Source organism: Paenibacillus sp. 1SOY10, assembly GCF_056836745.1.
Genome location: NZ_JBXENK010000011.1, coordinates 56,400 through 114,070 on the forward strand (window position 1 = coordinate 56,400; position 57,671 = coordinate 114,070).

At 49.6% G+C, this 57,671-nt stretch carries 51 protein-coding genes, 1 riboswitch and 1 other annotated feature (2 of these 53 cut by a window edge); of the genes, 15 read left to right on the forward strand and 36 right to left on the reverse strand.

Going from position 1 to position 57,671, the window contains the following annotated elements:
• The 5 genes from AC1VOR_RS19940 to AC1VOR_RS19960 all read right to left on the reverse strand — a co-directional run.
• Positions 1 to 730: the 5' portion of a methionine ABC transporter ATP-binding protein gene (locus AC1VOR_RS19940; protein ID WP_482620418.1), read on the reverse strand. 290 nt of this gene lie to the left of the window's left edge; only the first 730 of its 1,020 coding nucleotides appear in the window; it begins with the start codon at positions 728 to 730; the stop codon falls past the left edge of the window.
• A 95-nt stretch (positions 731 to 825) separates the two neighbouring features.
• A riboswitch (SAM riboswitch) is annotated at positions 826 to 983 on the reverse strand.
• Between the two features lie 102 nt (positions 984 to 1,085).
• A complete protein-coding gene (locus AC1VOR_RS19945; protein ID WP_482620419.1) occupies positions 1,086 to 1,802 on the reverse strand; it encodes a Cthe_2314 family HEPN domain-containing protein in 717 nt (238 codons plus the stop codon).
• 14 nt (positions 1,803 to 1,816) lie between these two features.
• Positions 1,817 to 3,583 carry a UbiD family decarboxylase gene (locus AC1VOR_RS19950; protein WP_482620420.1) on the reverse strand — a complete coding sequence of 589 codons (1,767 nt, stop codon included), beginning with the start codon at positions 3,581 to 3,583 and terminating at the stop codon, positions 1,817 to 1,819.
• A 212-nt stretch (positions 3,584 to 3,795) separates the two neighbouring features.
• Positions 3,796 to 4,770, reverse strand: a complete 975-nt coding sequence (locus tag AC1VOR_RS19955; protein ID WP_482620422.1) for a COX15/CtaA family protein — start codon at positions 4,768 to 4,770, stop codon at positions 3,796 to 3,798.
• Positions 4,771 to 4,968: 198 nt separating this feature from the next.
• A complete protein-coding gene (locus AC1VOR_RS19960; protein ID WP_482620423.1) occupies positions 4,969 to 5,328 on the reverse strand; it encodes a thioredoxin family protein in 360 nt (119 codons plus the stop codon).
• 136 nt (positions 5,329 to 5,464) lie between these two features.
• Here AC1VOR_RS19960 and AC1VOR_RS19965 point away from each other — a divergent pair, with 136 nt between their 5' ends.
• Positions 5,465 to 6,898: a DUF2515 family protein gene (locus AC1VOR_RS19965; RefSeq protein WP_482620424.1), complete on the forward strand. Its 1,434-nt coding sequence runs from the start codon at positions 5,465 to 5,467 to the stop codon at positions 6,896 to 6,898.
• Here AC1VOR_RS19965 and AC1VOR_RS19970 read toward each other — a convergent pair.
• The 7 genes from AC1VOR_RS19970 to AC1VOR_RS20000 all read right to left on the reverse strand — a co-directional run bounded on the left by AC1VOR_RS19970 (position 6,895) and on the right by AC1VOR_RS20000 (position 14,050).
• Entirely contained in the window at positions 6,895 to 8,529 is a 1,635-nt protein-coding gene (locus AC1VOR_RS19970; protein WP_482620425.1) for a putative polysaccharide biosynthesis protein, read from the reverse strand. The two genes, AC1VOR_RS19965 and AC1VOR_RS19970, sit on opposite strands and share 4 nt — an antisense overlap.
• A gap of 432 nt (positions 8,530 to 8,961) precedes the next feature.
• A complete protein-coding gene (locus AC1VOR_RS19975) occupies positions 8,962 to 9,447 on the reverse strand; it encodes a DUF456 domain-containing protein (protein WP_482620509.1) in 486 nt (161 codons plus the stop codon).
• A 9-nt stretch (positions 9,448 to 9,456) separates the two neighbouring features.
• Complete coding sequence (locus AC1VOR_RS19980; protein WP_482620427.1) at positions 9,457 to 10,200, reverse strand: Cof-type HAD-IIB family hydrolase; 744 nt, start codon at positions 10,198 to 10,200, stop codon at positions 9,457 to 9,459.
• A gap of 245 nt (positions 10,201 to 10,445) precedes the next feature.
• A complete protein-coding gene (locus AC1VOR_RS19985; RefSeq protein ID WP_482620429.1) occupies positions 10,446 to 11,327 on the reverse strand; it encodes a metal ABC transporter permease in 882 nt (293 codons plus the stop codon).
• 1 nt (position 11,328) lies between these two features.
• Entirely contained in the window at positions 11,329 to 12,279 is a 951-nt protein-coding gene (locus AC1VOR_RS19990) for a metal ABC transporter permease (protein WP_482620431.1), read from the reverse strand.
• 4 nt (positions 12,280 to 12,283) lie between these two features.
• Positions 12,284 to 13,042 carry a metal ABC transporter ATP-binding protein gene (locus tag AC1VOR_RS19995; protein ID WP_482620433.1) on the reverse strand — a complete coding sequence of 253 codons (759 nt, stop codon included), beginning with the start codon at positions 13,040 to 13,042 and terminating at the stop codon, positions 12,284 to 12,286.
• 33 nt (positions 13,043 to 13,075) lie between these two features.
• Entirely contained in the window at positions 13,076 to 14,050 is a 975-nt protein-coding gene (locus AC1VOR_RS20000; protein WP_482620435.1) for a metal ABC transporter solute-binding protein, Zn/Mn family, read from the reverse strand.
• 418 nt (positions 14,051 to 14,468) lie between these two features.
• On the opposite strand from AC1VOR_RS20000, the gene AC1VOR_RS20005 reads away from it, so the two are divergent.
• Positions 14,469 to 14,852 carry a hypothetical protein gene (locus tag AC1VOR_RS20005; RefSeq protein WP_482620437.1) on the forward strand — a complete coding sequence of 128 codons (384 nt, stop codon included), beginning with the start codon at positions 14,469 to 14,471 and terminating at the stop codon, positions 14,850 to 14,852.
• A gap of 209 nt (positions 14,853 to 15,061) precedes the next feature.
• Here AC1VOR_RS20005 and AC1VOR_RS20010 read toward each other — a convergent pair whose 3' ends face one another.
• The 3 genes from AC1VOR_RS20010 to AC1VOR_RS20020 all read right to left on the reverse strand — a co-directional run bounded on the left by AC1VOR_RS20010 (position 15,062) and on the right by AC1VOR_RS20020 (position 18,840).
• Complete coding sequence (locus AC1VOR_RS20010) at positions 15,062 to 17,083, reverse strand: peptidoglycan D,D-transpeptidase FtsI family protein (protein ID WP_482620439.1); 2,022 nt, start codon at positions 17,081 to 17,083, stop codon at positions 15,062 to 15,064.
• Between the two features lie 140 nt (positions 17,084 to 17,223).
• Positions 17,224 to 18,372: a transglutaminase domain-containing protein gene (locus AC1VOR_RS20015; RefSeq protein WP_482620441.1), complete on the reverse strand. Its 1,149-nt coding sequence runs from the start codon at positions 18,370 to 18,372 to the stop codon at positions 17,224 to 17,226.
• 27 nt (positions 18,373 to 18,399) lie between these two features.
• Positions 18,400 to 18,840, reverse strand: a complete 441-nt coding sequence (locus AC1VOR_RS20020; protein ID WP_482620511.1) for a hypothetical protein — start codon at positions 18,838 to 18,840, stop codon at positions 18,400 to 18,402.
• Between the two features lie 184 nt (positions 18,841 to 19,024).
• Between AC1VOR_RS20020 and AC1VOR_RS20025 the strand changes: the two genes are divergently transcribed.
• Together AC1VOR_RS20025 and AC1VOR_RS20030 are read left to right on the forward strand one after the other, a co-directional pair.
• The gene (locus AC1VOR_RS20025; RefSeq protein ID WP_482620443.1) at positions 19,025 to 20,203 is read left to right on the forward strand and encodes an MFS transporter; all 1,179 of its coding nucleotides are present in this window, start codon (positions 19,025 to 19,027) and stop codon (positions 20,201 to 20,203) included.
• 410 nt (positions 20,204 to 20,613) lie between these two features.
• Positions 20,614 to 22,698 carry a serine hydrolase domain-containing protein gene (locus tag AC1VOR_RS20030; protein ID WP_482620445.1) on the forward strand — a complete coding sequence of 695 codons (2,085 nt, stop codon included), beginning with the start codon at positions 20,614 to 20,616 and terminating at the stop codon, positions 22,696 to 22,698.
• A 71-nt stretch (positions 22,699 to 22,769) separates the two neighbouring features.
• On the opposite strand, the gene nrdF is transcribed toward AC1VOR_RS20030, so the two are convergent.
• The 4 genes from nrdF to AC1VOR_RS20050 form a co-directional block, all read right to left on the reverse strand.
• Positions 22,770 to 23,729: a class 1b ribonucleoside-diphosphate reductase subunit beta gene (gene nrdF, locus AC1VOR_RS20035; RefSeq protein WP_482620446.1), complete on the reverse strand. Its 960-nt coding sequence runs from the start codon at positions 23,727 to 23,729 to the stop codon at positions 22,770 to 22,772.
• 38 nt (positions 23,730 to 23,767) lie between these two features.
• The gene (gene nrdE, locus AC1VOR_RS20040; RefSeq protein ID WP_482620448.1) at positions 23,768 to 25,852 is read right to left on the reverse strand and encodes a class 1b ribonucleoside-diphosphate reductase subunit alpha; all 2,085 of its coding nucleotides are present in this window, start codon (positions 25,850 to 25,852) and stop codon (positions 23,768 to 23,770) included.
• Positions 25,839 to 26,198, reverse strand: a complete 360-nt coding sequence (gene nrdI / locus AC1VOR_RS20045) for a class Ib ribonucleoside-diphosphate reductase assembly flavoprotein NrdI (RefSeq protein ID WP_482620450.1) — start codon at positions 26,196 to 26,198, stop codon at positions 25,839 to 25,841. The genes nrdE and nrdI overlap by 14 nt, the downstream gene beginning before the upstream one ends.
• A 332-nt stretch (positions 26,199 to 26,530) precedes the next feature.
• Positions 26,531 to 27,346 carry an undecaprenyl-diphosphate phosphatase gene (locus AC1VOR_RS20050; RefSeq protein ID WP_482620451.1) on the reverse strand — a complete coding sequence of 272 codons (816 nt, stop codon included), beginning with the start codon at positions 27,344 to 27,346 and terminating at the stop codon, positions 26,531 to 26,533.
• 183 nt (positions 27,347 to 27,529) lie between these two features.
• Here AC1VOR_RS20050 and AC1VOR_RS20055 point away from each other — a divergent pair, with 183 nt between their 5' ends.
• Positions 27,530 to 27,874, forward strand: a complete 345-nt coding sequence (locus tag AC1VOR_RS20055; RefSeq protein ID WP_482620452.1) for a toprim domain-containing protein — start codon at positions 27,530 to 27,532, stop codon at positions 27,872 to 27,874.
• A 25-nt stretch (positions 27,875 to 27,899) separates the two neighbouring features.
• On the opposite strand, the gene AC1VOR_RS20060 is transcribed toward AC1VOR_RS20055, so the two are convergent.
• The 3 genes from AC1VOR_RS20060 to trpS form a co-directional block, all read right to left on the reverse strand.
• Positions 27,900 to 28,499 (reverse strand): SCO family protein, encoded by a 600-nt coding sequence (locus AC1VOR_RS20060; protein WP_482620454.1) that lies wholly within the window; start codon positions 28,497 to 28,499, stop codon positions 27,900 to 27,902.
• 13 nt (positions 28,500 to 28,512) lie between these two features.
• Positions 28,513 to 29,451: a heme o synthase gene (cyoE, locus tag AC1VOR_RS20065; protein WP_482620456.1), complete on the reverse strand. Its 939-nt coding sequence runs from the start codon at positions 29,449 to 29,451 to the stop codon at positions 28,513 to 28,515.
• A gap of 176 nt (positions 29,452 to 29,627) precedes the next feature.
• Positions 29,628 to 30,611, reverse strand: a complete 984-nt coding sequence (gene trpS, locus AC1VOR_RS20070; protein WP_482620458.1) for a tryptophan--tRNA ligase — start codon at positions 30,609 to 30,611, stop codon at positions 29,628 to 29,630.
• Between the two features lie 79 nt (positions 30,612 to 30,690).
• Positions 30,691 to 30,951: a binding site (T-box leader), on the reverse strand.
• A 354-nt stretch (positions 30,952 to 31,305) separates the two neighbouring features.
• On the opposite strand from trpS, the gene AC1VOR_RS20075 reads away from it, so the two are divergent.
• Positions 31,306 to 32,286, forward strand: coding sequence for an aldose epimerase family protein (locus AC1VOR_RS20075; protein WP_482620460.1), 981 nt, complete (start codon positions 31,306 to 31,308; stop codon positions 32,284 to 32,286).
• A gap of 106 nt (positions 32,287 to 32,392) precedes the next feature.
• Positions 32,393 to 32,611: an alpha/beta-type small acid-soluble spore protein gene (locus AC1VOR_RS20080; protein ID WP_482620462.1), complete on the forward strand. Its 219-nt coding sequence runs from the start codon at positions 32,393 to 32,395 to the stop codon at positions 32,609 to 32,611.
• Positions 32,612 to 32,716: 105 nt separating this feature from the next.
• On the opposite strand, the gene AC1VOR_RS20085 is transcribed toward AC1VOR_RS20080, so the two are convergent.
• Positions 32,717 to 33,127: an O-methyltransferase gene (locus AC1VOR_RS20085; protein WP_482620464.1), complete on the reverse strand. Its 411-nt coding sequence runs from the start codon at positions 33,125 to 33,127 to the stop codon at positions 32,717 to 32,719.
• Between the two features lie 210 nt (positions 33,128 to 33,337).
• A complete protein-coding gene (locus tag AC1VOR_RS20090) occupies positions 33,338 to 35,143 on the reverse strand; it encodes a M3 family oligoendopeptidase (RefSeq protein WP_482620465.1) in 1,806 nt (601 codons plus the stop codon).
• Between the two features lie 95 nt (positions 35,144 to 35,238).
• On the opposite strand from AC1VOR_RS20090, the gene AC1VOR_RS20095 reads away from it, so the two are divergent.
• Together AC1VOR_RS20095 and AC1VOR_RS20100 are read left to right on the forward strand one after the other, a co-directional pair.
• Positions 35,239 to 35,445: a YycC family protein gene (locus tag AC1VOR_RS20095; RefSeq protein ID WP_482620513.1), complete on the forward strand. Its 207-nt coding sequence runs from the start codon at positions 35,239 to 35,241 to the stop codon at positions 35,443 to 35,445.
• Positions 35,442 to 35,672 (forward strand): hypothetical protein, encoded by a 231-nt coding sequence (locus AC1VOR_RS20100; protein WP_482620467.1) that lies wholly within the window; start codon positions 35,442 to 35,444, stop codon positions 35,670 to 35,672. Before AC1VOR_RS20095 ends, AC1VOR_RS20100 begins: the two co-directional genes overlap by 4 nt.
• Positions 35,673 to 35,733: 61 nt before the next feature.
• Here AC1VOR_RS20100 and AC1VOR_RS20105 read toward each other — a convergent pair whose 3' ends face one another.
• Positions 35,734 to 36,432 (reverse strand): DUF2225 domain-containing protein, encoded by a 699-nt coding sequence (locus AC1VOR_RS20105; protein WP_482620515.1) that lies wholly within the window; start codon positions 36,430 to 36,432, stop codon positions 35,734 to 35,736.
• A 50-nt stretch (positions 36,433 to 36,482) separates the two neighbouring features.
• Complete coding sequence (locus tag AC1VOR_RS20110) at positions 36,483 to 36,860, reverse strand: globin domain-containing protein (RefSeq protein WP_482620468.1); 378 nt, start codon at positions 36,858 to 36,860, stop codon at positions 36,483 to 36,485.
• 449 nt (positions 36,861 to 37,309) lie between these two features.
• On the opposite strand from AC1VOR_RS20110, the gene ylbJ reads away from it, so the two are divergent.
• The 3 genes from ylbJ (at position 37,310) to AC1VOR_RS20125 (ending at position 40,949) form a co-directional block, all read left to right on the forward strand.
• Complete coding sequence (gene ylbJ / locus AC1VOR_RS20115; protein WP_482620470.1) at positions 37,310 to 38,548, forward strand: sporulation integral membrane protein YlbJ; 1,239 nt, start codon at positions 37,310 to 37,312, stop codon at positions 38,546 to 38,548.
• Positions 38,549 to 38,636: 88 nt separating this feature from the next.
• Positions 38,637 to 39,440, forward strand: a complete 804-nt coding sequence (locus tag AC1VOR_RS20120; protein ID WP_482620471.1) for an NAD kinase — start codon at positions 38,637 to 38,639, stop codon at positions 39,438 to 39,440.
• 60 nt (positions 39,441 to 39,500) lie between these two features.
• Positions 39,501 to 40,949, forward strand: a complete 1,449-nt coding sequence (locus tag AC1VOR_RS20125) for a S41 family peptidase (protein WP_482620473.1) — start codon at positions 39,501 to 39,503, stop codon at positions 40,947 to 40,949.
• Positions 40,950 to 40,987: 38 nt separating this feature from the next.
• On the opposite strand, the gene AC1VOR_RS20130 is transcribed toward AC1VOR_RS20125, so the two are convergent.
• Positions 40,988 to 41,341 (reverse strand): YutD family protein, encoded by a 354-nt coding sequence (locus AC1VOR_RS20130; protein WP_482620475.1) that lies wholly within the window; start codon positions 41,339 to 41,341, stop codon positions 40,988 to 40,990.
• A gap of 51 nt (positions 41,342 to 41,392) precedes the next feature.
• Positions 41,393 to 42,289, reverse strand: coding sequence for a lipoyl synthase (gene lipA, locus AC1VOR_RS20135; RefSeq protein WP_482620477.1), 897 nt, complete (start codon positions 42,287 to 42,289; stop codon positions 41,393 to 41,395).
• Positions 42,290 to 42,452: 163 nt separating this feature from the next.
• On the opposite strand from lipA, the gene AC1VOR_RS20140 reads away from it, so the two are divergent.
• Positions 42,453 to 43,505, forward strand: a complete 1,053-nt coding sequence (locus tag AC1VOR_RS20140; protein WP_482620479.1) for a M23 family metallopeptidase — start codon at positions 42,453 to 42,455, stop codon at positions 43,503 to 43,505.
• A 7-nt stretch (positions 43,506 to 43,512) separates the two neighbouring features.
• Here the strand turns inward: AC1VOR_RS20140 and yunB are convergent, their stop codons facing one another.
• The 8 genes from yunB to AC1VOR_RS20180 form a co-directional block, all read right to left on the reverse strand.
• Positions 43,513 to 44,385, reverse strand: coding sequence for a sporulation protein YunB (gene yunB, locus AC1VOR_RS20145; RefSeq protein ID WP_482620481.1), 873 nt, complete (start codon positions 44,383 to 44,385; stop codon positions 43,513 to 43,515).
• 98 nt (positions 44,386 to 44,483) lie between these two features.
• Complete coding sequence (locus tag AC1VOR_RS20150; protein WP_482620483.1) at positions 44,484 to 46,124, reverse strand: hypothetical protein; 1,641 nt, start codon at positions 46,122 to 46,124, stop codon at positions 44,484 to 44,486.
• Between the two features lie 69 nt (positions 46,125 to 46,193).
• Positions 46,194 to 48,062, reverse strand: coding sequence for a DUF2264 domain-containing protein (locus tag AC1VOR_RS20155; protein WP_482620485.1), 1,869 nt, complete (start codon positions 48,060 to 48,062; stop codon positions 46,194 to 46,196).
• A gap of 59 nt (positions 48,063 to 48,121) precedes the next feature.
• Complete coding sequence (locus tag AC1VOR_RS20160; RefSeq protein ID WP_482620486.1) at positions 48,122 to 49,258, reverse strand: glycoside hydrolase family 88 protein; 1,137 nt, start codon at positions 49,256 to 49,258, stop codon at positions 48,122 to 48,124.
• A gap of 78 nt (positions 49,259 to 49,336) precedes the next feature.
• A complete protein-coding gene (locus AC1VOR_RS20165) occupies positions 49,337 to 51,172 on the reverse strand; it encodes a hypothetical protein (protein WP_482620488.1) in 1,836 nt (611 codons plus the stop codon).
• Between the two features lie 2 nt (positions 51,173 to 51,174).
• Entirely contained in the window at positions 51,175 to 52,020 is an 846-nt protein-coding gene (locus tag AC1VOR_RS20170) for a carbohydrate ABC transporter permease (protein WP_482620489.1), read from the reverse strand.
• Positions 52,021 to 52,032: 12 nt separating this feature from the next.
• A complete protein-coding gene (locus AC1VOR_RS20175) occupies positions 52,033 to 52,971 on the reverse strand; it encodes a carbohydrate ABC transporter permease (protein WP_482620491.1) in 939 nt (312 codons plus the stop codon).
• Between the two features lie 76 nt (positions 52,972 to 53,047).
• Positions 53,048 to 54,388 (reverse strand): ABC transporter substrate-binding protein, encoded by a 1,341-nt coding sequence (locus tag AC1VOR_RS20180; protein ID WP_482620493.1) that lies wholly within the window; start codon positions 54,386 to 54,388, stop codon positions 53,048 to 53,050.
• 269 nt (positions 54,389 to 54,657) lie between these two features.
• On the opposite strand from AC1VOR_RS20180, the gene AC1VOR_RS20185 reads away from it, so the two are divergent.
• A complete protein-coding gene (locus AC1VOR_RS20185; RefSeq protein ID WP_482620495.1) occupies positions 54,658 to 56,436 on the forward strand; it encodes a sensor histidine kinase in 1,779 nt (592 codons plus the stop codon).
• Between the two features lie 10 nt (positions 56,437 to 56,446).
• A protein-coding gene (locus AC1VOR_RS20190; protein ID WP_482620496.1) for a response regulator crosses the window boundary here: on the forward strand, positions 56,447 to 57,671 show its 5' portion. It continues 383 nt past the right edge of the window; 1,225 of the gene's 1,608 nt are visible here — the first part of the coding sequence; its start codon is at positions 56,447 to 56,449; the stop codon falls past the right edge of the window.

Genomic DNA, 57,671 nt, shown 5'->3' on the forward strand with positions numbered 1-57,671 from the left:
CGCGGTGCAAAAATTCCTGTGTTACCTCATGTCGCGGCTTCAGAAATACTTCTGTCACCGGACCTTCCTCCACAATGCCGCCTTGATGAATGACCGCGACCCGGTCGCAGATGCTCTGGATCACATGCATCTCGTGCGTAATCAATAGAATCGTCAGTTGGAACCGCTTATTAATATCAAGCAGCAGCTTGAGAATAGAGTCCGTCGTTTGCGGGTCCAGTGCCGAGGTAGCTTCATCGCATAGCAGGACGTCGGGATCACTAGCGAGCGCCCGGGCGATGCCTACCCGCTGCTTCTGCCCACCAGATAGCTGAGCCGGATATTTGCTCTTGTGCTCCTCCAAGCCAACCAGGGCCAGCAAGCTGTCTACCTTCTTAGCTATAGACGCCTTCGGCGTTCCGATCAGCGTTAGCGGGAAAGCGATATTATCGTAAACGGTAGCTGAGGCCAACAGGTTGAAATGCTGAAATATCATGCCAATCTTACGCCGGCGTTCTTGCAAATCTCGCTTCCCCAGCTTCGTCAGATCCACATCGCCTACCCAAACCTCGCCTTCCGTAGGACGTTCCAGCAAGTTGATACATCGAATCAATGTGCTCTTGCCTGCTCCGGAATGGCCAATCACTCCAAAGATTTCACCCTTTTTCACACTTAAATTCAAGCCCGATAACGCCACGGTGAAGGTCTTCTTGCCTCCATACACCTTGGTAACATCCTTAAGTTGGATCACTTATATTCACCCCCTATGTATGTTATTTGTACAAGCCGATATAAAATAAAGAGCCCCACAGAATCAAAGGGCTCTCTTTACGTAAAGACAATGCCTTCTCATCTGCCAAAACCAACCGCGCAACCGCTTGGTTTTGAAGGATTTAGCACCATGACATCCGTTCCCCGGGCCTTACGGTATCTTACACCGTGCCATGAACGAATCGGTTGCTGGGCTTCATCGGGCCTTGTCCCTCCGCCTCTCTCGATAAGAAATATGAAATTATCATATTACAGTTCATAACATAGAATGAAACTATTGATGAGTATAATGAGTTTTGCCGGTTTTGTCAAAGAAAAAATACATTAGCCAGCAATCAACTCTTCGTAATTTTCTTCCAGCGCTGCTGAACATAGCCAAATACAGTCAGATAGGTCTCACAGACCATGTGGTAGCCCCGTTCCAAATCACGGATATGTTGATCGAGATCCTCCAGCTCCACCTTACCGAATAGGGCTTGATGCCGCTGCCACAAATCATCCTTCATTTCCGAGTTCATATAGTGGACTTCCGTATTCCGACGTCTGCGTAGAATGTTCAGCGTTTCCCGGTATTCCTCTTTGATGGCGTTCAGCTTGCCGCCTAAATCGGGATGAACCTTGAAGTAAGCAAACTGACGCAGCACCGTAAAGTAGGAGAAATGTGTCTTCACCTTGGAGGTCTTGAGATCGAACAATTCGTTCAACACCGTACCGAGCTTGTCCAGCGCCGAGAACACACGAATGAAGCCATCCTTGTAAAAGTAAACGTATCGCGCATAGTCAGCCCGCTCCTGCGAATCCATATCCTCCACCGAATCCTTGCGAACTTTCTGGCGGAAGAAGGTCGCGGCGAACAGGCACTCCTCCAATTCTTCCAGGGAAGAAATTAGTCCACGCGTCCATATTTCAAGCTTGCGGTAGTCATGCGACGGGTCTTGATGGTCTTTGATTTCACGCTGGAGCAGTTGAACCGTTTGCCCCATAGCATCCATCGAACTTGCAAATATGCCGTCATTTTGTCGAGGTGGTTCACCAAGCAAGCTGCGAAGCATAGTTTACCTCCGTTTCACAGAAAATAGGATTTCCAGCGCTGATCGACCAAGGATACGATATCCTCTCTTGGGAACAGTTCATCCGGATAACCTGGCTTCATACGGGCATCAATCACAAGTGGCAGACTGTAGGACAGGTGATGCTGGCGCACCTCGGCGGCAGCATAGATATCATTAGCCGGATTGAACCGGGTAAATACCGTCCACAAAAATGCCGTCTGATCGTAAGCCGCTGTCTTGGCGTCATCCACCAGGACTACGAACGGCCAGGCTGTTCCGCGTTCGCGCAGACGGCCAAGCACCCGCTCCGCGAGCTCAGGCTCATCCTCATAGGATGCACCGGAAACGACAAGGCATCCGTCATGAAAAACTTGGATGCTGTTGATCTCCGCAATGTCGCCTTCCTCATAAGTGCGCGGCAAATCCCGTATCGGGTCGCCCACTCCCATAAGAATAGCCTTACTGCCATGATTTAGCTTATGACCTGTGTAATCCAGCGTGTCATGGGATGTATTGTTAATAATAAACAAATCCGTAGCCGGGTCAAAACGTTCCAGAATGGTCTTAAGCAACAGACGGAAATCTGCCAGATCTACCAGCTTGTCCGTCAGCATCAGAAATTTGGTCAGCGATAGCTGCCCTTCACCCAGAATACGGAAGGCCGATACCAGCGCTTCCCGAGAATAACTCTCACGAACCACGGCAGAGCTTAACGCATGGAAGCCAGCCTCGGCGTAGGTCCATAAAGAGCGGACATTCGGCATAACCATTGGAAAGGCAGGTGACAGAAGCTTCTGCAGGAAATCCCCTAAATAATAATCCTCCTGCCGCGGCTTGCCGACAATGGTCGCCGGATAGATGGCATCCTTGCGGTGCCACATATGGTTGACATGCAGAACCGGAAATTCATGCTGCAACGAATAATAACCAAAGTGATCCCCGAACGGTCCTTCCAAACGACGTTCAAACGGGGGAACCAGCCCGGAGATGGCGAATTCCGATTCCGCAGGAATGCGGTGTCCGCCTAGCGGATTTTCGATCATCGGCAACTTCTCACCTAGAATAAACGAAGCGACCAGCAGTTCGGACAGATGCTCCGGTACCGGGGAAATAGCTGAAGCCACCATCGCTGGCGGCCCTCCCAGGAACACGGAAACGGTCAATGGTTCTCCGCGCTTCTCAGCCTCATGGTAATGGAAGCCGCCACCCTTCTGAATTTGCCAGTGGACCCCGGTGGTCTGATCATCATATAACTGAATCCGGTACATGCCCAGATTGTTCTCCTTGGGTTGGAGTGGATTCTCGGTATAAACTAACGGCAACGTAATAAACGGGCCGCCATCCTCCTGCCAGCTCGTTACCTTTGGCAAATCCTTCAGTGGCGATTCCGTACGGCATACGCCCAGGATGGGAGCTTCACTCTTGGTGACATTCTTCATTCCCACTTTGAGCACGTCACGGATAAGCCCACGCTCATTCCAAATTGCTTTGGGCGTAGGGGGCAACAATTTATGTACGGCATCAACAAGCTGGTTGGCGAGCATTTCGGGCCGTGGACCAAAGGCCATCTCCACGCGACGAATGGTACCGAACAGATTAGTGGCTACCGGGAATGGCGTTCCCTTCACATTAGTGAACAGAAGCGCCGGGCCACCATCATCAATGACACGCCGGTGAATTTCGGCCAATTCCAGATATGGATCGACAGGCACATCGATGATGGCAAGCTCGTTTTCCTTCTGCAGTGCATCAATCCATTGACGCAAATTTTTGTAGCTCATTCCTAATAATCCTCCTATAAAGACCGGGACAAGGGCCTACCGGCTCGGTCCCATGCCCCGGTCGTCACGTTTCGTTTGCTATAGACAAGAGTATACCTTATCCGGCAACCGCTTGGCGAACCTTACTTTCTAGAGGTTGTTCAAAAAGTCGTCTTTCCACAACGAAGTTACTCAAGGAGTGGGTTCGACATCGAATCTTGAATTCAGCGCTCTCAATATGCCTGATCGGCTTTCGTTTTGGAAGGAGGAGTCCTCTTCTCCCCCCGGCTTAGCTGCCAGGTGCGGACACTCAGGTAGCTGAGCACGCCGAACAAGGCGGCAAGCACGATGATATGAGCCAAAGAAGCAAACAAATAAATGTGATAATTAGTTAATGTATAAACGATAAAGGCACCGGTGAAGACTTGAACGATCATTAATAGCGTTGCCGCGAGCCCCAGCTTGCGAATCTCCGGCAAGTCGGGATGCTTGCGAAAGGCCACATGGCCCACAGCCGCGATCACTACCATAAGAATTGCCGCGGCCACCCGGTGGGCGAACGCGATGCCTACGCCCCCGCTAAGCTCCGGGATAAGCTGACCGTTGCATAGCGGCCAGCCGGTGCAGCCACCTGCTGAATCGGTATGGCTGACATAAGCCCCTATGTATACCACGATGTAGGTGTATCCAGTCGCTATCCAGGTCAGATTGCGGAACTTCCGGCTAACCCGTGCCGTCTTGGCAACCTCATCTCTTCCTGCAGCTTGTCCCCGTTCTTCCTCTCGAATGCCAAGTACGAGCATGACTGAGCTCGCAAAAGCGATCAGAGAGAATCCAAAATGAAGCGCCATGACGGCTGAAGAAGTTGGGTACATAACGGCCATAGCTCCCATAAAAGCCTGTACCATCACAAAGACTAAGGCCAGAAGGGAGAACGCTTGCAAATCTTTGCGGTTCTTACGGTAGCGCCAGAAGGCGATAAAGGTTGCCAGCGTCAGTAATCCTGCCGCTCCGCTTACCGCACGATGAGAATATTCAATGACCGAGGCTACCGTATGGGCAGGCACAAATTCACCATGGCAGAGAGGCCATTCGTTGCCGCAGCCAAGTCCGGATTCTGTCTTGGTGACAACGCTGCCCCCGAAGGTTGCCAGCAGCATGACCAGACAAGATGCATAGCTAAGCCACTTCAAACGTTTCGTATCCAAATGGTTCACACCTTTTATGATTCGATAGAAAATCCAATAAACCCCTTTCATTATAACCGATCAAGTAACCACTTTCATAGGCAGATATACATAAAATGTTCAAAATTAAACACCGCCGCAATGTTCTTCCTGGCGGCGGCGTGATTAATATTATGGCGCAATTATAAGTTGAACTTCATCATTTTTCTCGCTTGCTTGTTAGGCCTTTTCTGTATTTTGCTCTAAGGCCTGATATACCTCCAGAGCCCGGTTCAGGAAGCTTTCAATTTCCTCCCGGGATTTGCGCAATTTATTAACGAAGCGAACCAGTTCTTTCCCATTCGCATACGCCACGAAGCTCGGAATACCCAGGATATTCTGCTCCTGGCTGACCTCACCCACCTGTTCAACGTCAACCTCAATTAGCGTTAACCGACCTTCATACGCCTGCTCTACCTCCGGCATAAAGGGATCGATGAACTTGCAGTCCCCACACCAGTCCGCTTTGAATACAGCAACGGTCAGACTCGAAGCTTCTATGCTAGCTTGAAATTCTTCAGAAAATGCCATTTTTCTCATCTCAATTCACCCTTTCTTCTCTCGTATCTACAGTCAACCAAATGCAGGGGTGGAAGTCAAATATTTAGGACATACTATATAGAAGTGTTGTGATAACAGGAATTTATGAAGCAGGTCAGGAAGGGAGTATATTGCCATGGATCGGTCATCCCGTACAGACGGAACGTCGTCAGCCCATCGAATCACCAGGTTTATGCATCGCTGGCCCGACGCCATCCGACTTATGATTACGAGCCAGACTGCCGCCTTCTCAGACTCCTCCCAGTTGCGGGAAGCGCCTACGTCTTTGGGTTGGAGCGAATCAGCCGCTCGCACCGTCATTACGGAAATCGAGGATGTACTACGCCGTGGCCTTACTCCCCGTCCTTCGGCTGAAGCCTTGAGTGCAGAGGACCTTCAGCTTGCGGAGAGCATCGCTGACGAGACCCGTCAAGCAGGGATTAGCAACATCACGCGAACGGCAGCTTACCTGGCTTGTTACGAGGCTTGCCCAGAGCTGCATTGGGCGTTCCTCGCCCACATGGTGTCCCGGAATGCCGGATACAATATGACCGATTTGCAGGGCAGCAGGCTGGAGGAAGCCTTGGACCCGGAAGCCAAGCGGTTGAATTACCGCTTCCTGGAGCGGAGCAATGCCCTGATCTTTCAGGATGCCTATCCCCAGCTTCTTCTATACCGGAAGAGTCGGGAACGTGGAGCCAGCCTCTTTCATCTGCTGCCCTATTTCCATGTCTCCCGATTTATGACCCCCTTCTGGGAACGCTTCTGGATTGATCGCGGCAGCGCTCTGCTCACCGTAGGTCTGATTATCAACGAACAGAATTATGTTGAGAAGCGGGTCATTCAGCATCCCTATTTCCAGAAGTATGTGACCAGCACGGCGGGCTTTCATCTCTTCAGCCTGACGGGCTTGAATCAGATCGTGTTCCCGTTGCTGGAACGGATGGAAGGCATGGACGCCAGTTCGGCACTACTGGCGGAAGATCGAGCTGCGTCTAGTGAACCACCTCTGGCTGCAGATGCAGCCAAGGGAGCGAGGCGTGACGCAGAAGAAGGGGACGCGGCGTGTACGAACGCGCCCCTGGACGGGCAGGCTGCCGATTGGAAGGTGCGGCGTCTCGCCGGCCGCACCGTCTCGGACTTCGGCAGCCTTTCTGCCCGCATCGCGCTAGGCAAAAGCCTGTACGCGATGCTGATGGGGTACCGAGCCGTGCGCAGCGGCGCGGAGCGGTTTGCCGCGAGCGTGCCGCATAGCGGCTCGCGGGCGGATTATTGGCCGGACTTGTTCACGGCCAATCCGGAAGAAGCGCTGACGACGCCCACGCAGGCGTCAGCGCTTCTGGACATGGAGACGCTGCCGCCAGGCGAGCGTCTCTACAGCCCCAAACTGCTGAGCGTTTGGGGCGACACCCCCTATGAGCCAATCTCCAGAGAGGATTGGCTCAAGGACCTTCGTGCGCTGGATGGCATCAGCGCACCAAAAAGGCCGTTCCTGTGCGACATCAGTCGCAAGCACAGGAACGGCCTGCTCAAGACCGCATTAGTGCACGATGTGCTGGATAAACCTTAGCGGTCAGCGGACCTTACCCTCCCCCGTTGCAACCGCATCAACGGCGACAATACCTTGCGTAGTGGTGCCGGGTAGCTCGCCAGCTCGTCCTTGCGGACGACGCGCAGCAGAATTAAGAGTACAGGGTACAGCGCCACTACAGCTACACCTACAATTGCACAGGTGAGGAAGAAGGCAATACGGGCTGGCATCAGGTCCACCATTTGATTGCCCAATTGGTTCAGACCGTAGCCTACCCCAGACAAGGCAATGACGGTCACCAAAAATCCTGCCCAACGATTGCCCATCAACGAGAACGGTACAATCCCCTTGATGGCACGCACATTAAGCAGCGTAATCACAAGGAAGCATAACCCGGTCGCGGTAATGATCCCGTATATCCCCATAAATTGAGCCAACACCACACTGGCTCCCAGCTTGACCGCTACCCCGATGCCCACATGAACCATCGATAGATTGGCCTTGCCAACCCCCAGCAATATGGAGTTACTAGTCATCATCGTAATTTGGAATATCGTCATGAACGTCAACAGGGCAATAATGCTGCTACCGTCCCGCGTACTGAACAACAGGCCGTTCACAGAATATGCCGCCGTTCCCAACGCCAGTATAATCGGCATACCGCTCAATACGGCCACTCGCATCGCCAAGGTGACCTGCCGCTGCAAATGCTCCTCGTCCTTCCGCGCATAAGCTGCGGAAATAATCGGCACCAGCGATTGACTTAGTGCGATTGCCAGGATTGGCGGAATGCCAGCGATCATTTGTGCCCGGTTCCCCAGAATACCCAGCAGGTAGGTGGAGTCGCTTAAGCTCATTTGACCACTTAACAATGGGTTTAATATAGAGTTATCAATAAAGTTAACGGCCGGAACGGCCAACGCGGTTAATACAATCGGGATAGAGAGCTTGAAAATTTCCCCATAAATGCGCTTGAGGGGCATACGAGACGCCCCGCTAGTTGCCGCATGGCTTGCTTCAGCACGATCCTGCCGCGACATTTTCATACTATAATAAAGCATCACCATAAGGGCAGCGCCCCCGCCCAATACGGCGCCAAAGGTAGCGCCTGCCGCAATCGTCTGGCCTGAATAACCCCAGTGAAACAGCAGGAAGGCTAACAGTATGCCAGTCGCTACACGGACAATCTGTTCAATTACCTGAGAGACTCCACCAGCGATCATGATGTTCCGTCCTTGCAAATAACCACGAATCATCGCGATAAGCGGGAACAACAGCAACGCCGGCGCCAAGGCTCGAATCGCCGTGACGGACTCAGGAACCTTGGAAGCTATGGCATAATAAGGCGCCAGGATAAAGAGCAGGATGAACATGACGACACCAGCTACCGCGGCAAAAAGAAGCGCCGCCTGATAAATGCGCCTCGCTTCCTCCGGACGATTTAAGGCGTGCCTCTCCGACACCATTTTGCTTAGCGTACTCGGAATGCCCGCCGTCGCCAGCGTTAACAGCATAAAGTACGCCGCATTGGCTTGGGAATAAGAGGCATTCCCCACCTCTCCGAGAATATGCTCTAACGGAACGCGCTGGAACAAGCCCAAGACTCTGGCAATCAGCGCTGCCCCTGCTAAAATCAACGTACCTCTGACAAACGACTCTTTCTTCGACAACTCGATTCCTTCTTTCCCCACAAGCCTGATAACTAATATTGCTCACTAGAAATAGCTAAAATAGGCCACAGATGGATGGCTCACAATAAAAATCAGTGTTGACGTTGCTGCGTGAAGATGCGGTGGCGGCCCCCATGTACACTGCCGATTGCATACTAACGGGAATTCCTCCTGCTAATCCGGCGTAAATCCAGCCTATATAAGATATAACAGGAAATCCTCCAGTTAATATAGAGCTTCTCAAGTAAAAACGGTGATTGAGTAACAATTAGCATGAGAAATTCCATATAAATACCTGTTATACCTATAAAGGCAACCATTTATCAGGACTATTTCCCGCTAGCACCCACTAGTACCAATAAAATCACATTTTGCCACCTGCCTGATCAGGGAATCGCATTGGCATGCGCAATGGATTCATCACGCTTCTATCTAAAAGGCAACAATCCAGATGATGAACACAATAATCATCACAATCTGCAAAATGATTTTGACCACCATACTGCTGAACAAACCTACTACCGAGCCTATCCCAACCTTAAACGATCTGGACAAGGACTCTCCCTTGATCAACTCGCCAATCATAGCGCCAATGAGCGGACCCAATACCAGACCAAAGGCTGGAATGACAAAAGGACCCACAATAATGCCAATGGTGCTAAGCCAGACCGACAGCTTGCTGCCGCCGAACTTCTTCACTCCCCAAGCCCCCACAGCATAGTCGGCTACAAATAGAACGACCACGATCAGCGTTTGCAGAATCCAAAAGAAGGGACCAAATGAATCGAAGGAGAAAAACCAGCCGTAGACAAAAAAAGCAAAGTAGATGGCAAGCGCACCTGGCAATACGGGATACACAGCACCCGCCAGGCCTACAGCAAATAGGGCAATCACGATAATCCAACCTATTACGGTCAGCAAGTGAAGTCACTCCCCCGTCAGAACATAATCACGAATAATCCAGGCAATTCCGTCTTCGTTATTTGTAGCAGTAACGACATCCGCCTTCGCCTTGACAAACTCCTGAGCATTCCCCATGGCCACACCAAGCCCGGCAGCTTCAATGGCTGCCAAATCGTTCAGGCTATCACCGATGGCTACGACCTCGGACATTTGCAAGCCAAGCAGTTCACATACAACTTGAATCCCGCTAGCCTTGCTAATGCCCTTCGGATTAATCTCCAAATTATGCGGAGAAGAGTTGGTAATTTGGAACGAATCCATCTCCTCCAATTCCCGCAAGATAGCCATCCGTACGGCATCATCTTCGGTGAAATAACCAAATTTCAGCCAATGGTTGCGTTCGAGCAACTCCGGCAGCCAGCTTCCTTCATTGAAGCTGCCCTCTACCGAATTCGCCCAGAACCACACTTGCTTTTCCCGGGAAATTTCATATAGCCTTGCAATCAGCGGACGATCCAGAAGGATCCGCCGATGCAGTTCATGCGGGGACTTCCAAATCTCGCTGCCGTTGACCGTAATCATTGGTGTTCCCAAATTTAGTTGGTCTCCATAAGGAATTGCCTCGTCATAGCTGCGGCCTGTGGATAGGCAGACATGAACCCCGGCCGCGGCAGCCTTGCGAATCCAATACTCTGTTTCCGGTGTAATTTCATGAAGATCATTCAGCAACGTCCCATCCATATCGAGTGCCAGCAGTTTGTAATTCAAAAGACAACTCCCCCATCTCCATGTTCTTGTCTCTATAAGCTACCGTCATTTTACCATATTCCCAAGTAGCCAACAAAGCTTATCGGGCTTTGGATAAGCCTTCCAGAACAACCATCCGTTCATGAAAAAAGACTCTACCCTGCTTCACAAGACCAACATGGTCCCATGATTCAGGATAGAGCCCTTGCATAAGAGCGTGATTATTAATGATCAGCTTACGATTTCAAGAGATAATCGCGCTGACCTTAAGCTGCCGCGGAGTTCATCCGTCTACGTTTTCCCAACCGAGCCACCAGCCCGTGAGAAGGGGACAGGATGAACGCTAACACGAACAAGATTCCCGCTACCGTGACCATGGCTCCAGCGATGGAAGCATCCAGCCATTTTGCCGCATAGTAGCCGCCTGTTGCACTAATCGCACCGATCAGGACGCTATAAACGATCATCATACTGAGCCGGTCGGTCAGCAGGTAAGCTGTAGCAGCAGGAATGATTAGCATTCCAACCACTAGAATGGCACCCACGCTTTCGAAGGATGCTACAGTGGACAGCGAGACCAGACCCATCAACATATAATGGAATAACGCCACCGGGATGCCCACAGCAGCCGCGAGCGCCGGGTCAAAAGCACATAATTTAAATTGCTTGTAGAACAACCCGATAGCAGCAAGGACAATCAATAGCGTACTGCCAAGCATCCAAACAGCTACAGGTCCCATATCGTAACCGTTCCACACCCATGTATCCCATTGCACATATGCAATCTCGCCGAACAAGACACAATCAAGGTCCAGATCAATATGGGCCGCATTCCGGCTAATGATAATAACACCGATGGCGAACAGGGCAGTGAACACAATACCGATGGACGCATCCGATTGAAGGCCGCTATTTTGCAGCAGTTGAATCAGAAATACGGTAATCAATCCAAGTACCGCTGCCCCAAACAGCATTAGCATGGAATCTCGGGAACTACTGATCAGGAATGCAATGGCGATACCAGGCAATACGGAGTGACTAATGGCATCGCCAACCATCGCCATTTTGCGTAAGACGAGAAAACAGCCCAATATCCCACAAGTAGCAGCCACCAGGGTTCCGGTGAGAATAATCCAAAAGTCCGTCATATCATTCCGTCCCCCTTTCTACTGTCTGACTTTGATGAACAACGGCGCGACCCGCATACTTCTGTACCTCACTGCGACTACGCAAATGCCGGAGCCACTTGGCCAGAAGCCCCCGATTAGGGGCAAACACTGCAGAAACGAAAAATAACGCCGTGGCGGCCAGCACCGTTACCGGGCCAGTCGGTAAATTGGATAAAGTCGAGCTAATTAGCGTTCCGGTCACTCCTGATAAAGCACCGAACACACCCGCCAATACGACCATGAGACCTAAAGCATCCGTCCAATATCTTGCGGCCACAGCAGGCGTGATCAACAAGGCCGCTACAAGTACAACACCTACAGCCTGAATACCAACGACGACCGCAATAACGGTCATCAGCAGCAACAGTTGCTCCAGAAATGCCACTTTCAGCCCCATCCCCCGGGCAAAACCAGGGTCAAAGCTGACCAGCTTGAACTCCTTGAACAACAGCGCACATACTGCAATCAGAAGCACGGACACCGCACCCATCATATAGACGTCCGATAGCATCATGGAAGCCGCTTGACCAAACATGTATTTATCCAGTCCGCTTTGGTTCCCGTTGCCGCTATGCTGAATCTTGGTCAGCAGGACAATCCCGATCCCGAAGAATACGGACAATACAATGCCCAGCGCCGCATCCTGCTTAATTCGTGAATAACGAGTAATGGCTGAAATACCGAAGGTAGCCAACATGCCCGCGATAATAGCGCCCAACATGAACAGTCCCACCGACTTGACCCCGCTTAGCATAAATGCGATACATATCCCGGGCAAGGCTGCATGTGCCAGCGCATCCCCGAGCAAGCTTTGCTTGCGCAAGAAGGTGAAGGAGCCGATTACTCCGCTGCCTAAGCCAAGCAGCAAAGATCCGGCCAATATCCATTGCATGTTTGGATCGGTGAACCAACGTATTAAATCCGCTAACATGGCGTCACACCGTCCCTGACGGCACAGTAGCAAAATCAGCCAGCATGGCAATTCGGCCCCCGTACGTACTATGCAAATTAGCAGGCGTAAAGGTCTCTTCCGTTGGACCCGCAGCCACCAATTCCCCGTTCAGCAGCAATACATGATCGAAATACTCCTTCACCGTTGACAGGTCATGATGGACAACTAATACGGTCTTCCCTTGTTCCTTAAGCTCATGCAGCAGATTAATGATCGCTTTCTCTGTGGTAGCATCCACGCCAGAGAACGGTTCATCCATAAAATACAATTGCGCGTTCTGAGCCAGTGCCCGTGCCAGAAATACCCGTTGCTGCTGCCCACCGGACAGTTGGCTGATCTGACGGCCAGCAAAGTCTGCCATGCCCACCTTCGCCAAGCATTCCATCGCAATCTGGCGCTCCTTGGCACCAGGCCGACGGAACCAGCCAAGATGTCCATACCGACCCATCATGACGACATCCAGTGCGTTTGTTGGGAAATCCCAATCCACAGATTCCCGCTGCGGCACATAGCCGATAATTTTGCGTTGCTCGCGATAAGGACGATCATAAATACGAACTTCGCCGTCCAAGGCTGGAATGAGGCCAAGCACCGCCTTGAGCAGCGTGGACTTCCCGGCCCCGTTGGGACCGAGAACTCCAATTAATTTGCCTTCCGGTATTTGAAAGGATACCGATCTAAGTACCGGTTTTTTCTGATATGCAACGGTCAAATGACTGACTTCCAGCGGATAACCTTTCATTTTACTTCCCCTTTTCTATCGTGCTTTCTTATTTTATTTCAGCGCCTCCACGATGGTGCTTACGTTATGTTCAACCATTTTAATATACGTATCTGCATCCGATCCTGGCTCTCCCATGGAATCCGAATAAAGCTCGCCACCGATCTTGACGGTATGGCCCATCTCCTTGGCCCCGGCAATAACCGCCTCCATGGATTTGGTCGGAATACTCGACTCCACGAACACAGCCTTGATCTTATTCTCTACCAGGAAATCCCGCAGCTTGCTGACATCCTTGGAGCCATACTCAGCCGCTGTGCTGATGCCTTGCAATCCCATAACCTCGATGCCGTAAGCATCTCCGAAGTACCCAAACGCATCATGAGCAGTTACCAGGACCCGGTCTTGCTCCGGGATCTCGGCAATTTGCCGTTTTACTTCCGCATCCAGCTCTTCCAGTTGAGTAATATACGCCTCAGCATTTTGTTGATAGGTCTCAGCATGATCCGGGTCATAGGCGACCAGCGTATCGCGAATGGTCTCCGTAGCCGAAATCCAGTGGCGTACATTGAACCAGATATGTGGGTCATATTGTGAACCCCCTGCATCCGCACCGGATCTCAGCAATTGAGGATCGATATCCTCGGATACCGGAACTGTTGGCTTGCGATTCTCTATCTTTTCAAAAATTTCTGTCATTTTCCCTTCCAAATGCAAACCACCGTAGAAAATAATATCGGCTTTATCCAGCTTCTCAATATCGCCTTGGGAAGCTTTATATAAGTGAGGGTCCACGCCAGGGCCCATCAGACCGTTGGCTTCCACTTCCTCACCGCCAACCTGCTTCACTACATCCGTAATCATTCCAATCGTAGCCACGACCTGAATGGGCTCTCCGTCCGCGGGCCGTTGCACCGAATCGGCTTGCCCTTCCACCTTGGAGCAAGCGCCCAATATAATGAGGGCCAAAATCCCCAACGTCATTTTTGCCCGATGAAACGGGCTTTTCTTCACTTGCATCTCGTTCATTACTTGAACTCCTCTCCATCATACATTGTTTTTTTCTCAAGTTGTACAAGTAAACACTTGTTTACTTAAACTTTGTTTTTTAGTTGAATATAAAAATGTTTCCCTAGGGCAAATTTTAAGGGAAGACACAAAGAAAAGCAAGAGGAAACTTTACCATGTCATTAAAAAAGATGATATTACTTAAAAATCGATTATCTTAACAATAGTTAAAATTTTAGAAAGTACTAAAAATAATCAATTAACAATAAAAAATTTCTTAAGACTGCCCTTGGAATAAAGGGCATCAGGAATCTTTTAGAAATTAACCCGCGCTATATCCACAAAATATATTTATTACTTAATTTTCTCATTTATTGGTTGAAATACATTTAATAGAAAATTATAATATAAATATACTAAATATTAGGAGGTTTAAAAAATGAAAAGACTTTCTATGTTTGCATTGTCCATTGTTCTTTTGCTTACTTTCTCCACAAGTGCCCTTGCAGCAACAACTGGTAGTGTAACATCAACACGCAAAGATAATGCCGCTAAGCAGATAACACTGACCGGAGCTGGGAAATATATGAAATTTACAGTTACTTACTCTGGAAGCGACGGAAATGGATGGGGGGAACTATATAAAGTGACGGGTTCAAATACTATGGAAGAAGTAGTTAGTTTCTCTGTAGATTACCTCAATAAAAGTCGTTCAACTGATGTATGGCTTGACTTAAATGCAACATATATTTTACAAGCAGACGTTGATATCTATGCTACTTCACCAAGTGCCTCTGTTACAGCTTCAATAAGAGAGAGATAAGCAACTATATTCTTTCTGGTTGGTTAATCAGAATAGTTTTCTAATTAAGTAGTTGCTATGAAGAATGTGTTATCTACTCAATGAGTAATAGAGTAAAAAAATTAAGTTGCCTTAGCTCTATAGAATTTCGAGCTAAGGCAACTTAATTATTATCTAATCATACATAGTTATTAATGTATTTTTACAAGTATTTTTCAATAGCACAAAGTTCATTCTTTAAGTTTCTTCGGTACTCCATCCAGTCCATATTCCTGATCATACGCATCAAAGATTTTGCGAGCAACCGGTGCAGCACTCCAAGCGCCAAATCCACCCTCAGGAATAATTACAGCTACGGCGAGCTTTGGATTTTCACGTGGAGCGAAAGCAATGAACACACCGTTGTCCCTATTCTCGCCTTTAGCATACTGTTCAGAGGTACCCGTCTTGCGTGCATAATCATATGGGAAACCCGAGAAAACGGAACTAACATTTGTCTTCATACCACCAATAACTTCATTCCAGTGAGCTTCCTCAAACTTAACTTCATTGATTACTGTAGGTTTGAATTCCTCAATAATGTTACCTTTCTCATCCGTTATCTTACTGACAAGATGAGGCTTCATTCGTTTTCCACGGCTTGCCAAAGTAGCAGTATATTGGGCCAACTGCATTGTTGTGTACCCCCCCTGCTGTCCGAAAGAAGCATATACTAGCCGGGATAAGGCTGTTTCAGACTCATTGTTATACGCTAATGAACCCAGGAATTCTCTCGGTAAGTCAACACGCGTAGATACACCCAGCCCAAACTCTTTCATATACTTATCCCATATCCCAATCCCCTTATCACCATACTTACTGTAAAGTTTTTCACCGACCATCTCTACCATGAAAGTGTTGGATGAATGAAAAATAGCGCCCGATGGATCAAGTGGTCCATATGCTTTACGACCTGAGTTTCGAACACTTGATGAATCATTTTTACCAAAGTAGGCAATTCCTCTATCATTGTAATACGTCGATGTGGTAAATAATTTTTCGTTAAGTCCTATTAGAACAGACAAAGGCTTAATTGTAGAGCCGAGCAGTACATCTGAACCAAAACCATGTCCTGATCGTCCTGAACTATATGGAGTTATTGCTCCATTCTGATAGTTGAGCATGATTTCATTCCAGTCAGTTGGATCAATTCCTCCACTTTGCCAAACATTTGTATCATAGTCTGGCATACTTGCCATGGCTATTACATTACCTGTATCAACTTCCATCGCCACAGCATAACCCGTCTTAGCATTAGGGTGTGTTCTACCTGACACAGGATTTTTGTGAACCCAGTCAATCTGATCAAGAATTGCCTGTTCAGCAATCATCTGAATATCTTTATTAATTGTTGTGTGCAAATCATAACCCTTTACAGGTGGAGTAATCTCAGCAATCCCCGTAGCCATATTACGCGGATCGATAGGTACACTTTTGTAGCCGTTCTTGCCGCGAAGCTCTTCCTGATAATATAGTTCCAATCCATCAAAACCAACAAGTTCCGATTCTGTATATTGCAGAGCCGGATCAGTTTCTTTTTGCTCACGAATATCTTTATAGTATTTAAGATCAGAGGCATCAGTGGTCGATGCACTAGAAAACTTCTTTAAGTAACCAATCGTCTGAACAGCTACCGTATCCTTATCATAATGGCGAATGTTTTCCTCCAAAATATCTATCCCTGGAAATTCACTTTTCCGTTCCAGGAAATAAGCTATCTCCTGTGAGGTTAAATCCATCTTGATGCGGCGTGGTGTGAATCCATTATCTCTCCGATAATCCAAATCCATTACATCAACAATCTGCTCTTTGGTCATGGCGGTATCCGCCTTGCCATACTTATCGAATACTTCCTTCAATTTATCGGCAAGCTCCAGCGCTTCCGGGCGATTCTTCAGCCCTCGCTCCGTGTTGCTATAATCCTTCTGCAGCGTGATGTATAAGGACTGTACCGGCGTAGAATAAGCCAGCTTCTCCCCGCCTGCGGCATAGATGGTTCCCCGGGTAGGTGCCAGCGGTACATCCTTGACGCGCAAACTGCTCTCCTGCTGGGAAAGGGTTGGCCCCTCCACGAACTGCAAAATGGCCAGTCGTACAATAATTACAGTAAAAATGGCAAATGCGCTAAAGAAAAAAATATTCAACCTTATATTAAAATGACGCTGCATCGCAATTTCCTGCTCGCGTGGATCTTCTCCATAGGCGCTTTTCACCTGTGTTCCCCCTACTTTCATGACATAACTCATTCTTGTCCAAGCTCACTTATTCCTATAGTAACATAACGAAGTAAGACGCAGTGTAGTTACGCCTTACTTCGGAAAAAGTTTAATCTCTTAACTTAAAATGCTACCTCTTAGATTCGTTGCTCCACGATATGTGTCTCACTAAAGGCAGGCGGATTAAACCAATCTCCGCTCCCGGCCCAAGTTGAATCCAGAGGAATCCAGGTATCCTGCTCTGACAGATACACCTCGTTCCAGGCATGCGGGCCATAACCGCCCTGCCCATCATAACCAAGTCCTGTCACCACCTTGACCTCTAAGCCTTGAGACCTGGCCATTACGGCATACAGCCGGGAGTAGTCAATACATACTCCAAGCTTCGTGTCGAAGGTCATCTGCGGCGTCTGTTCATGCCAGATCCCCTTCTCTTCATAATCCTTCACCTTGTCGTAATCATAAGACACACGAGAGCCAACCCAATCATATAACAGACGGGCCTTTTGCTCATCCGAATTGGCATCTGAGGTGACTTCCGCTGCAGCTAGCTCGATATCCTGAGGAATATTGGCATCAATAACCTCATACTTCTGCTGCAAAATACCGCGAAGCTCGGCTTCCACTCCGCGGGTGAACACGGGAAGCTTTTCCTTGATTAAGTTACCGGTAAGCGGCTCAATCACCGTCCTGGCTCCCTGCTGGTACACGGGCGATGCCTCTATATAACGACTAAACGGGCTCCCCGGGAACAACGTCACCACGACAAACAAAATGGCAATCAGCACCAGGCAACGTGCAGCACCAATCACTGCTCCGATTGAAGCCCCGGTTAAGCGGCTAAATAGCGTGGCCCGCCGCTCTCGCCTTGGTGACAGCCAACCGAATAAAGTATTGCCACCATGAATGAACCCGGCAAACACTCCCGCTAGTGTACGAACGAGCCAGTACATGAAGAGGTAAACCAGGGCAAAACGCAGTAATGGAAAATCCCGTACAGCCATAATAATCGTGTGGAGTACTTGCTCCCATTTAGCCAGCTCTCGACTCGGAAGTGGGAGTTCTGTCAACCAGGCCTGAATCTTGGGAGACATCCACAATGTCAATGGAATTGCAGCCGCAACACCAATCAGTGACAGCATGCCGCCACCGACCAGCGAGAATAAACGGTCCGCCGACCGCGAAGCTCCCCGCATCAGCCCTTGAAGCACCGAACCCAGCAGCACCAGAAGCAGAACTATCGATATGAAATTGTATTCGCTTATGTTTTGCAATGCTGCTGTCATATTAACCTCCGTAGCCAAACCTCTGCCTTATTGCGAATTCCGCACGGCCTCTTGTATGAACGCTTCCAAGGTATCATTGACCGTCCATTCCCCTAAGGATACCCCATGGAACGACACCTTGGCTTTGTCATCGCCCATCTTGCCGGTAACCTCCAAATTCGGTGTAGTAATCGTAAACGTGCCATCTGCATTTTGCGTCAGTTCGGCATCCTTCGCTTCATTCTTCATCATGTTTAGCGCCTCGCTCTTGCTAATACTGACCGCCTGCTCCTTCACCGTCGTAACCGCTTCGCCGATATCCTTCAATGAGATTCCGCTATACACGATGATAAAGGCCGCAATAATCAATACAAGCGCCCACTTCACAACCGTCTTCACAAAGTTAATGACCAGAAATAGAATGACCAGCGCCACTACGATAACCAGCCAGTTCTCCTGCAAAAACTCGGTCCATACTTGAATATCCATCATTTCCAAACACTCCTAGACCCCAATTTATGTATTACATTATACATGATGGCCCAGCTTCATGTCAGCTTAACCGAATTACATGCAAATTTGCCCAAGCTTTTTGGGAAAAGGGTATAAGTTCGTCCCCCCGGGCGTACAAGTAGAGCATACTAGTTCATTCCCGAAAGGAGAGAAACGTCTCTTGAAGACCGCCTTCTGGCTCTATTTTTTTATGTTTCTCGCTTTCTTTGACCTGCATGCTCAGTATCCGATTCTGACCCCGTTCGCTTTATCACTCGGGGCCGCCCCTACCTTCATCGGCTGGATGATGGGCATTTATGCGTTAACCCATCTGCCGGGCAACTTGATTGCCGGGCAAGGCGTTGACCGACATGGCAGCAAGGGCTATATGATCTTCAGCCTGCTTACGGCCGGTATTATTTTGCTCATGCAGGCGCATGTCACCGAACCTTGGCAATTGCTTGTGCTCCGTTCCATCAGCGGTTTTGTACTAGCTTTCTTGTCACCTGCTTGCCTGGCCTTGCTTGCCTCACTATCCCGAAATGCCGTGCAGCAAGGGAAGCTGATGGCTGGACACGGGGTCATGCACACTTTAGCTTCTGTATTATCGCCGGCGGCTGGCGCTTTTCTGGTCGCCCAATCCGGGTTCACCCTAACCTTTCAGCTTCTGGGGTGGTTACTGATTTCAACAGGCATTATCGCTATCTTTACGATTAAGGAGCCAGCCAGAGCCAATGCCGGCAGTAACCAAGCCAAGCTCTCGCCATCAGCACAGGTACCGGTCAAGCTCAAGGTCATTCCTCTACGCTACTATTTGCTGCCGCTGGTAGTCTCTTGCTCTCAAGGTATCTTGTTCTTTGAACTCCCCTTGCAGGCAGGCGGAACGGCTGGAATTATGCACACCGGGCTTTATTTCTCTATCATTAGCCTTGGTGCTTTAGTTACGTTATCGATGCTGTTCTTGAACAAATATTCACCTTATAAGCGGGCCAGCTTCGGGATTCTGGGCATTGCGCTGTCCTTTTTCGCCTTGGCATCGCTGGATTTCATAGCCCTGCCTGTTGCCTTATTTGTGCTGGGAATGTCCAAGGGCATTGTATTCCCGGCAATGGCCTCCCTATTTATCGATTTGAGTGGGGGCAAAAGGTTGGGTACCGTATTCTCCCTGCAATCCATCGCCATGTCACTGGGCTCCTTTATAGGACCTATTGCCGCAGGTGCCCTGCATGGCAAGCATTCACCGTACTTTCTGGCCTTCTTCCTGCTCATGCTGGCCACGTTGATTATGCCGCCGAAGAAACGCGGAAATCTGGTCCCTCCGCCCCTGGGAGCCGGGGCTGGTCCATCACAAGCACAGTAGGCCTGCACCCTGCACTGTGCCACCAACAACATGACAATTTTACCTGGCTTAGGCAGCCGCACAGGGCACAGGACGACGCCCTACATAAGATGATCGTGTAATCACCGACCAAGTCAGAAAGTGGGGTGAACACGAATGGGTGCTATTGATAATTGTGGACCAGGCCCTGTAGTTCCTGGCTATGGTGCATGGACATCAACAGGAGCAATCCTGGTTTTGTACATTTTGCTCGTCATCATTCTCCGCACTCCTCTGTTCTAAACCAGCAATATGATGATTCAACTCAACTCGGTCTGCCACTATCGGCAGGCCGGTTTGTGTTTTTCCTTTATTTATATGACGCATTAGCGGAACCTCTAGTTCCCAAAATCGTACTACTCTATACAACCCATTTTAAGGAGGTCTTAGGTTTGAGGAATAAACGGACGATTATCCCCGCATTTCTGCTTATCATTTCATTAATTTTACCTAGCGGAGCATTGGCTGCAGGTGCAGAGACGATTACTGGTGGAGCACAACCGACAGAGCTTTCCGCAATTGCCGCCGAGAAAGCAGCACTTTTAACAGATACTTACGGTACGACCAGCATTCAATATGCCTTAATCGACAACGGTGAGATCATTGTATCAGGCCAATCTGGTATAAATGACATTCAAGGCCAACTGCCGTTGACCAAAGATACTACTTACGGAATTGGCTCAACCAGTAAAATGTTTACTACTGCCGCTGTAATGAAGCTAGTCGAACAGGGAAAGATTTCTCTTGATACCCCGCTTACGCAATACATAGCGGAGTTTAAAATGAAAGACGACCGCTACAAGCAGATTACCCCCAGAATGCTGCTGAATCATTCTTCCGGACTGCAAGGCTCCAGCCTGACCAACGCCTTCTTGTTCGAGGATAATGATACTTATGCCCATGATACTTTGCTGGAGCAGCTCTCCAGCCAGTCCCTCAAGGCTGATCCTGGCGCATTCTCAGTCTATTGCAATGATGGATTTACTTTGGCCGAAATTTTAGTAGAACGGGTGAGTGGCACAGATTTCACCTCTTTTGTTCATCAGCACTTCACAGAGCCGCTTAAGTTGAACCATACACAGACTCCTCAAGATGGCCTTGAGCCAAAGGAAATGGCGGCGCTCTATTTACCTACTTATCCAGAGCAACTTCCAAACGAAACGGTTAATGCCATCGGAACTGGAGGGATTTATTCCACTGCCGAGGATCTCGTAACCTTCGCTTCCGTATTTACCGGGGAAGCAGGTATTCTCTCAGAGCCATCGCTGAAAGCCATGGGAGAATCCGAATACCGGAAGGGTATATGGGCGCCGGAAGCCGATAGCGTCCTGAACTTCGGATTAGGCTGGGATAGCGTGAAGGCCTTCCCTTTTAACGATTATGGCATCAAAGCCCTGGTCAAAGGGGGAGATACCCTGATGTATCACGCCTCCCTGATCGTACTGCCAGAGCATAATATGGCGGCTGCGGTTCTATCCTCAGGAGGCTCCAGCAGCACGAATCAACTGCTGGCGAACGAAATGCTTCTCCATGCCTTGAAGGAGAAGGGAACGATTAAAGAATGGAAGCCTGCCAAGAGCTTCGGCACGCCGGTACAAGCCGATTTGCCGAAGGAACTGGAAGCTTACACGGGATATTACGGAAGCTCCAATCAATTGTATTACCTTAAAGTAGCAGACGGAGCCTTGTCCATCACTCAACCTGCCGTACCAGCAGCACCTGAACAGAAATTGATTCATGTCGGAGATGGTGAATTTGTCAGCGAAGACGGGGCAGCCAAGGTGAGCTTCGTCAAGGAAGATAACGGACGCACCTATCTCTGGGAGAGACAGTATGCGACCGTTCCGGAACTGGGCCAACTCGCGGTGAATCTCTATTCGGCCGAGAAGCTGGAGGAACAGGAGATCTCTCCTGAAACAGCTAAAGCCTGGGAGCAACGTGCAGGAAAAACTTATTATCTCGTATCCGAGAAATATAGCTCCATTGTTTACTTTGTGATGGAACCCATCTTGGGCGTTGATCTTCTCCCTGACGCCTTGCCAGGCTATTGGATAGACAAGCCGATTCTGGGACCAGACACAGCGAAGAGCCAACATCAGATTCCAGCAGTAGGCAGCCGGGATACGGCCGAATATCGCTTCCTTAACAAGAACGGAACCGAATATTTGGAGGCTGCAGGCTCTTCTTATATTAGTGAGGATGCGTTGAAGCCACTTTATGCCGGGCACCAGTCTTTGGCTACCCTTAAGGCCGACGAGACTGTGCGCTGGTACACCATCCCTGCTGAAGCTGCAGGTAAAACAATGACCGTTAACCTCCCTGATGAAGCAGCCTATGCCGTATATGACGAAAGCGGCCTATGCGTTAGCTTCTCGGTTGTTCACGGTAGCGGTGAAGTAACGTTGCCGGAGGACGGAAGTATTGCCTTCATCGGTGATCCAGGAGCCGTATTCACTGTCTCCCTGACTACACCGTAACTTCAGCCGTCAGAACAGAAACAGGGTGCAATCGCGACATGCGATTGCACCCTGTTTAATTTATATTTGCATTAGAAGTTGAAATCCTCGTCAGTCAATGGCTCTACGTTCAGCGCCTTCACATAGCCATTCCCCTTCTTGGAGAAAAAGTCATGCTGCTTCGTTTCCGTACGAATGCCGTTAAGTACGATAGGATTGATGTCCTCATCCTCGAATGGAGGCTCCAGACCCAGGTTCATGAACGCCTTGTTGGCATTGTAGCGAAGGAATGCCTTCACTTCATCAACCAGTCCGATTTGCGCATAGATTTGCTCGGTATAACGCTCTTCATTGGCATGCAAGTAATGCAGCAGCCCTTCTAACGTCTCCTGAACATCCTTTTGCTCGTCCTCATCCAGCTGCGCGAAGACTTCTTGCGCTAGCACACCAACATATACGCCATGGATACTTTCATCCCGCAGGATCAGGTCGATAATTTCTCCGCTGGAGGTCATTTTACCTTGTCCCGCCAAGTAAAGCGGGTAGAAAAAGCCACTATAGAACAGATAGCTTTCCAGCAGCACAGAAGCCGCCATAGCCAGATATAACTCACGTGGAGAATTAATGTTAGTGTAGTATTGGCGAATGGTCTCCGCCTTCGTTTGCAGCATTGGATTCTGCTCCACCCAACGGAAGATCTCATCAATCTCCTCATTAGAGGCCAGCGTCGTGAAGATACTACTGTACGACTTGGCATGGATTTGCTCCATCATACCCATGAACCCTAGTACCGCCTTGCGCTGCAAGCCGTCCACATGCTCCATAATTTGTGGCATACCTACGCCACCTTGAATCGTATCGAGCAAGGTCAAGCCACCCAGCACTTTCATATAGGCATCCTTCTCTTCAGGATTCAAGGTCATCCAAGACATCTTGTCATCCGACAAAGGAATTTCATCATCCGTCCAGAATTGCATGATATTCTGATTCCAGAACATCATGGTGAAATCATCGTCGGGACGATTCCAGTTGACTGCTTGTATCGCACACATCTCCGTCATTCATCCCTTTCAAGTCTTTCCTTTTTTATTTACACCGAGCAGGTCAGGCATTCCTCAACGGATAAATTCTTCGTACGGGTATAGTACAAAGACTTAAGTCCTTTGTGCGCTGCATACAGATAGTAACGCGCCAGTTGACGAGTCGTCACATTGCTGTTCACATGCAGAATCGTCGAAATACCTTGGTCAATATGCGGGGCAATTTCCGCAATCAGGTCAATGACCTTGAGTTGATCCATTTGGTAAGCTGATTTATAGAAGAAAATATTCTCTGCACTTAGATAAGGCATCGGATAATAAGTAGTCGAATTAGCATAAGTCCGGGTTTCAATTTGCTCTACCACAGGCATAACGCTCGAGGTGGCATTTTGAATGTACGAGATGCTAGCCGTTGGCGCAATAGCCAACCGATAGGCATGGTACAGTCCATGCTTCATCACGTTTTCTTTCAGCTTCGCCCAATCTTGCGGCGATGGAATCTCCATTCCGGCGAACAGCCCGGCTGCCCGTTCGGTAAGTGGACGATAGTCCGTGTTCAAATAACGATTGAAGTATTCACCTGTCGCATATTCCGATTCCTCGAAGCCTGCGAAGATTTGACCGGTCTGCGTCGCGATCTCCATACTCTTCTCCAGCGAGTAGTAGTTCATCATCATGAAGAAGGTACGAGCAAAGTCCCGCGCAGTTTCACTTTCGTAAGGAATCTTGTTTTTCGCCAAGTAGCCATGCAGGTTCATAACACCGAGTCCTACGGAATGCATTTCCCGATTTGCCTTGGCTACACCCGGAGCATTGGATACGCTCGTCATGTCGCTGACCGCAGTCAATGCGACCATACCCTCATGCACAGACTCGCGAATTTTCTTCCGTTCCATCACATTCACAATGTTCAAGGATGCCAGATTACAGCTAATATCACGGCGAATCTTGTCTTGCTGACCATAGTCCAGAATCTCCGATGTTTCTTGCAGTTGGAAGATCTCTGTGCACAGGTTGGACATCTTCACTTGTCCTATTCGCTTCAAGGCATGCTGATTGTTCGCATTACTCTTGTTCATAATATATGGATAACCGGACTCCAACTGAGTCATCGCAATCTTGGTCAGCATGTCCCGCGCGCTCATCAGCTTTCTTTTCTTAACCCGATTATCAGCAAGCAGCGTGTCATACATTACATCAAGATCCATGTCATCCAGATGCGTACCATAGGCTTTATATACACTGTAAGGGCCAAATACATGAAGCGGCTCGTTAGCCTTGGCTAGCTCGTAGAACCGATTCGGTACAATCAGTCCGATGGAGAGCGTCTTAAGGCGAATCCGCTCATCAGCGTTAATTTTTTTGCTATCGAGGAATTCCGCAACGTCCCAGCCAAAGATATTGTAATATCCGGCACCAGAGCCCTTGCGTTGTCCCATTTGATCCGCATAGGAGAAAGCATCCTCCATCAGCTTCAGAACCGGCATAATGCCCTTGGCGGCACCCTCAACGCCTTTGATAGCCTCACCACGTCCACGTAGCTTCGACAGGTTAACCGCTACACCGCCGCCAATCTTGGACAACTGCATGCATGTATTCAGCACATAGTTGATTGAATTCAAAGAATCATCCATCTCCAGCAGGAAGCAGGAGACCATCTCGCCGCGACGGCTTTTACCTGCATTAAGGAACGTTGGAGTCGCGGGTTGAAGCCGTTGCTCCATCATAGAACGTGCCAGCAAGCTGGCTGTATCTGCATTTCCCCGTCCCAAGTAAAGTGCCACGATGGCCACCCGATCGGGATAATGTTCCAGAAACATCGATTTGTCATTCGTTTTCAAGGCGTAATCGTTATAAAATTTGGATGCTGCCATATAAGAAGGAAACTCAAAATTATAGCTGTGGGTGATGTTGTATACACGCTCGACTTCCTCAGCCGTATATTGGTTAAACACATTCTCGTAGTAGTCATTATCAATCATATAACGCACCTTGTCGGTGGCAGTCAGGAAGGTCATGCTCTTACGCGCTACTTCCTCCATAAATTCGGCAACAGCTTCCCGGTCCTTATCCAACTGGAAGAACCCGTCTGCGTCCCGTTGCATCAATAAGTTGTTAAGTTCAATATGCCGCAACCCGGCTCACCTCCTGCATAAAATTTTCCGCATCCCGCTTGGTTCCAGAAAGTTCGAATTTGGCCACGATAGGCACCTGATAGCGCTCCGAGATCAAATCCGCGCTCTTCGCAAACTTCTCGCCCCAATTACGGTTGCCGCTGGCAGCTACGCCAAGCAGCCGCTTATAATTATTCTCCAGAAAAGCCGACACTTTCGTAGGTACCTGTCCAAACCCGGTCGTATATGTAATCAGCACAAATGGCTCTTCCAGCGTCATGCCCTCATTGATCTGCACCGCAGGATAACCCAGCTTTTGAATGAACCGTTTTACATTGCCCGTTTTGGAATCGTACGCAATCAGCATCGTTACTCCCTCACTTTTCCTATCATTTCGTCTATAACTATATATTCCGTTAAAACACGGTTTGAAACAACATATTGTTGTATTTAATTAATTTAATACCTATATATAGTATTGTCAATCCTGAAAAACACCTAAATGCAGCTTGTCCCACTTGTGGATAATGTGGAAAATTCGCCAACCTCGCATCAGACAAGCATCTGCTGCTGCTTAAGCTTGTTGATAATTATTTTTTTAAAAATTTTTCTTTAATTTTGAGATAAAACTCTTTACACACAAAAAAGCACCCCTGCAACAAGAGGCGCTTTTTGTCAAATAAAACTTGCCAACAAACTCTACAGTTGGAAGACGAGCAACAAGATCCCCACAACAAAACAGTAATAGGCAAAATATTTCAAATTCCCTTTAGCCATAATGTTCATGAACCACTTCATAGCAAAATAAGTAACGACCATTGTGGTTAAAAAAGCAATAAGGTAAGGCATGAATAACGCCGAGCCGGCCGAATCGCTGGCAATATCGGAAATTCCCAGCACCAATCCGCCCAGGCTGACCGGAATGTACAGCATGAACGAAAATCTCAAGGCAGTATCCTGCTTCATTCCCACCGCAATGGAGGAAATAATCGTTGCCCCTGAACGGCTGATGCCTGGAATCAGGGCAATGGCTTGTCCAAGGCCCACCAGTAACGCGTCCTTGGCCGATAAATCGCCGTCCCGCTTTCTCCCCCTGAGGTTACGAATGATCCATAACGCTGCTCCTGTGACCAACAGAGCAATCGCTACCGTGTGAACCGAAGAGAATACGGTTTCGATTTGATCCTTGAACAACATACCAACGATGACGGCTGGAAGAGTACCAATGATAATGTAAATGATAAACATAAAGTCCGATTTGTACTCAGGTTTACGTGTTCTGAGATAACCCAGGCCGTTTACAAACAATCTGGCGATATCCTGACGGTAAATAAACATGATAGCCAGTAGTGATGCCGTATTTGTCAGAATTTCAAAGGAAAGGCCTTCGTTTGCAATACCCATCAGCTTCTTGGCGATAATGACATGGCCGCTGGACGAGACCGGGATGGGTTCTGTCGCTCCCTGGACAGCCCCTAAAATTAAATACTTAAACCATAATATCAAGTCCTCCACAAGCTACCCACTTTCTTCTGTCTTTTTTGCTTCAGTGAATCTTCCCCACTGTACTTTATAGATTATAACGCAATGAGGGAAGATGTAGAAAGCCCCCGGCTTTGCATCGCTACCTGACGGCAGTATAAACTAAGGCCATAGCCGCATAGCTCCATAACTAAACTATTTTGAGGTGACTTTAGCTTGAATATCAGCATTATTGTAGAAGGGAAAAATGACCGCAGCAAGGTGCGTCGCTTGGTGACCGAGGATGTCCGTATTCACTGCACCTTTGGTACGCTGAACAGCGAGAAGCTGGACAAGCTGCGCAAACAGGTGGCGGACGATGAGGTGTATCTATTCCTCGATAACGACCCCTCCGGCAAACGAATCCGCGGGGTGCTCCGCGACGCCTTTCCTGAGGCCCAGCAAATCTATACCCGCCGAGGTTATGCCGGGGTGGAGGGGACGCCGGAAGAATATATTATTGCCCAACTGGAAAAGGCCGGGCTGGAGGAGTATATTCTATACCCTCCACCGGCCTTCTAGTCAGGTTCAACCACCTGCTATTCAGTTATTCCCGCACTAAACCCATAACTCCATCAGCAATTTCCTGTGGCGTTGCTTCCGGCCGATAGATCGCACGAAGTTGCCCTTTGCGATCAACCAAGCCAATCAGGTCCATATGCACGAAGTTTCCGTCCTGGTCCTGATCAATCAATATTTTGAATGAGTCCATGGCCAAGTCGAACGTTTGCTGCTGGTCCCCCCGCAGGAAGTACCAACCACTATAATCCGCCTTAAACTTATCACCAAAAGCCTGCAAGCTGTCAAGCGTATCCCGCTCTGGGTCAAAGGTGACCGAAACGATAGAGGCATCCTGACCAAACAAATCCTTTTCCTTCAATATGTCCTGAACCTGACTGAGCCTGAAGGTAGTAATCGGACAGACGTCCGGACAATTGGAGAAGAAGAAATAAAATAGCCGTACCTTGCCGTTAGTATCCTCCAGCGTCACGGTGCTGCCATCCACGTTCTCCATGCTGAAATCGGCGACAGGCCGAATAACCGGCAGCTTGGGCTTGGCATACGCATCCCATAGCAGGTAACCGGCCAACACGGCACAAATCGCCAGCAAAATCCAACTCCATTTGTACTTCACCAAAACCTTCATCCCGCAACCTCCATCACAATCTGACCGTATCCAGAATCATCACAATCAGACATATCGTTAAATGGTTAACCGAGAACAAGAACACCTTTCTGGCCCAGGCATCGTTATCCTTGGCCCAGAACCCCTGCAGGGCCATCAGCAGCCACAGCACGGAGAGCAGTTCTCCAATAATCAGAAACCAAATCCCGGTATAGTTGTAAGCATAGAGTAATACGGGAATCGGCAACAGTAACACTAGATACGGAATCATCTGTATCTTCGTCCGTGGAATCCCCTTGACGACAGGAAGCAACGGGAAGCCTGCTGCCCGGTATTCTTCCGTTCGGCGAATGCCCAGTGCCCAAAAATGCGGCGGCTGCCATAAGAACAATAAGGCAAATAACATCCAAGCCCCGAGATCAATCCGGCCGGAGGCCGCCACATAACCGATTACGGGTGGCATAGCACCCGAAATGGCCCCGATGGAGGTACTCCAGGTAGACGTCCTCTTGAGCCAAAGCGTGTACACGACCACGTATACCAACATGCCAATGATGCCGAACAAGCCCGCAAGCGGCCCGGAGAAGGCAAATAGTACAGTCAGGCCCACGGCTCCTAAAATGGATGCGTACCATAATACCGTCTTGGGCGCCAGCTTGCCTGTCGGGAGCGCCCGGTTCTTCGTGCGGGCCATCTTGGTATCCATTTCCCGGTCGAAGTAATTATTAAATACGCATGATGCCGCCATGACCAGTCCTGTTCCAACCAGCATGATTATGAGTCCAGGAATATCCAATTCCCAGCGGGAAGCCAGCCAGAAACCAGCGAAAGCCGCAATCAAATTAGAGCGTAATATGCCTGGCTTCGTCAAGGCGACGAAATCTCTCCAGGTCGCCGTTTCTCCCGGAGGAGTAGGTCTAACAGACAACGCAGCGGATTCCGCAGAAGTCTGAACACTTAATGGTTTGTCCACGCGCGATTCAATCCTCCTACATATCGTATTAAGTTGGGATTAGCCTATATCAAATAGTTCGCAAATATTTTAGCGATTCCACCCTCTTGATATAAACTTTATCACATCAAAACGCGTAAATGTTTAAAAATACTCGGAATCTCGCCCGTTGATTATGACAATTCGGTGACTACTCATCAAAGGGCAACGAATCCCATCAAACGCTGAACCTCTTTCAACGTTTTGTCTGCCATCTCACTTGCTCTCTCCGCCCCCTGGCGCAAGATGCTGCGCAATTCACCGGACTCGCGAATATCACGATACCGCTGCTGAAGCGGCTCAATCACACCTACCACTACTTCAGCCAAATCCTTCTTGAACGCACCGTACATTTGTCCTTCATAACGCTGTTCTACCTCTGCAATGGACAGACCGGCACACTGGCTGTATATCGTAATAAGGTTGCTAACCTCCGGTTTGTTGGCAGGATCGAATTTCACCTCACGGCCTGAATCCGTGGTTGCGCGGCTGATTTTCTTCCGAATTTCAGCCGGAGTGTCCAAGAGAGCAATGTAACTTCCGGGATTCGGGTTACTCTTGCTCATCTTGTTGGAGGCATCGTCCAACGACATGATACGAGCTCCGACTTCGGGAATATAAGGCGCTGGCAAAGTAAAATAATCCCCGAACCGGTGATTGAAGCGTCCAGCCAAATCTCGGGTCAACTCCAAGTGCTGCTTCTGATCCTCACCTACTGGCACCAAATCAGCGTTATAAAGTAAGATATCAGCCGCCATTAAAGCTGGATATACAAACAAACCGGCCCCTACCGAGTCCTTGCCCGCTGATTTGTCCTTAAACTGTGTCATTCGTTCCAGTTCGCCCATGGAAGTGAGCGTAGTCAATAACCATCCTAGTTGAGCGTGCTGCATCACATGTGATTGCAAGTAGACATTGGCTTTACTTGGATCAATTCCTGCGGCAATATAGAGCGCTGCGACAGCTTCAGATTGCTCTGCCAGAGCAGCCGGTTCTTGAGGAACCGTAATGGCGTGAAGATCCACCACCATGAAGTTGCATTTGTGTTCATGCTGCAGGGCGACAAAATTTTTGATGGCCCCAATGTAATTGCCAAGCGTGAGTTGCCCGCTGGGTTGAATACCAGAAAGAACTGTTTTCATAACGACATCCTCCTCAAGTCAATAATAGTGTTAGGCCCTGGGCCTCCGGCATAATGAATGCAAAAAGGCCCCACGCCCGCAAAGGGACGTGAGACCGTGGTACCACCCTTATTCGCCAGAAATCCGTAAGCAGTAACCTAAAATAAGCTGCCTGGAAGCATTTCCGACCTTCAAATCCATAACGCGGATCAATCGGCCGGATATACTGAGAAGAGACGCCCCTTCCGTTCCACCAGGCACTCCGAGGTCCATTCGGCTAAAATCCTCCTCCGGTTCGCATCGACCACCGGCTTTCTGCAGGACGATTATTTTGCTTACTTGCCCTCATCATCGCATTCTTTATCTTGCGCCTTAATTGTTACCATCATAAATGGCTCTGCCGGGCCGTGTCAAATCCATTTTTCGTCCACCGGAAAAAGTGTTATGATTAGTCTAGCTTAAAGTGCGTGTTCAAAAGTCGGGTTTGTAGGACCAAAGCTTATGCTTTCGATGTGCGTTTTTTCAAAACGCTTGAGTTGGATGAAGCTAGGGACTGAGTAGCGGAGCGTAGACAGATCTACGTGAGCAACGGAAGGCCCGGCTGAATTCAAGATTCGATGTCGAATTGACTCCTTGAACAACTCCGTCCTGTGAAGACGACTTTTTGAACTACCTCTTAAAGAACTGATTATTATGTGGGAAAAGGAGCAACGATATGAAAAAGGTGACCAAAGGGCAATGGAACGGTTACGATACGTATATCTTACATAGCCGCGAACTTGAAGTCACGCTGCTACCCCGCCTTGGCAATAACGTCATTCGTATATGGGATAATATCCAACAACGCGATGTACTGCGTCATCCGGAAGAAAGCGAACTTGATTTTTACTTGCAAAAGCCATACCACTTCGGCATTCCCCTTCTGGCTCCTCCGGGACGCATCCGCAGAGGGCAATTCACGTATGCCGGACAGAACTATCAATTCAATCAGAACACGGCCAACGATAATCACATTCACGGCTTGCATCGTACGCAGAGCTGGTGCGTTAGCGACATAGAAGAGGATGAAGAGGGTTGTGCAATTACGACCGAATTCATCACCTCTGACGATCCTGACTGGATTCGGCAATATCCTGAGCCACTTAAGTTGGAAATGACCTTGCGGCTGCAAGGCTCATCCTTGACCCAAACCTATAAGATCAGCCACTTGGGCAAACAACCCGCTCCTTTTGGTTTAGGGCTGCACACGTGGTTTATGATCGATGGGGAACCGGGGCGCTGGACACTTAAATTGCCGGTATCTGATCAATTTAGCGCCGATGAAGAGAACATCCCTACCGGTGAGGTCGTCCCGCTCGGTGCTTGGGCTGCCTTGAATGAGGGAATGAACCTGAAAGGAACCAATTGTGATACCATGCTCCGTATCGGGGATAAGCCCGTGGAAGCCTTGTTGACCCGTGATGATGGCTACGGGCTGCGTTACACGGCAGATCCTGAGTATTTTAAGTTCTGGGTCATTTATTCAAAGGGTGAAGCGGACCAGTTCTATTGCATCGAACCATATACTTGGTTGCCGGACGCCCCCAACATCGATTTGCCTGCAAGTGAAACTGGGTTAATCGAGCTTCAGCCCGGACAATCGCTTAAGCTTAATATCCATCTGGACATAGTGTACCCGGACGGACCTATCTCCTGACTTAAAGAAATGCAATAATTGCCACCTCCTTTGGTTTCGTATTTTGCGCATATTTTGCTCTCTGCGAACCATACTAACATCACAATCGCCAAAGGAGGTGACAAACATGGCAAGTCAAGGCCGCAATAATCTTGTGGTTCCTCAAGCAACTGCTGCTCTTCAACAATTGAAATATGAAGCAGCTCAGGAATTGGGCGTAACCATTCCTCAAGACGGGTACTACGGGAACTACACTTCCCGTGAAACAGGTTCTCTTGGAGGATACATCACAAAACGTTTGGTCCAAATCGCGGAGCAGCAACTTTCGGGTCGTTCTAACCTGTAATTGCATCTCCTATTATGATTATATGAAACAGGCGACCCGCTTAGGCAGGTCGCCTGTTTCACTATAATTTGATCGTGTGCTGCCATGCCGCTTATTACTTTATGTTTAAGAAATGTTCTTGTATGTATGAGTTTTGTCCTTAGGCGAATAACGCTGGACCAACAAGTTGGCCATATTGTAGTTGGATTCCATCACAGCATCGACAACAACCATCCCTTTACGCAAAGCAAATTCGTAGCTGATCTCGCCATGGGTCCAATAACGCTTGTATTTCAGCGCCTCAATCGCCATCATCCGAAAAGAATTCAACTGTGTTACATCCAGCCCTTGTTCTTCCTCAGTAAGCTGCCCGTCTCTTCCCGCAATCGGGTTATGACGAATTCCAAATTTTCCGACCGTGTTATTGCGAATTTGCAGGAATACAGTTCCCGAACTTAACCCGGCCAGTTCCTCCCCTAACTCCTTAAACACCATGTCTACCTGTCTGGCCAGTGAAATCTCATCGGTTTTGATCATAATCTTCTCCCTCCCTCAAGCATATTCTCCTATAATTTAGGTCTTATGTCACATTATAGGCCACAAACATACATTGTTCAACATTTTAGTTGTTAATTAGTCAATAAAACCCATAAAAATCAGGACAAATTACTCTTTATATCATAAAATTCAGTCAAAAAATAACAATAAAACCAAGTCTGCTCAAGACTTGGTTTTATGACTTTCAGCTTATTTAGTTAACTCCAGAAAAGCTTCTACATCGGCGATATTTATAGCCATCGCATCTTGCCAGAAGTCTGGCTGAGTCAAGTCTACGCCAAGATGCTTAAGCGCAAGTTCCTCTACCGTCATGCGTCCGGTATCCTGCAACAATGCATCATACTTGGCGGCAAAGCCTTCACCTTCCCGCATCGCCATGGCATAGATTCCCGTGCTGAACATGTAACCGAAGGTATACGGGAAGTTGTAGAACGGTACGTCGGTGATATAGAAATGCAGCTTGGAGGCCCAGAAATGTGGGTGATAGCTGTCCAGCGCATTATGATAAGCCTCACGCTGCGCTTCTTCCATCAATTCTGATAATTCCTTGGCCTCTAATACGCCTTCTTTCCGCTTGGCATAGAACCGCGTCTCGAACAGGAAGCGAGCATGGATATTCATATAGAAGCTAACTGAATTTTGAATTTTGTCGGCCAGAAGTACGATTTGTTCCTCCTTGGTAGCGGCCCCTTTCACAAAAGCATCCGCCAAAATCATTTCAGCAAAGGTCGACGCCGTCTCGGCGACGTTCATTGCATAGTTCTGATTCAGGAACGGCAGGTCCTCCATCACGCTCTGGTGGTAAGCATGACCCAACTCATGAGCCAGCGTATACACATTAGATACCGTTCCCCCAAACGTCATAAAGATCCGGGTCTGCTTGCTCTTGGGCAGCGAGGTACAGAAGCCGCCTGGACGCTTGCCAGGCCGATCTTCTGCTTCAATCCAGCGCTTGTCAAAAGCCTGAACGGCAAAATCGGCCAGCTTCGGACTGAAATTCCGGAACTGCTCAACGATATCCAGAGCTCCTTGCTCATAGGTTACCTTACCGGACACTTGACCAAGTGGAGCATCCACATCGGTCCAGCTCAGCTTATCCAGACCCATCAGCTTCGCTTTGCGTTCAAGGTAAGCTACGAACGTCGGCTTGCTGTCCTCAATGACCTTCCACATCGCTGCGAGCGTCTGATCCGACATCCGGTTAAGAGCCAGCGGCTCCTTAAGGATGTTATTCCAGCCGCGTCTTTCGTACAGCTTCAGACGGAACCCTGCCAGTCGGTTCAGGGTATCAGCACAATAATCTGCCGATTTGGACCATGCTTCCTCCCAACTTGCAAAAGCACGTTCCCGCACGCTGCGATCCGGGCTATCCAGCTTGTTCGCTGCCTGGCCTACAGACAGAAGTTCAACGTTACCGTCAGCATCTTCAAACGGAACGGTTACGTTAGTAACAATCGTATCATAGTGCTGTCCCCAGCCATGATAACCATCCACTGAGAGGTCGGATACAAGTGTCTCCAGTTCAGGAGCTAATTTCTCACGCGCCAGGCTTCTCTTTTCGCTAAGTGCAAATGAAACAGGGGCAATCTCTTCCCGCTTCATCCAGGCCTCCCACACCTCGTCTCCGGTTAAACTCAGGACATTCCAGAACAAGGTCAATACATTCTCGAAGGAAGCTTGCAGGCTTGTAGATTTCGCATTGAGTTGTACCGCCTTCTTGTCATGTTGATCTTGTGCCGTCAAGCAACCGATGAAGCTGAACAGTTCAAATAGACGGGCATCAGCATCTTGTAAATGCTCAAGCAAACCATCCAAAGCCCGAGTGTCCTCTATCGTTGTAGGAACCGCCAACTCGGCAACCTGACTGTGATAATCGGCAATGTCCTGCTCCAGCCGTTCCAGATAGGCTTGAAGCTCCGGAGATGACGATCCTCCGGGAAATATCGATTCCAAATCCCATACGGGTTTAAGTGCTCCTGCAAATGGCGTTGTCATTAAAAATCTCTTCCTTTCGTCATCCTATTGATGGTTCATGAAAAAAAAGTGTATGCTTATGATAAAGTTATCAGCTTGACAGGGGGAAAAGAATGATGAAGCCGTTACAAATTTCGTCGGATACCGCCGTGAAATTAGCCGCAAAACTCAAAGTGCCTATCGAGCACTTGATGCATATGCCGCAGCACATCTTATTACAGAAAATTGCCGAGTTGGCCAAGGATGAGGCCGCTAGTCCAGCAGCAGAGCAGGATACCGCCCCATCCAAGGACAATTCAGGCCATGATGCAGAACCTTCATGATCCCGTTTAACCAAGCCTGGCCTTATGATGTTATGATGGGAGATGTCTATGTACATGAGTGTCCGTTCTGCTCCACCAGCAACGTGCTGCTGCCGCTGAAGCCCCGCGAACTCAAGGCGATTCACGAAGGAAAGAAGAAGTTGATCGTCTTCCCTTGCTGTGGGAATAAAATTCATGTGCTGGACTGCGACAACGATTATTTGTTAACCGATACCGTACTTCGTTAATTCAAAGAACTATAATGACCACAACCAGGACCGTTCCTTTGCCGGAACGGTCCTGGACTTGTTATGACTGCATTTCCTCGGGTAGCTCATGTCCGCCGTTCAACATTTCTTCACGTAACAGTGCCCACTGTTCCCGAGAAGCACGAATCATCGCCGCATCCATAATCTTCTTATCATTGATGACCCTGGAGAACCACTTGACCGCTTCATTGTAATTCTCCACTCTGCGATGCAGCTCACCAATCAGATACATCAAGCGAGCATCATTCCCAGCTACCCCTTCATTCTCGAATACACGAATGTACGCCTCCAGGGCAAATTCCAAGAATCGTCTCTCTTGCTCCCGGTTGCTCTGATATCGGTACAGCCAAGCGATGTGGTGGAGCAAACTCGCGATAATCCGGTCTTTCTCACCGATGGTTTGTGCACAGATCAAAGCCAGCTTGTACGTTTCCAGCGCAGTATCCCAGTCCCGCTTACTCCCATAGTCTCTTTGGGAGAAACGGCTTCCGATGGCCTCTTGGAATTTCAGCTTCTGCCGATCGTTCAATCGCTCCAGCGAATTCTCTGTGGAGGCGAAGCCACAAGAGGGACAGACACGTACAACGTAATAATCCGGATTCTCCTTCTGATAATAGCTACAAAAATCCGTGTCAGTGCGCGAAGCCCGCTTGAAGCTGGGACGAACACGCGAGGTGGAGAACTCATTTTCGCAGTGGCTGCAAGTGACTTTAATCTGATAGAGGGGTTCCAATTCCAATTCCAATTGTTTTACTTCCTTTCCGTAGTCCCTTGCGGATAGATGCCCGTTCAAGGTGTATTGACGAAGTGAAAGGCCGGGCCAGATAACCGCTCCAATATGAATTCCTTCAGCGGCTCTTCAACTCCAATCTCCTGGAGCGCCCCGCGCATGCAACCCAACCAGGCCTCCGCCCGCTCCCGAGTCACCGGAAACGGCATATGCCTGGCTCGCATAGCCGGATGGCCATAAGCGTCAGAATAAAGGGAAGGACCTCCGAAAAACTGCGTCAGGAACATAGATTGCTTTTCCAGTACCGGAGTGATGTCTTCAGGGAACAAGGGACCCAGCAATGGATCACGCTGAACTCTCGGATAAAAAGCCTCTACCAGCCGCCGAACCGTCTGCTCGCCGCCCAGATTGTCGTAAATGCTCTTGCTCAAATCCATCTGCCTCACCGCCCGCTTCCTGTGTCTAATTTCCTTCTCATGTCCAAAAGCATGCATTAAAAATGGACGTCTTTCCTCATTATAACAAAAAAAAATAAAAGCTCCTACCGAAGCGGAGCTTTTACTCAAATGACAAGTCTATCAGTAACTACGCCAATCCTCTTCACCGGAATGGACCAGAGAGGCGCGGATAACATATACAAAAGCACATACAAGAACACCTGCAACAACGCTCATGATCATCACTCCATCCACGAAAAATTTAGCTCCTGCGAAATCCAAGAATGTATCGTAGTGGTTCGAAAGTTATGGGTATGGTCTTATAGAATCATTTTAGCATACCATTTTGAAAATATCAGCCTATAGAGCTTGCATTTTCGGCTTTTTTTGTGCTGTTTGTCCCATAAAAATCATACACTCTCACTATGATGCAAAGTGGAGGCGTCGTTATGGTTGCAAAACGGTTAACTGCTGTACTGTTTCTCTTCGCCGTCCTGCTGCTGATCCTGCTGATGGCTCTTTATCCCACAGCATCCTGGCAAGCAGGGGTGCGAGGTCTGGCTATATGGTGGGACGTGTTATTCCCATCTCTTTTTCCTTTTTTTGTTATTTCTGAAGTGCTGCTGGGCTTCGGGATCGTTCATTTTCTGGGCAAGCTGCTCGATCCGTTAATGAAGCCGGTATTTCGTATCCCGGGCAGCGGTGGATTCGTACTGGCGATGGGGTTCGCCTCCGGATATCCTGTTAGCGCCAAGCTGGCTACCAAGTTACGTGAGCAGGGTCTGGTGTCCCGGGTTGAAGGAGAACGCTTGGTGGCCTTCACTACGTCCTCCGACCCGATCTTTCTGATCGGCGCTGTCTCGGTGGGCTTCTTCGGCAACCCCAAGCTGGCTGGCGTGTTGGCCCTGGCTCATTACGGCAGCGCTTTGCTGCTCGGATTGATTATGCGCTTCTACGGCCCTGCGGCCGCCGAGTCCTCTGTCGCCACCGCTTCAACCTCTACCACTGCTAAAGGATCTAGCCTGAAGCTGGCTATGCAGGCTATGCACGAAGCCCGGCTTGCCGATGGCCGCAGCCTTGGCGAGCTACTAAGACAGGCCATCGCCTCCTCCTTACAGCTCATGGTTGTCGTGGGAGGTCTAGTTGTCTTTTTCTCCGTCATTCTGGAGGTACTAACCGCGTCGGGATTGATGAACTCCCTTTATATAGCGGTGCAGCATCTGCTTCCGCTTGCCGGACTTCCATCCGGACTGGCCGAGCCACTAATGGGCGGCTTGTTCGAAGTAACGCTTGGTGCCAGAGCTTCGGCGGCGCCGGAAGGCATTCCCTTAATTTACAAGGCTGCAGCGGCCGCATTTATTTTGTCCTGGGGCGGATTATCTGTCCATGCCCAGGTCGCCAGCATTTTAAATGAAGCGGACCTGCGCTATGCCCCGTTCTTGCTGGCTCGTCTACTCCATGCCATATTAGCTGCCGGATTGCTGCTGCTATTATGGAGGCCTCTTATGGATGCTGCCCCAGCCTGGATGCGACTCCCGGAAGGAGCGCATCAGGCGGGCGAATCGCAATATGGTTGGAGCGCCATAACATCAGGATTCCAGACATTCCTGCTTATTCTGCTTGCCTTGTTTATTTTGTCAGTTCTGGTGAAAATCATGCACTGGATTCGGGCAAAACGCGCGTTGTAAAGCCCGGCTCTATAGAAAATGAACATTGTGTTCTGCCAACGAATTGATTATGATCTTTACAAAAGGACCTTTAAAGGAGCTTGTCATCTTGAAATACTTTGTACTTGACCGCGGAGATGAACTATCCGTTGAATTAAGCGAGTTGTTTCACCGGCTTGCTGCCGAAAATGGCTTGGAACTGGATGAGAAATCTCCAGATATCGTGGTTTCGATTGGCGGAGACGGCACCATGCTACACGCCTTTCATACGTTCATCGACCAGATCCCCTCGATTGCCTTCGTGGGTATACACACTGGTCACCTGGGCTTCTATGCCGACTGGAAAGCCGATGAGATTCCTGAGCTCATCCGCATGATGAGCAATCAGGCGAAGGGGGACACGCTAGCACCGCGAGTCGTCCAATATCCCTTGATTCATTTGGAAATTTGCAAGCGCTCCGGGAATTCCTCCTACATATGCCTGAACGAGTTCACTTTAAAAGGTGTGGATGGTACCGTAGTTGCCCAGGTGGACATCAATGACCAGATGTTTGAAATGTTCCGGGGCGATGGCATCTGCGTGTCCACTCCATCGGGAAGTACCGCCTATAACAAGAGTTTGGGCGGAGCCATGCTCCATCCCACTATTGAAGCATTACAGGTAACGGAGATTGCTTCGATCAACAACCGGGTATTCAGAACCCTGGGCTCACCTCTTGTGTTGCCGAAGCATCATCGCTGCGACATTTATTCACGCAAGGAACAAAATTTGCTGCTAACCATCGACCATGTTAACCTGCCGATGGATGATTTGATCTCGGTAAGCTGTCAGGTTGCCGAGCGGAAAATCAGCTTTGTCCGCTACCGGCCGTTTCCTTTCTGGACCCGGGTACGCAACGCATTTCTTGACTAGTTTTTTGAACTCTCATTTTAGAGGTGAAATTCTTTAAATAATTTGCAGAGGAAGTTGATCATGATACCCCATTATATTCGCAGATATGCCCTGATTCCTCTCTTATCCTTCATGCTGCTGGGATTGCCGCAAGGCGCCTGGGCCGCAGAAGCAGACGCAGCCACCGATGCCTCGGACCTGGATGCGCTGCAAGAGGTGCTTTATTACCTGGAGACCTACAATATTGAAGGTGTAGAGCGCCAGGAGTTACTGGACAACGCTATTCGTGGCATGGTTTATACTCTGGAAGACTCATACAGCGACTACTTTACAGAAGAAGAACTGCAAAGCTTTGAGGATGGAGTGAACCAAGAGTTTGTAGGAATAGGAGCCACCCTTCGTTATACGGAGGACAAGCTGTTCGTTACCGATGTGCTAAAGAATTCTCCAGCAGCCAAGGCTGGCATCTTGCCGGGAGACATCATCGTGAAGGTGGATGGCCTTCCCGTCACCAGCAGTGAGGATATCTTGAGAATACAAGGGGAAGAACATACCGAGGTGAAAATTACGGTCGACCGCGGTGGACAGTCTCTGGTATACCCGATCACACGTGCTCACTTCTCCCTCCCCTCTGTCACGGGAACGGTCGTGCCTTACAGCAAGGTAGGCTATATCGCCATTTCTTCTTTCTCGGATACGGCGGATGAAGAATTCGCTGAAGAGCTGGCACGGCAACGTAAAGAAGGCATTGGCGCTCTGGTGCTCGATCTGCGAGATAATCTCGGAGGTTATGTTGATTCAGCAGCCAACATCGCCAAGTATTTCATGGATGATCAGGTCCTGATGTACATTGCCGACCAAAGCGATGAATTGCAAGCCGTCATTGTTGAGGATGGCCAATCCATCGGCATGCCGGTGGTGATCTTAACGAACGAATTAACAGCCAGCGCTTCCGAAATTTTGACCGGAGCCCTTCGTGATAATGACATCGCTACGGTCGTCGGAGAACAAACTTACGGCAAAGCCCGGATTCAAAATGTATTCACCTTATCCAACGGTAGCTCCTTGAAGCTCACCGTACAGGCCTATTTCACGCCGCATCTGGAGGACTTTAATTACGTTGGCCTCGAGCCGGATATCGAAATTGAGTATAATGCAGCGGCCCAGCTTGTAACCGGACTATATGAAGCCGGGGTGCGGCGCATCGACATTAGCGGTGGCCCGGCATCTCTGAGCATCAATGGGGCGGCGTTCCCTGGATATATTGACGTCCTGAAGGACGGCGACAAGGTATATGCACCTTCCCGTCTGCTCGCAGCGTTGGTCAAAGGCACGCCAACCTGGAACACTAGCAATCAGAAGCTGACGATTACAGATAACGCTGGCACACAAGCAGGATTTGCCGTAGCCGTACAGGCTGTGAAGCTCGTAGAGGGCGAGTCTTATCTGGAATTGCATGAATTCGTTAAGAAGTACCCTCATATTCGTTGGAGCTACGATCAAGGCGTTCTGAACTTATCCAATCGCTAATACTCTTAACTTATCATTAAAAAAACGGCCTTCCGAAATTATTCGGAGGCCGTTTCCATTTGCGGTTGTCCTTTGCCGTTGCCTGAATCCTTGTCTTTGTTATCCCGTTCTTTGTGGTTGTCCTTGACCTTCTGAAGTACAAAATAAGCACAGCCGAAATTGCAATATTCGTTGATATAGTCCGTGATTCCGGAATAAGCGGTATCGCGGTTGGCTTTGGGATGGTTGTCCCGTAGAAATCCCTTCAAGCGAAGCTTCTCATAACCCCAGTCCCCGATAATATAATCGTAACGGTCCAGTACCTCGCTATAACGCTGCTTGAACGCCTCAGGGTCCCAAGCTTCTTTGTAGTTCTGAATAAGTTCGTAGGTTTTGCCGCCGATTTGAATCAAGGGGCGCTCCTCCTTCTACATACATCATCCGTTTGGCTAATTAGTGCCTTGTTACAATGAGGCAGATAAGCTCGCTTTCTTCTTGGCCGAGTTCACCTGCTCATGGGCATGATAGGAGCTACGGACCAGCGGGCCGGATTCTACGTGACTGAATCCCCGCTTCATCCCCTCTTCCTTCAGTTCCATGAATTGCTCCGGCTTGTAATACTTCTCAACATGCAAATGCTGTGGCGAAGGCTGCAAATACTGGCCGATCGTCAAAATATCGCAGTCTACGGCTCGCAAATCATCCATCGCTTGCAAAATTTCTTCCCATTCTTCACCCACACCCAGCATAATACTGGATTTTGTAGGGATATCCGGATTCATCGCCTTGGCCCGCTTCAACAGCTCCAAAGAACGATGATATTTGGCTTTGGCCCGCACCCGGTCAGACATGCGTTCCACCGTTTCGATATTATGGTTAAGAATATCCGGCTTGGCATCCATTACAATGCGCAAAGACTCCTCATCACCTTGAAAGTCGGGAATCAGGACCTCCACACTGCAAAGGGGAAGACGCTGGCGAAGGGCTTTGATCGTTCCGGCAAAAATACCGGCACCACCATCCTTCAGATCATCACGGGCTACGCTGGTGACTACGCAGTGACGCAAGTTCATCTGCTCTGCAGCCTCTGCAACCCGCTCCGGCTCCTGCAAATCAAGCTCGGTCGGCAGTCCGGTATTCACCGCGCAGAACCGACAAGCTCGCGTGCAGATATCCCCCAGGATCATAAATGTAGCTGTGCGGTTGGCCCAGCATTCATATATGTTCGGGCAACGCGCTTCTTCACAAACCGTATGTAAAGTTTTGGAGCGCATCATTTGCTTAATATCCTGATAATTGTCTCCGGTCGTCAGCTTGATCCGAATCCAATCCGGCTTGGGTTCCTGGATTTTCTTTGCCAAGATGCAAGACCTTCCTTCTCTCTGAAGTCAAATCACATTGTCCTATTATACCATGAATGAACTGGGAAACATACTCTGGATATGGAATAAAAACACAGCCTTTGCCTCAACCTAAGAAGGTCTTGCAGGTTGGACTGTATATGTTGAAGGAGGGATTTACATCTTGAGGTCTTATCTGATTACCCGAACTTCGTGGCTTCGATACCTGATTACCCTCAGTCTGTTGATAACCTTCTGCGTAAGCGATCTGGGGACAAGCCCTGTGGATGCCAAGGAAAAGGCCGGAATGGCGCCTGCGGAACCCAACATTTACGAGCAGCGCATGGGGCTCTACGAGGAGATTGAAATTTTGACCCGGATTCCTTGGTATTGGATCGCCGCCATCGATCAATACGAGCGTACGATTACTCCCCGCAAACAGCAGGAATCTCGCTTGACGGGCATACGCTTTAAGGAAGGAACCTGGGTTGGGCCGCTTAATCCCGACCCCGAGGACCGGAATCCTGCTACGATTGGCTTGTTCGGGGGCATGGGAAAGGACGCCACCGCAGATGGCATTGCCGATCCCAAGAACGACCGCGACTCCCTGTTCACGATGGCTTCCTATTTGCTGGGCTTCGGCTATCATGAGGAGGACCTCCGCATCGGACTCTGGCGTTATTACCAGAATAACCTCGCCGTGGAGCGCGTCCATCAATTTGCTAAAATGTACAGGAACTTTCGCACACTGGACTTGGCAGCCGGGGCTTTTCCCCTTCCGATCCGCAGTACCTATACCTACCGAGATACTTGGGGAGCTCGGCGAGGGTGGGGAGGGCTCCGTATTCATGAGGGCACGGATTTATTTGCCCCCATGGGTGTCACCGTCCGCAGCGTTTGCTACGGCATCGTGGAGACAAAGGGTTGGAATCCTTACGGCGGATGGCGGCTTGGTGTCCGTGACATCAACAACCGTTATCATTACTTTGCCCATCTGCAAGGTTATGAGAAAGGGATTGAAGTAGGACACTTTGTCGAACCTGGACAAACTCTTGGCTGGGTTGGTAACAGTGGCTACGGCCCTCCCGGCACCTCGGGGAAATTCCCGCCGCACCTGCACTACGGCATTTACCGTGATACCGGACACAGCGAATGGGCTTTCGACCCATATCCGCTGTTGAAGCGATGGGAGCAGCTTGACCGTTCAGCCAACAAGAAGAGGGCGTCCAAGAAGTAGACGCCCTCTATTCATGCCCGCCGCTATTCGTATTGGCCTTCCCGCCTTGCCCTTCTTCCTTACCCTGCGTGTCTACCTGATCTTGAACTGTACCCGATTCGGTAGAATCTTGCGCAGAACCAGGCAAGACCGTTCCGTCCTCCGCACTGCCGGATGATTTATTGTTCTCCGGGGCGGGCAAGGCAATGTTAGGAGCATCAGGTCGCGTATCTCCCACCGGGTTGCCCTTACTATCGTAATAATACATCGGAACATCTCCAACCACGAGAAGGTAAGATACTGGAATTTCCGTTTCTACCGCCTGGGATTCTATGTTGAAGGGAACTACGACGGCCAATTCTGTCTTGACCCGTAAAAATACCTCGACCAGAATCATGTTGATTCCAGCATCCTGACGCCTGGTGTTCAGATCAACCTTGACATCGCCTTTGGGCTCAATTTTGATGGGAATGCCCGGCCCGAAGGAGGCCAAAATAGGACTTCCCAGTGCCTGACCGAGCGGAATTGATTCCGATAATCGGGATACTTCGTCCAACGTATGGCGAACCGTCTGAATGGTCTCCGATGTCACCTTCATATGCGCGGAGTAATTTAACATAAAGCCCGTGATTTTCCCCGTGTTATCCGTCTTCCAGTCAATTAACTCCTCCACCTGCTGCTGATTGGCCACCTGGGCTGTGATAGCATCGTTAATCGATTCCGTAGCAATTTGCTTCACCCTGATTTGGGCCAGGTGAATAATCGGTTTGGTCATTCTTCGTTCTACGTAACCCATAAATTGAAATGTTGCAAATATGGCTACGACAAGCAATATAATCCACATCTTCCGCCGGCTTCCCGGTCGTCTCCTCCGGCTTCGCCACCCGCGTCGTATTCGCATGTCCCGCCCCCCTACTACCGTCAAAAACAGAGGATCACCTACCATACAACCTATGCGGGACAGGGTAAAAAAAGAAGGAGACGCAAGTTCCAGTCTTTTTAGACTGGTCCTATCCTAAGGCCATTTTGCAATCTGCGAATTCGTCCAAGATGATCCAGCGTCAAGCTCAATTCAGCGCCATCCATATTCACGTAGCTTACGCCCCAGCTACCCGCATCGGGCTCCAAATGCCACTGCGGCCGTTGCTTCTCCCGAACAGCGATAAAATCAGGCAAGCTACACATGCCACGCTCTGCCGCAGCGGACTTCTCCAGTATTTCCACCACGTAGCCATGACCTGTCTTCTCGCCAAGGCTATTGACCGCCTGATAGTGTAATTTTTCCGAAACCTCCAGTTCTGTGGGCAAGAAGACCGCTGCATATAAATGAGTTAATTCGCCATAAGCGGCATTTCCCTGAACTACCCAATCGCCTTTTGGCAACACCCCGACAATACGGTGTACCTCATCTTCCAACCGGTCTGATGCATAGATTCCAAGAACCGTATGTTCATAGAGCAGCAATTCCCCCGCATTACTCTCATGACGTGGGTCTCCTTCGGTATAACCAACACCTGGAGAGAAAAGGTACAGACGATTCACCCCTTCTGCCTCAGACAAGGGTAGGGTTATCTCCCAGCGGTGCTGCTCATTGTCGAACTCTTCAGCACGTTCGAGGATACCGCCCGTAGCCGCATGCTCGGTGCGGTAGATGATTTGATGAAGTGGGGCACCCCCGTTTGCCGGAGCTACCTCATAGCTTAGCTTAGAGGAGGAGGAACCTGCCAAGGCTGCCCTACGAAGATCCTCAGAAATATCAAAGTGCAGAAATCCCGCAAATTCTACGCGAGCAAGCTGCTCAGGCAACGCAAAATCACCGAATTGCACGTAATCGAACGCTACATTGTTATCTCTGGGAAGATCTACGGGCAAGCTGCGCATCCGTCCTCCCACCCACGCCCCGTGCAGGTAATGACTTGCCCGGTAACGCCACAACTCCTCTAGCAGACTTGCCACACCTTTCCGGATATCAGAATCCGGCACACAATCATATACGCAGGTCAGCGCTTGAATCCAGTGCCAGAACCAGGGAAGGGCGGCGTACTCGGCCATGCCCTGGTTCTGAATTCTCTCCACGAGGAGTTGTAAGCTCCGTCTTCCGCTGAGCAGCAGCTCCGAGTCGTGGAAGCGACTACCGAACAACAGCTTGGCCGCTATATATTTCACCTCATGGTGATTGTATAGCCGGAGTGGTTGACGATAGAAATCAGAGTAGTACAAATGCTCCAGCGCTTGCCCGAACGCCTTGCTCATATCTTCGTCCATCGCTGCTCTGTAATGTATACTCCAGTACACCAGCAGGCTGCTCATGAGTTCTGCGGGCAACGCGTTCTTATCCGCCGCCTGCGGGTTATCGCCCAAATTCAGAGGCCAATGGCCATAGGTCGGACTCTCTGGCTGATCATCCTGTAGGGAAAGCACCTGCAGCCATGCTGATCTTGCAAGGCTTAGTGCCTGCTCCCGCGGGAAGGTTACGGGCAGCTTCTCATCCAGAGCCGCCGCCTGAATATAAGCAGCATCATACACATTGTCACGAATATCCCCGTGATGCCACAGGCCGCTAGCGAGCAGCGGACGGCTCCACGCCTCTTCCGCCTTTTGCAGTACAATACGCTCCATGCGCTCCCGGCATGTTTGCATAGCCACTCCTCCTTCAGAAGCATCGAATTTGGCCTTATACCACTTCTTCGGCGACTTGTTCGCTACATTTTAGGATATAGCAATATTTAACGGCTCACCCGCTTTACAAGCTATCGTAATGTTATCTTGACCGACCAAAATCCCCAATTCCTTCAAGGCTACTGCAAGCTCCATTACTTCATTGCTTCCTGGCTGGCCACATATCGCTGATGCCAGCAGATAGCATCCCGGGTTAAGAGAAGCACTCAGGGAAGGTATCACCGTTCGCGGATGCAGCAGATTGGTATTCGCGTTGGGATACACCGCCAACGCCTCTCCATACCCCGTGAGATTGACAATCGCGGAACTACCGGACCGATTAGTCGCATCCAGCCTACCGCTGCAAGTCTGAACCATAACCGGATCATCTTCCAGCAAACCTAAGGCGAACCCTCCTTCCGAAACATCCAGAGAACGACCCGTGGCAACTCGATGAATACGGACATGCCACGGAAGCCCGGCAATCACCCAGGTCTCCACCTCCACATTGGACCAGGGCAGCCATCTCGCATAGAGGACACGCTCGCGAATCCATGTCTCCTCATTCCTGCGACGAACACGATAAAGATTGTCCTGCTCACAAAGACCAAGCATAGAATCCATCGCCCCTTGGGCAAGCCCCCACTCCCCTCGCGGCACGCTGAAGCCAAATGCAGAGGAATAGACAAACTTCTCATATTTCGCGGAGGTATGCGTATGCTCATTCGTAGATAAATGCCCGGCGTTAAAGGCCGCCACATGTTCCGTATCTGTCTGTCGACAGAGTACAAGATGCGGTTCCGGCTGAACGGACAAAGTCGGCAGCTCCGGCAAGTTCTGCTCCGGCTCACTCCAGAAGCGTCCTTGTTCATCCAGAGCCAGCACCAGGAAGGTCTTTAGCGCCCAATAGGGCGATCCGGGGGAATTGTAGTTCTCCGCCATAATCAAGTTGGGATAGGTGTACCCTACGGTAAGTATACCGCTCTCATCTAGAATCGGCTGCTTGAACCACCAACGCAAATTACGGAGAACCAACCCCTTCACCACGCCGGGAGTGAAGAGATCGGTCCAGGCCTCTGCATAAGCAAAGGCACTCCAGAATGCGGATTGCGCGAACCGATAAGCCAAGCTTCGTCCATAAGGCAGGGCAGCTCCGCTCGGAGAGAACCAATGCAGGAAATCCACAGCAAACTCCTGAGCCCGCTCCTTAAATCTGGCACAGCGCTCCGGGTCCTCCTGCTCCATCAATTTGGAGTAGACCAACGCATAATAATGAATCGCAAAGGGGACGTAATAATCGCTATGCCCACCTATCCCGTCACTGTACCAGCCCCGATCCAGGTAAAATTCCTCAATTCGCTGTAAATTCCTCTCCATTTGCAGCTTGTCGTAAGGCTGACCTGTCTTGTAAAAGCCCAGATTAACCATGACATGAAAAAATAGCCAGTTGCAATCATAACAGGGGTGAGCATTAATCATATCCAGCCAGCGATGCAGATTATCCCGCTCCCGCTCATGTAAAGGCTCCCATATCCGTTCAGGAATCAGGGCCAGCGCCATACCCAGCACCGCCATCTCGACCAGACGCTGATCATAATCCTGGGCATCGCCCCAATAGTTAGGATGCTCGGGGTCCGTGCCAGTCAGTATCCCCCTCAGGCACTTCTCCCATAAATCCTCCGGTCCTCCCCCGGCCAGGTCCGGAACAATTCCCCATAAGATGCGAGAGAAGCCTTCCATCCCGGCTATGCTCTCACCGTATCCGGCCAAGCTACCCTTGAGTGGCAACCGACTTCCTCCAAGCTGATAAAATGGCTTGAGCGGGTTGACGAGTTGTCTTAGCGCTAAGCTAAGGTCCTGCTTATGGATAAGTGGATTGCCAGCGATGGCATTCAAATCCTCGCTATGTGTATCTGTCATGGGCCCTATCCCCCTTCTTTCTTCTTATGTCCGTCCCGGCCAATCAACAACGGAGCTCTCTAATCCCAATAAAACGGACCACCCTTCTTCAAGCGTGCCAATCCCTCGACAAAGAAGTAGTCCCCGTAAATAAGCGGGACATCTACATTGGTACCTTCCGGATAATTGCTGGTGCCATGCAGCAGCAGCCCTTCTTCATCGGGATTATCCCAAGCCCCGTACTGTTCAAAGAGCGCTCTCAATATCCGTTCTCCTGCGGCATGATATACCGCACCATCAGCACTCTCCAGTCCCAGCTTCTCAGCCAGAAAGAGCAGGCCGCTGGCTGCGCAAGAGCCGGCAGACGTGTCCCGCAACCCGCGAAGTTCTTCAGGAGCGCGGAAATCCCAGGCGGGGACGTGATCTTCGGGCAGACGGCTTAAGAAGAAATGAGCCACCCGCTGCGCGGAAGATAGATAGGACAGCTTGCCAGTATGATGATAAGCCAAAGCCAGCCCATACATGGCCCAAGCCGCTCCCCTGGACCAGGCTGATTCCGCAGCATATCCCTGTCCGCCCAAGCCACCAATCCCCTCACCAGTCTGCGGATCGAACTGTACGATGTGATAGACGGAGCCATCCTCGCGCACGAAATGCTCCACGACCGTATCCAAATGAGCTTCAGCAATATGAGCGTAGCGGGGGTCCCCGCTCGTCCGGGACGCCCAGAAGAGAAGCGGCATATTCATGCAACAGTCAATGATCGCAATCCCCTCATTGCGCTCCCCTTCCTTCCACGGATTCCAGGCACGGATATATCGCCCCTTCACATTGAAACGGGCCGCCAAATAATTGGCCGCCTTAAGCGCTCTGATCCGTGATGCTTCCCCACCGTTCAGCTTATGGTTAGCCACACTTGTCAGCGTCCACATGAAGCCAATATCATGATCCAGCCCTACATAAGTATTCAGCACCTCGTCTAGCTTGGCTTCACATTGCTCGGCGATTTGCCTGAATTCCTCATGGCCGCTCTCGTTATACAATAGCCACAGCAATCCGGGCCAAAATCCGGCCGTCCACCATTTCGGCTCTGCTAAGTGGTACCGCCCGTTATTCCCCGCATGGGGAAAGTTTGCTCCAATCCGACCCGCATTGCCAATTGTTTTGCTTAATGATCTGCTCCAGGCATCGTTGACCCATACCGGTATATCCGCCATATGCTTTCATTCCTCCTTTATCTGTTGGGCTGCGTATATAAGTTGAACATGCTTGTTATGCCTATTCTTTAGTTCAACTCATGTAGCTGCCAATCCAGCTACAAATTTGAACTCAAACTCTAGCTTTATTGCCAATTGGGGTTGAACCACATGAAAGTCCAGCGCATACCAAACGGTATCTACCCCGTCATGATTGCGATAGACCTGCTCTGTCATTTCGAATTCAAGTCTTTGAGGATCAAAATGCACTTCCAATCCTATTCCCGGCGCATCATCAGAAATCAGAAGCAGAACTCTTGGCTCTTCAGCCTGCTCCGGTCGGAGCCAGGTGACGAATCGCTCGGTCAGCCGCTTGGGCGCTTCCGTAAAGCAGTACACATCCCGTACCGCAAGCTTGGGCCAAGGCGACTTATGCCAGGACCAGCTTCTCATCAGCGATTCCAACCCTTCGCAGGCATACGACTTGGACAATTCTACGGTCATATTACTGCCGGTAGCGGTGCAGGTGGTCTCCAAGATCGTTGCAGTGTGAGCAGGGCCGGGAAGCTGGAACTGCCCATTTATGATTGGAACGGAATGCCCCTGTGATCCATTGCAAGCATAGTCATACCGTCCCTCGCCGAAGTAATCCTTTGTATATTCGCCGCATCCCAGGTCGCACAAATAGAAGACGCCCTCACCTGTCACCATGAAATGCCCCAAATCATTATGATTATGGGGCTCATCATTATGCCCGCCCTTGGCCGCAAAGCCAAACAGTCCATGCTCCGACAGGCTTCTGGAGATCAACCAGCCTGCATCCTCCAGCACCTCGTCCCCTGAATTCCCCTCTGCCATATCGCTGTCCATGCAGCCACGCCAAATCAAATTACGCAAGGCAGGGGCCCAGCGGCTGCAAGGATCTGCCCGAAAGTCTTCACGTCTGTCCAGTGGACATCGTTCCACCCCCGGGACTCTCCCGGCAAGATAGCTGGACAAGCCGATGTGAACGTTTGTATAAGGTAGTGCATCCGAGAAGTTGACCACGGCTTTGCCGCCAAGCCAGCACTTTTGTGGAAATCTGGCAATTTGGCCTACCTTCTTCACACGGAACCAATCCAGTGCCCCGCCGCTTCTTCCACGTAACAAATCAGCATAGTAAATAAAATAGCCAAAACCATAATTCCAGTAATCCAGCCCTTCCAGACAGGCCCCGTCCTCACCAAATCCACGCAAGTAGAAGCCCATCGCACGCTGCGTCCGTTGCAAAATCGCTTCCAGCCTTTCAAGCTCTTCCCCTTCATTCAGCAGCAGCAACGCGGCAGAGCCGATGGACCCGGCACATACCGCGGACCAATTATGCTCGGCTTCCTCCCAGTCGTAAGGGCCATTCTCCAGAAATGGGGCAAACAACCGCCTCTCCACCTGCTCGGCAATCACCGCCCGCAGGAGAGGGGGAAGTTGATCACCCAGCAGCATACGAAGCTCGGCCAATGTAAAGCCTGTCTCCGCAGAGAACAAATCAATAGCCTTGTCCAGACTCTGGTCTTGACCAACATGCGCTGGCAGACACCAGGTCAGTTCACTGCATATCTCCCAAATGGCCTCCAGCAACGCTTGCCTGTAATGCTCCTCCTCCGGTTCCAGTAATACCAAGAGAGCAAAGGTATTTAGCCGCCTACGCTTCTCAAAGTACACTCGTTCGTAGTTCAAGCGATAGCCACTGTCATGAAACTCGGTAAACAATGAATAGGTTAATGGCAATGCCGGAGCATCCAGCAACCGCTTGGCCTCAGCATGAAGCTCAGCCATATCCGCCGTATAAGCCATGCTGCTCCGCGCCTTGCGCCAGAAGCTCTCCCCATCTCCTAGGGGATAATACAACTCCAGTCCGGCCGCCGGCATTCCCTGCACAATACGGTTCAATGGATCCATACTCAGCCTTTAATGCCCGAAGAGGCAACGCCCTGGACGAAGTATTTTTGCAGCAAGAGGAACACAATTAGCACGGGAATGATGGATATCACACTTGCCGCCATAATTAGGCCATACTCTGCCGAATACTGCGAGATGAACATACGCAGCCCGATTTGAATCGTCTTCAGTTCCGTCTTGGTCAAATAAATCATCGGCCCAAGGAAGTCGTTCCAGGTAGTTACAAAGGTGAAGATGGTGAGCGTGGACAACGCTGGTTTGGACAGCGGAAGCATGATTTTGCCCCAAATGCCATATTCACTAAGTCCGTCGATGCGAGCGGCCTCACACAGTTCATTTGGAATGCCTTGATAGAACTGGCGCATCAGGAATACCCCAAATGCGGAGAAGGCTTGCAGCAAAATAATCGCCAGATGCGTGTTATTTAATCCCAGGGAACGCATCATGATGAACTGCGGCACCATATAGGCCTGCCATGGAATGGCGATCGTGGCGATGTAGCCGAGAAACAGAATGTTCTTCCCCTTGAATTGCAGCTTGGAGAAGGCATAGGCGGCAAAGCTGGAGGTCAGAAGCTGTAGCACAGTGACGATAACCGACAGCTTCGCCGTGTTGTAGATGAATGTGCCGAGCGGGATTTTTGTCCATATATCCACGTAATTCTCCCAGCGAGGTTGCTGCGGAATCCATTGCATAGGGAACGTAAAGACATCCTTATTCAGCTTGAGGGAGGAAGACAGCATCCAGATATAAGGAACAAGCATACACAAGACGACTACGGCCAATAAAATGTAAGCCAGAACCAGCATGCCGGTTTTGACCATTTTTTTTGATGATGATTCTACCATGTCTGCTTCCCCCTATTGTCCATACTTCTTCTCGCCCCGGAATTGAACGATTGTCACGCCTAGCACCAGCAGGAACAGCACAATCGCCATCGCGCTGGCATAGCCGTAATCCAGCGAGCGGAACGCAGTATTGTAAATTTGGTAAACCAACACTCTTGTCGCATCATTTAATTGATTATCCGCCCCGGCGAACAAATTGATAAAGATGTCATAGACCTTAAAGGAATTAATGACCAGAATCATCAGAACAAAGAAGGTGGTTGGCGCAAGTTGTGGAATGGTGACATTGCGGAATCTCTTCCAGGCATTAGCTCCATCCAGCTCCGCAGCCTCGTATAGCTCGGGGTTGACCCCTTGCAAACCTGCCAAATAAATGACCATATAGTAGCCCATGTTCTTCCAGACCGTAAACAATACAACCGTAAACATCGCCCAGTCCTTATCCGCCGCCCAACGCGGAAGCTCCTCCAGCGGAACTCCGGTTATCGCATGCAGAATATGATTAACGGGCCCCATCGTTGGACTGAAAATAAAATTCCATACCGCAGCGACCGCGACCAGCGACGCCACATAGGGGAAGAAGAAGATGGTCCTCATCGTATTGCGCCCGAATACCTTCTGATTCAGCAAAATAGCTAACCCCAGCGCGCAAGCCATTGTCAGTGGAACTACCCCTATCGTGTAAACCACGGTATTCCACAAGGCCTTGTGAAAGGTCGTGTCTTGGACAAGTCTGATGAAATTATGCAGTCCGGTGAATTCCATCGGGTTAGCGCCATCCCATTTGACGAAAGCGAGTACGAAGGCAAAAATCATAGGAACCAGAGTGAATAGAGCGAATCCGATAAAGTTTGGTGCAATGAAGCTATAGGCAATGAGGTGATCCTTTAGCGTTCGATACTTCCCCGCCTTGTGTACTTGCTCCGTACCTATCCTGATTTCATTTTGCATGTGTTCCCCTCCCAGCCTCTCAAGCGGTCACAAACAAAAGGGCGGGGTAAGCCCGCCCTTTGTAGCCCTTGCTGGCCTAATTGTTCAGAATCTGCTGTACCCGTTTTCCCATATCCTCCAAGCCCTTGTCGATGTCAGTATTCTTGGTCATGATACCATCATGCACCTCGTTCAGAATGACTTCGATATCGGCACTTTTCTCATGCATCGGCATTTCCAGATAAGTCTTGGCCGTAATCAACGCCTCTTTGCTAGGATCATCCGCCGGGAAGCCATCGATGGAAGAGATGGAATTGATTACTTCATCGGTCTTAATCGCCGGAATGGTGCCGGTCGAAGCGATTACCGCTGCCCCTTCTTCACCTGTAACAAATTTCAGGAAATCCAGCGCCTGCTCCTTGTTCTTTGATTTTTGGTTCACAGCTAGTGAGGTAATCGTCCCCAATGTGGTCCCTGGCTCAACGCCTTCAGGATGCGGATACTTCACGATGCCCCAATTGGTAGCCTGGGATTCTCCACTCTTGACCTTCTCAATCTGCGTAGCAATGAACCAACTGCCCATATTCATCATAGCGACCGAGCTATTATAGAAGACACCGGAATAATGCGTACTGGAGGTCTTCAATGTAGCGTAATCCATGACGATTCCGTCTTCCTGCTGCTTGAGGATTCTTTCGTAAGTCGGCTTCAGGAATTCGTACTTCCCATCAAGAATTGTCTGCTTGCCGTCCAGAATGCCAAACAATTGAACTGCACTACGCCACGTATGATAATGCGCTCCATAGACCTTCTCCGCCCCACTGCCCGAGGTCATCTTCCGGGCCAGCTCATCGTACTGCTCCAACGTCATATCATTGGTGGGGTACGTCACCCCTGCCTTATCAAATAAGTCCTTGTTGTAGTAAATCAGCCAGAAATCACTGCGAAAAGGAAGCGCATACAATTCGTCGCCCACCAGAATTTGCTCCACCGTCCCGCCATACTTGGAAGCATCAATGCTCTGCTCCTGAATGAAGTTCTTTAAGGGTTCCAGGTGGTTTTGCTTAACCAGGTTGGCATAACCCGGGATATCCTTGATGGTGAGAATATCCAGATCCGCCCCGCCGGATAACTGGGTGCTGAGCATGGTCATATAGTCGGTGGAACCCAAATCTACATACTCGATAGTGACATGGGGATTGGCTTCCCGATAAGCATCAATCAGCGGCTGATTATAAGCCGTCGCCTCCCAATCCCACAAAGCCCACTTCAAGGTAACGGGAGCCTGAGTATTGCCGTCCGCACCAGCCGTGTTGTTCTCTGCCGGAGTAGAGCCCCCGGAATTTGCGCTGCCTCCATTCGTCCCGCCACATCCCGCTAATGTTCCCAAGGCCAGTACCACGGCCAAAGCCATACCGATGATTTTATTTCTTTTCATTGCTTAACCCCTTCCCTGTAATATCCAGTTTCTTGATTCGCTAATCTATTTTTATCGTAATGGATATCAAAATGAAAGGGCATACATTTATCAGCACGAAACCTTCACTTTTTTGTTTTGTTTGCGCTTTCAATATAAACAACCTGCAAAATTGTGTGTTTTTCATGCAATATTGTTGGTTTCTGGACCTGAACTTCCTGTTCATCATTGCCAAACTCCCTACCAGCTTGGTATATAATTAATGAAAGCGCTTCTACATTGTGGAAGAGGTGGCACCCATCAGAAAATCATCAATCAAAAGCCGTATTATCCTGCTCATGACCGCCTTTGCCCTACTCGTGACGACGCTAATGTCTTATGTCAGTTACGAGTTAATTACCTATTTTCAGCGCAAAACTGCCATTCAAGCTACCGAATTCAACCTGCAATTGGTATCCCATATTATCGAACAAGACCTGCTTAACCTGTCTTTGCTGGCTATGACCTCCAGTACGAATTCATCTACCAACACCCTGTTGGCCAAATATTTTGCAGCACCCGAGCCGAGCTCTATGGATGCGGTGGAGGTCTTCTCCTCTATGCAGGAGGATTTCCGCGCCAACCGTGCCAATAATTATGTACGGCGACTGATCGTCACGGACCACCTGGATAAATTTTTTCAGGTAGATAACTTGGGAAGCACCTCTCTTCCGCTGACTATTCATAATCTGCGTACGCTTCCTGGCTTAACAGAAACGGCCAATGAGCAATGGGAGCAGGTACTAAAGGACCCTCTCTCAAATACGAGTACACTTCCCTTTGTGCTGCCCATTTACGGAGAAGGGTCTGCCCGTATTGGTACCGTATATCTGCTAGCTAATACCTCGGTCATCACCGATAAGTTGAAGGGTTATGCACTGCCTGCCAACTCGCAGCTTCTGCTCACGTTAGGTCAACGGCAATATGTGATCCACGGAGGACAGATTGTGCCCGCTCCTACCGACTACCGCATATCCGAATATAGAAGTGAAGGGGCTACCGGAGCCCTTACCCATGTCTCCCTCCTTGAAACGGATGGGGAGGCGCGGCAAATGGCGGTATCTTATCCGATCCGGGAGGGGATTACGCTCTCACAGACCTTATCCGAGAAGGAATTTGTTCCTCAGTTTAATATCTGGTTGATGCTCGTGGTGGGAGTCGTTCTGCTGGTTATCGTGCTGAGCGCCATCATTACTTATTACCTGACCCGAACGATCAGCCTGCCGGTGGAGAAATTAAAGAAGCGCATTGACAAGATTGCCCAGGGCAATTTTCTGGTTGACCGCAATATTGAATGGAACAGCGAGCTAGGAGATATTGGTCGAGGTATTAATCGACTATCTCAGGATATCGTAGCCTTACTGGAGACCCGGCTGGCGGATGAGAAGCAAAGACAGGACTTGGAGTACCGGATGCTGCAAAATCAAATCAATCCCCATTTCCTGTACAACACGCTGAATTCCATCAAATGGATGGCTACCATTCAGAACGCTACAGGCATTGCGGAAATGACAACCTCCTTGTCACGGCTGCTGCGAAGCATCGCCAAAGACCCGCGAAGGCTTGTGGCCCTGCGGGACGAATTAAGCTTGCTGGACGATTATTTTCTGATCCAGAAATACCGATATGGCAGTCATATTACCATGGAACAGCATCTTGAAGACGACGAGATATTGTCCTGTCTCATTCCACGGTTTACCTTACAGCCGCTACTGGAGAACGCCATTTTCCACGGCATTGAACCTAAGGGCCAAGGTCACATTATGATACGAATCAAACGGGAAGGAGTTCGGGAAGTGGCTATAACCATTGAGGATAACGGAGTAGGCTTAACCCAGGAGCAAATCACCAGCATTCTCTCACCACAACCACCAGATGCTAATCCGCTCCAGCAAAATGTGGGCATTCGCAGCGTCAATGAACGACTAATGCTTACCTTCGGACATCGATATGGCCTATCCATTGAGAGTTCCCCCGGCGCGTACACCAGGATGAAGCTATTAATTCCAAATCGTGAAGAGCAAAAGTGAGGTGAGCAGCTTGGCAAGACTATTAATTGCTGATGATGAAGCATTGGTCTGCATCGGCCTCCAATCGATGCTAAAGTGGGAACAATATGGAATAGAGATCGTGGGAACCGCTCATAACGGAGCTCAAGCAGAAGAGATGATTGATACTCTTCGCCCGGATATTGTCATCATTGATATCAAAATGCCGATCAAAACTGGTCTGCAAGTAGCAAGCTCTATCCGGGAAAAACAGGGCCGACTCCCCTTGTTCATCTTCCTGACGAGCTATGAGGAATTCGAATATGCCCGTCAGGCTCTTGAGGTGCAGGCCATCAATTATTTGATCAAGCTGGAATTAACGCAGGCTATGCTGGAAGAATCCATTCATAAGGCCATGGCGACCCTGGATGATCTTGCACAGGCTGAACTGCATCCCCAACTTCTCTATCGCAGCAATCTGCAAGGCTTACGGGACAAATTCTTTATCCGTTTATTCAATCATTTATTTGAAAGCCAGGACCAATATCGACTGCAACGGGAGGATCTTGAGCTCAAGCTGGACGCCCCGGCCTATGTGGTCTGCGTCTGCCGCATTAACGGACCGGAGAGTGTACCTCCCCGAGGCGACAAGCTAGTGGCGCTATGCTCAAGCACCGTGCAAATGGCCAAAGATACTTTATCTGCGACAGGTGAAAGCTACATCATCAGCTTGGACTTGCGTCACTTCGCCATCACCCTTCCGATCCTCAACACTGAGGATAAGGCGTGGCAACAGAAGGTCACAAGGCAGCTTCAGGATATGGCCACCCTTCTGGACAATTACTTCAATGTAAATATCGTGGGTGGAATTGGTGGAGCCGTAACTGACCCCTACCTCCTGCGCGAGAGTTACTTGGCAGCAAGAAAAGCACTGCGAGAGGCCGCTAACGTTCAAGGCTTCAACTTATATGAGAGCGGCAGGAGCGAGAACGAAATCTCCTCATTGGAGGATTTGTTCTCCCGCTCAGAGATACGCCGGGCCTTTGAGGAAATGGATACTCAAGCCTTGGATACCTTAATCTCCGGGCTCATCCTCAGTCTGGAACAGCAGGATGAATGGAATATTGCCGTAACAGATGCGGCCTGCAATTTGCTATATATGGCAACCTCTTTGCTCGCAGATGGAGACAATATGTTAGAGCAAATCTTTGCAAATGAGCCTGAAGGCTACCGGTCTATCTACCAGAAGCATACGATTCAGGGCGTAATTCACTGGC

Coding starts and splice junctions, on each gene's coding strand:
- AC1VOR_RS19945 (WP_482620419.1), bottom strand. CDS start 1,802: ATGCTTCGCAGCTTGCTTGGTGAACCACCTCGACAAAATGACGGCATA.
- AC1VOR_RS19950 (WP_482620420.1), bottom strand. CDS start 3,583: ATGAGCTACAAAAATTTGCGTCAATGGATTGATGCACTGCAGAAGGAA.
- AC1VOR_RS19960 (WP_482620423.1), bottom strand. CDS start 5,328: ATGAGAAAAATGGCATTTTCTGAAGAATTTCAAGCTAGCATAGAAGCT.
- AC1VOR_RS19965 (WP_482620424.1), top strand. CDS start 5,465: ATGGATCGGTCATCCCGTACAGACGGAACGTCGTCAGCCCATCGAATC.
- AC1VOR_RS19985 (WP_482620429.1), bottom strand. CDS start 11,327: ATGACGGACTTTTGGATTATTCTCACCGGAACCCTGGTGGCTGCTACT.
- AC1VOR_RS19990 (WP_482620431.1), bottom strand. CDS start 12,279: ATGTTAGCGGATTTAATACGTTGGTTCACCGATCCAAACATGCAATGG.
- AC1VOR_RS19995 (WP_482620433.1), bottom strand. CDS start 13,042: ATGAAAGGTTATCCGCTGGAAGTCAGTCATTTGACCGTTGCATATCAG.
- AC1VOR_RS20000 (WP_482620435.1), bottom strand. CDS start 14,050: ATGAACGAGATGCAAGTGAAGAAAAGCCCGTTTCATCGGGCAAAAATG.
- AC1VOR_RS20005 (WP_482620437.1), top strand. CDS start 14,469: ATGAAAAGACTTTCTATGTTTGCATTGTCCATTGTTCTTTTGCTTACT.
- AC1VOR_RS20015 (WP_482620441.1), bottom strand. CDS start 18,372: ATGACAGCAGCATTGCAAAACATAAGCGAATACAATTTCATATCGATA.
- AC1VOR_RS20020 (WP_482620511.1), bottom strand. CDS start 18,840: ATGGATATTCAAGTATGGACCGAGTTTTTGCAGGAGAACTGGCTGGTT.
- nrdF (WP_482620446.1), bottom strand. CDS start 23,729: ATGTGTGCGATACAAGCAGTCAACTGGAATCGTCCCGACGATGATTTC.
- nrdI (WP_482620450.1), bottom strand. CDS start 26,198: ATGCTGATTGCGTACGATTCCAAAACGGGCAATGTAAAACGGTTCATT.
- AC1VOR_RS20060 (WP_482620454.1), bottom strand. CDS start 28,499: ATGAAGGTTTTGGTGAAGTACAAATGGAGTTGGATTTTGCTGGCGATT.
- trpS (WP_482620458.1), bottom strand. CDS start 30,611: ATGAAAACAGTTCTTTCTGGTATTCAACCCAGCGGGCAACTCACGCTT.
- AC1VOR_RS20075 (WP_482620460.1), top strand. CDS start 31,306: ATGAAAAAGGTGACCAAAGGGCAATGGAACGGTTACGATACGTATATC.
- AC1VOR_RS20080 (WP_482620462.1), top strand. CDS start 32,393: ATGGCAAGTCAAGGCCGCAATAATCTTGTGGTTCCTCAAGCAACTGCT.
- AC1VOR_RS20085 (WP_482620464.1), bottom strand. CDS start 33,127: ATGATCAAAACCGATGAGATTTCACTGGCCAGACAGGTAGACATGGTG.
- AC1VOR_RS20090 (WP_482620465.1), bottom strand. CDS start 35,143: ATGACAACGCCATTTGCAGGAGCACTTAAACCCGTATGGGATTTGGAA.
- AC1VOR_RS20095 (WP_482620513.1), top strand. CDS start 35,239: ATGAAGCCGTTACAAATTTCGTCGGATACCGCCGTGAAATTAGCCGCA.
- AC1VOR_RS20100 (WP_482620467.1), top strand. CDS start 35,442: ATGATCCCGTTTAACCAAGCCTGGCCTTATGATGTTATGATGGGAGAT.
- AC1VOR_RS20110 (WP_482620468.1), bottom strand. CDS start 36,860: ATGGATTTGAGCAAGAGCATTTACGACAATCTGGGCGGCGAGCAGACG.
- ylbJ (WP_482620470.1), top strand. CDS start 37,310: ATGGTTGCAAAACGGTTAACTGCTGTACTGTTTCTCTTCGCCGTCCTG.
- AC1VOR_RS20125 (WP_482620473.1), top strand. CDS start 39,501: ATGATACCCCATTATATTCGCAGATATGCCCTGATTCCTCTCTTATCC.
- yunB (WP_482620481.1), bottom strand. CDS start 44,385: ATGCGAATACGACGCGGGTGGCGAAGCCGGAGGAGACGACCGGGAAGC.
- AC1VOR_RS20150 (WP_482620483.1), bottom strand. CDS start 46,124: ATGCAAACATGCCGGGAGCGCATGGAGCGTATTGTACTGCAAAAGGCG.
- AC1VOR_RS20155 (WP_482620485.1), bottom strand. CDS start 48,062: ATGACAGATACACATAGCGAGGATTTGAATGCCATCGCTGGCAATCCA.
- AC1VOR_RS20160 (WP_482620486.1), bottom strand. CDS start 49,258: ATGGCGGATATACCGGTATGGGTCAACGATGCCTGGAGCAGATCATTA.
- AC1VOR_RS20165 (WP_482620488.1), bottom strand. CDS start 51,172: ATGGATCCATTGAACCGTATTGTGCAGGGAATGCCGGCGGCCGGACTG.
- AC1VOR_RS20170 (WP_482620489.1), bottom strand. CDS start 52,020: ATGGTAGAATCATCATCAAAAAAAATGGTCAAAACCGGCATGCTGGTT.
- AC1VOR_RS20175 (WP_482620491.1), bottom strand. CDS start 52,971: ATGCAAAATGAAATCAGGATAGGTACGGAGCAAGTACACAAGGCGGGG.
- AC1VOR_RS20180 (WP_482620493.1), bottom strand. CDS start 54,388: ATGAAAAGAAATAAAATCATCGGTATGGCTTTGGCCGTGGTACTGGCC.